Raw genomic sequence first — 55619 nt, forward strand, 5'->3', positions numbered from 1 at the left:
CGGCCGGGGTGTGGGTGCCCCGGCCGGGCGGCGTGGAATTCCGACCGGCTCCGGTCGGTCGGTGCCCGGGCCTGGGCGCGGGCCCGGATATCGCGCGCCCGGCCGGAATGGTTGAGACTCGCCCGGACAGGGCCTAGCGCTGCGCGACGTCCACGTTCTCCAGGACGCCGACCGCGTCCGGGACCAGAATCGCGGCGGAGTAATAGGCGCTGACCAGGTAGGAAATGACGGCCTTGTCGTCGATTCCCATGAACCGCACCGAAAGGCTCGGCTGGTACTCGTCCGGAATTCCGGTCTGGTGCAGGCCCACGACGCCCTGGTTGTCCTCGCCGACGCGCATCGCCATGATCGAGCTGGTGTGCCCGCCGATGACCGGGATCTTGTTGCACGGGAAGACCGGCACCCCGCGCCAGGCCGTGACGTGCTTGCCCTCGACCTCGACCGTGCCGGGGACGAGGCCGCGCTTGTTGCACTCGCGGCCGAAGGCGGCGATGGCCTTGGGGTGGGCGAGGAACATCTTGGTGCCGCGGCGGCGGCTGAGCAGCTCGTCCATGTCGTCGGGGGTGGGCGGGCCGGAGTGGGTCTGGATCCGCTGGTCGTACGCGGCGTTCTCCAGCAGGCCGAACTCGGGGTTGTTGACGAGCTCGTGCTCCTGGCGCTCGCGCAGCGCCTCGATGGTCAGCCGGAGCTGGTGCTCGGTCTGGTTCATCGGCTGGTTGTAGAGGTCGGCGACGCGGGAGTGCACCTTGAGGATGGTCTGCGCGACGCTCAGCTCGTACTCGCGGGGCTTGAGCTCGTAGTCCACGAAGGCGCCGGGCAGCTCGCACTCGCCCCGGTGCCCGGCGGAGAGGTCGATCGCGGCCTCGCCGTGCTTGTTCTGCGCCTGCTGGAAGCCGTTCAGGTACTCGATGACCTGCAGCTGCAGGGCCTCGGAGCGGTCGTGGAGCTCCTGGAAGGCGGGCCAGGAGAGCGCCATCACGGTGCCGGAGGTGGCGGCCCGGACGGTGTACGGCCAGGTGCCCTCCTCCTGCTGGAGGGCCTCGTCGCCGAGGTGGTCGCCGTCGGCGAGGGTGCCGACCACCGTCTCCTCGCCGTACTTGCCGGTGCCGAGCCGTTCGAGCTTGCCGTGCGCGATGAGGAAGACCTCGTTGATCGCCACGCCGGCGGAGACCAGTACGTCGCCGGCGGCGAACTCCCGCTGCACGAAGCGCCCGGCCAGCTCCGTCAGGACGGCCTCGTCCTGGAAGCCGTGCAGCACCGGCACCTCGGCCAGCGTCGGCGGGACGATCCGCACCTCGGAGCCGGTCTTGACGAAGCTCACCCGACCGCGGCCGACCGAGTGGCGCAGGCGGCGGTTGACCCGGTAGGTACCGCCGGACACCTGCACCCAGGGCAGCGTCTTGAGCAGCCAGCGCGGGCTGATGCCCTGCATCTGCGGCGCGGACTTGGTGGTCGTGGCGAGGTTCCGCGCACCCGCCGTGCTCAGACTCTGCTGCTGCCGGATCTCCGGTTGCGCGCTGGGCGCGGGAACACCGGCATTGGTTTCGGTCGACATAGGGGGAGCCCTTCGCATGCCCGATGAAGTGTCGCCTTGCACATTCATGTTGCAGCTTCATGGTGGGCCCATTCGGGTGCATGCCGCAATCACTCATTCGAGTGGTTCGGGATAACCGAACAAATAGTACGACTGGATCACCCGATCGATATCTGTTCGACTGATTATTCGAACTTATCGGGAATATCGCCTCCCATCTTCCCCCATCGACACCCCCTCCGTCGCCACCCCTTGACACCCGCACGCCCGGCACCCCTCCCGTCCGGGCCCGGGGAGCCGGCCGCTAAGGTGCCACCTCACAGGGCCGCCAGGCCAGTTGACGAGCACGGCCGACCACGAGCCCTGACCCTTCGTCACCCCATGCCCTGGGAGGCAGTCTTGACAGCCCCCGTCCGTGTCTGGCTCAACCGCACCTACGCCGAGAACGTCTTCTTCATCGAACAACTCCGCACCGCCCCTCGCCCGGTGACGGTCCACGCGACCCACGCCGACCCCGACTCCCCGGTGCTCGCCGCCGCCGACCACGGCACCCTGGAACCCGCCGACCTGCCCGCCGACGCCTACGTCGGCTACGCGCTCGACTACTGCGCCCGGCACTCCATAACCGTCTTCCTCCCGCAGCTGCACCAGCTCGCCATCGCCCTCGCCCGGCCGGAGTTCGAGGCGATCGGCACCACCCTGCTCTGCCCGCCGGCCACCGCCATCGCCACCTACACCAGCAAGGCCGACGGCTACCGGGCGATCGCCGCCGCCGGACTGCCCACCCCGCCCTGGTGGCGGGTGCGCACCGCCGACGAACTGCTCGACGCCGTCGGCCGGATCGAGGCCGCCGGGCACACCGCCTGCCTCAAACCCACCACCGGCGCGGGCGGCACGGGCTTCCGGGTGCTCACCCGGGAGCCGTACGGGCCACGGCGGCTTCACGGCTGGGACCACCGGGTCCAGGTCGAGCAGGTGGCCGCCGCCCTGTCCGCCGGACCGGGCGCGGGGGACGAGGGGGACGAGCCCGTCGACCTGCTGGTGATGCCCTACCTGGACGGGCCGGAGGTCTCGGTGGACTGCCTCGCCGACCGGGCCGGCCACCCACTCACCGTGGTAGGCCGCACCAAGGAGGGCCGCCGCCGCGGCTTCACCGCCGACCCGCGGTACCTGGAGCCGGTCCGGCGCCTGGTCGGGGCGAGCCGGATGGCGTACCTGTCCAACATCCAGTTCCGCGAACTGGCCGGGCGACCGGTGGCGATCGACGTCAACACCCGGCCCGCCGCCGGGCTCCACCAGCTGCGGCTGTGCGGCCTCAACCTGCCCTGGGACGCCGTCCGGCTGGCGCTCGGCGAACGGCCGGAACCCACCGGGGTGGATCCGGACGTGCACGGCGTCGAGTACACGCTGGTCTCCGGCATCCAGCCGGTGCGGCCGCGCCGGGCGCCGGCCCCGGTCTCCCTCGTCCGGCAGCGGTAGCCCGGACGCGACGGCGGGCGGCTCGTACGTGGCTCATGCGAGGCTCACACGTGGCTCTTGCGGGGCTCTTGCGGGGCTCGGTGCGACCGCGCCGACGGCAACCCCGGTGCTACAGCGGGCCGTTCCAGTCGAGCGTCGGCTCCAGCACGCCCTCCAGGGTGAGCAGCCAGCGCTTCACGTCGATCCCCACCCGGCCGCCGCCGAAGCCGCCGATCCCGTCCGCCGCCACCACCCGGTGGCAGGGCACCAGCAGGGCGACGGGATTGGCGGCCATCATCTGGCCGACCGTCCGCGCCGCCAGGCCGGGCTCGGCCACGTCCTCGAACACCCCGCTGAGGGAGGCCAGTTCGCCGTAAGTGATGGTCCGGCCGTACGGCACCTCCTGCCAGAGCGTGCGCAGCACGGTGCGGTGCGGGCCGGAGCTCAGGCTCCAGTCGATCGGCAGGCCCAACTCACGGCTGCGGCCCGCCAGATAGGCGCCGATCCGGTCCCGGACGGCGGCGGTCTTCGACGCGTCGGTGCACGGCGGCAGTTCGCCGTCCCGCCCGCCGTACCCGGCCGCCGCCACGCCCAGCGGCGTCACGGCGATGTGCATCGGGCCGCTGGGCAGCGGCGTCTCCACGGTCAGCCAGGACATCGACCAGGACTGCGGCACGCTCGGGCCCCCACCCTCCGCCGGACCGGCCGCCGGCCACTCCGGCGCCCGCGGGGCGCACGACCTCCGCCCGCCCCGCACGCCATCGTACGGCGGGCGGGGCGGCGCGCCTGCGGCGTCGGCGGGCACCGGGGCCGTCGGCTGCGGCGGGCAGCGGGGCCGTCAGCGCCGCCCCTTCAGCTCGGCCGCGAGCGCCCGGGACCAGTGCGACAGCTCGGCGCGGTCCGGCGCCCGGCCCTCGCACAGCAGGGTGAGCTGCGCGTCGTTGATCCGGTTCGGCCCCGGGATCTCCAGCAGGTACGCCAGCTCCGCCAGTACGGTGGCGAGCCGCTCGGCGTCCGTGCGGTCCAGGGTGGCCGCGGACTCGTGGTGGCTGATGGTGAGCGAACCGGGCATGGTCAAACCTCCTCCGTCCACCCCCGCTCCCTCCACGGTACGACCGGTCCGGCCGCGGCGCCCGCCGCGGGCGGCGGGGGTGCGGCGGCCGGACCTGGTCGCGCTCCGGGGCCGGCCGGGTACGGTGCGCGGTGGGCCGCACCGGGGGCCGGGGGTGCGCCCCGGAGCCGTTCGGGGGCGGGTGGTCGACAGATCCTGGAAAGGTCGGACCAGCACGGGTCAGGGCGCGCTTTCCCGGTCGCCGTGGCGCCCGTCCTCGCCGTGCCGGCTCCCTTCCCAGCGGCGGTTCCGAACCGCCGGCACCGCCAACACCACCGTACCGGCCACGAGTTGCCAGACCGCACCGAGCAGCAGCACCTTGTCCACGCCGATCCGGTCCGCCGCCGGTCCGGCCGCCGCCAGCCCGAGCGGCCCCAGCACGAACGCGCCGAGCGCCCCGAAGGAGTTGACCCGGCCGAGCACCTCCGGCGGCACCCAGCTCTGCATCGTCGTGCTGACCAGCGTCCCGCTGACCGCCGAGCCGACCCCCGCCACCAGCGCGCCCGCCACCACCCACGGCAGCGGCGCACCGGCCGCGAGCGCGGCGGAGGGCAGCGCCCAGGCCAGCGTGGCCACGGTGGCCACCGCGAGCGGCCGCTCGGGCCGGCGCCCGAGCATCACCAGCCCGCCCAGCACCGCGCCGACGCCGTACACCCCCATCACCAGGCCCCAGGCCCGGGCGCCGCCGAGGTCCCGCTGCGCGGTGAGCGGGCCGAGCACCAGGAACGGCGCCCAGACCAGCAGGTTGAACAGGCCCATCTGGACGGTGGTGATCCAGAACCACGGCCGGGAGGCGAACTCCGACCAGCCGGCCCGCAGTTCGGCGAGCATCGGTTGCTCGCCGCCGGCCGCGTTCGCCGCGCGGTCGGGCAGCCGGAGCCTGGCCAGGGCGAACGCGCCGACGCCGTACGTCACCGCGTCGGCCAGCAGGACCACCGCCGGTCCCTGCGTCGCCGTCACCAGGCCGGCCGTCGCGGGCCCGGCCACCGTGGCCACCGAACGGGCCAGCCCCAGCAGGGTGTTCGCGTCGGCCAGGAGCTCCTTCCGGCGCACCAGGCCGGGCACGATCGCTCCGAGGGCCGGCAGGAACAGCCCCTCCCCGATCCCCCACACCGCCACCAGCGCGACCATCGCCCAGACCGGCGCCCGCCCGGCCGTCAGCAGCGCGGCGAACACCGCCTGGACGAGCCCGCGCAGGACGTCCGAACCCAGCATCACCCGGCGGCTGCCGAACCGGTCCGCGATCACCCCGCCGGCCAGCAGCACCAGCACCACCGGCAGGATCCGGGCCGCCATCACCCACCCCAGGTCGGTTCCGCCGCCGCCGCCGTCGAGCACCGCGAAGGCCACCGCCACCGGCGCCATCGAGGAGCCGAGGAGAGAGGTCGAGTAGCCGACGAAGAACCACGCGAAATCGCGCTCGCCCAGCACGGCGAGCCGGTCTCCCAGCCGCCGGCGGCGGGCCGGGATCCGTTCCGCATCCACTGCCATGGGCGGCAGTCTGCCCCCGGACGGGAACGGCGTTCAAGGGTTTCCGGGGAAAAGTTGAGTCTTTTGGCCTCAATATTTCGCGCCCCGCCGACCGCCGCAGTAAACGGCCTCGGAAACGGCTGTTCACCTGCGATTTACTGCGCTTCATGGGTAGCCTTCAGGAGTCCGGACCGATTTGATTTACTGCGGAAGAAGCCCCGACATGGCAGAGCTCCCCCCGGTCGAGTACGCCGTCGCCGTCGAGCGCTACCTGGCCGCCTCCGGGCTCGCCGAAGGCTCCCGGCGGATCTACCGGATCGCCCTGAACACCTGGGCCTGGGCCCTCGCCGACCGCCCCACCCCCACCGGCCCCGACCGGCGGCGCGCCCGCCCGCCCGTCCTCCCGCTCGCCCTGCTCGACCACCCGGACGCCGCCCGCCGCCTGCGCACCGCCGCCGACCGCCGCCGCGCCGACACCGACCCGCGCACGCTCAACCGCGAACTCTCCACCCTGCGCGCCGCCGTGGCCTGGTGGCGGGCCCAGCACTGGCTCGACGACGACCCCACCACCGACCTGCACCCCGACCCGCGGCCCGGACCGACCGTCGCTCCCCTGACCCCCGACGACCTGCGCGCCCTCTTCGCCCTCCGCGCGCCCCTGCGCGAACAGTCGCTCTGGCACCTGCTCCACGAGTCCGGCGCCGCCATCGACACCGTCCTCGCCCTCGACACCGACCACCTCGACCTGCCCCGGCACCGCACCCTCCACCGGCCCGGCCGCACCCCCGTCCACTGGCAGAGCGGCACCGCCCGACTGCTCCCCCTCCTCGTCGCCGGCCGCACCACCGGCCCGCTCTTCCTCACCGACCGCCGCGCCCCCGCCGGCACCCCCGCCTCCGACCGCTGCCCCCACACCGGCCGCGCCCGCCTCTCCTACCGCCGCGCCGCCGAACTCCTCACCGCCCACACCGCCCCCTTGACCCCCGGCGCCCACGGCTGGACCCTGCGTCAACTACGCCCCGGTGCAACTCCGCCACTGGATTCCGACGGCCGGGCACGACACCCTGGCACCCCCGATCGAAGGGACCCCGCGTGATCCCCGACAACGAGACCCGGCGGCGCCGGGAGGCCGTCAGCCGACTCGCCACGGAACAGGCGGTACTGATCGAGACCGCGGAGAGCTCCGGCACCGGCTTCCTGGTCGCCCCCGACACCGTGCTGACCTGCGCCCACGTCGTCCGCTCCGACCCGCACCCGGCAGTGACGGTGCACGGGCGCACGCTCCGGGCCGAGGTGGTGGCCCGGGAGCCGCGGCAGGACCCGGACGGCGGCATCTACGCGTACCCGGACCTCGCGGTGCTCCGCCTCCCCGAACCGCTGGACACCGCGGGCGTCTGGCTCGCCGATCAGGTGCCCCCCGGCGGCTCGGACGTGATCGTCCACGGATTCAGCGACGCGACCCTGGACGCCGGCACCCACCGGGACACCCTGTACCTCTCCGTCGTCGGCCGGTCCGGCGAAGCGGGCCACTTCGTCCGGCTCAAGAGCGACCAGGTCGTCCAGGGGTTCAGCGGCAGCCTCGTGCTCGACCCCGCCACCGGACGGGTGTGCGGAGTGCTCAAGACCTCCCGCGACGAGACGGCCGTCCTGGGCGGCTGGATGGTCCCCGTCGACGCGGTGCGGACCTGCTTCCCCGAACTGGCCCGGCGCAACGGACTGGGCCACCGGCCCGGCACGGCCTGGTACGACCTGGCGATGGACCGGGCCGGGCGCCAGGTCCGGCTCTTCGGGGCGTACGGGCACCACCGCCCCCGCCAGACGCCCCGGCCGACCCCCGCCCAGCTGCTGACGCAGGGCGCGATGCCCTTCGTGGACCGCCCGGAACTCGCCGAACTGCGGGCCTGGTGCGCCGACGAGACCCCACTGCTGCTGCGCCTGCTCCACGCGCCCGGCGGCTCCGGCAAGACCAGGCTCGCCGCCGAGCTGTGCCGGCTGATGGCCGAGGACGGCTGGCTCGCGGGCTTCGTGCAGCGCAGCAGCCTCGCGGGACCGGGGTGGCTGGACGAGCTGACCACCGCCCTCGACGACGGTCTGGCGGTCCTCGCCGTCTTCGACTACGCCCAGGCCCGGCTGGAGGACATCCGCACCCTGGTGGACCACGTCTCGCGGTTCGGACCCGAGCAGCCCCGGCTGCGCCTCCTGCTGCTCGCCCGCACGGCCGAGCCCTTCTGGCGGGCGCTGCAGAGCGGCGTCGACGACTGGGCGCTGGCCGACGCCAGCGTCGTGGAACTCCCCAGGACGATCCCCTCCGTCCCTTCCGCTACTTCCGCTACTTCCGCTGCTTCCGCCGGTGACGCCTCGCCCGCCGCGCTGGTCGTCTCGGCCTTCGAGGTCTTCGCCCGACGACTCGGCCACGACCGCCTGCCCGTACCGAGGAGCCTTCCGTCGCGCGCCGGGCGGGAGGACTCGCTGCTAGGCGTGCTGGCACTCGCGCTGGACGCCGTCCTCACCCTCGCCCGGGGAAGCAGCTGGTCCGGGCACGGCGATCCGCTGGAACGGCTCTGCGACCACGAGGTCCGGGTCTGGCACGCGCAGCTCACGGCGTGGCTGCCCGCGGAGCCGGCCCTGGCCGGCGAGGCCGGCCGGCTCCTGGCGGAAGGGCTCCTCCTCGTCCCGGTCCTCGCCCCCGGGCGGCGCTCGGACCGGCTGATCGCCCTGCTGGAACGGGTCCGGGCCGAGGCGTTCCCCCACCAGCCGCCCCTCAACATGAACGTCGTCAACGCCCTCCTGCGCATGCTCTACCCGGCCGAGGACGGCCTGGTCGCCCCCGTCGGCCCGAGCCGGATCGGCGAGATCCTGGTCCGCCGGGTGCTGAGTACGCCGGAGAGTTCGGGACGCTCCGAGGAGTACCTGCTCGCCCTGCTGGACCCGCCGCACCCCGCCTCGCCGCAGGAGCGGATCGCGGCGGCCACCGAGACCGTGGAGATCCTCGCCCGCGCCCGCGGCTGCACCGGGGTGGGGCGGGTCGTGGACCACCCCGCCCACCCGGCCCTGGACGCCGCACTGGCCCGGAGCATCACCGAGCGGCCCGACGCGCTCCTGCCGGCCCTGGCCGTCAACGGCGCCGTACTGCCGCACGCCGAACCGCTGGCGGCCCTCATGCTGCCCGCCGTGCAGGCGTGCGAACCGGACGTCCTCACCGCCGTCGAGAGCCGGCTGCCCGGCTACCCCTCCAGCATGTCGCCGGTGGCGGCGCTGGTCCTGAAGCGCCTGCTGGACCAGCCGGACCCCGAATTCGGCGAGGAGGACCAGCTGCGCAGGCTGCGCCGCCTCATCAGCTACAGCCTCCGGCTCGACGAAACCGCCCCGGGCGTACCCGGTGTGGACGGACTGACCCCGAACGGACTGACCCCGAACGGACTCGGTGCGGACGGACTGGCCCCGGGCGTACTCGCCGCGGACGGACTCACCCCTCGCGTACCCACCCCTCGCGTACTCGCCGCGGACGGCGTCCGCCCCGGCGACGGCGACTCGGCGCTGACCGCCGCCCAGCAGGCCGTCCGCCTCAGCCGGGACCTCGTCCGGCAGACCGGCCGCCACCTCCCCGAGTACGCGAGGGCGCTCCACAACGTGAGCCTCCTGCTGCACCGCGCCCACCGGACCGAACCGGCACTCGAACACGCCAGGTCGGCCGTCGCCCGCTACGAGGAACTCCTCGCCGGGGCGGACGGGGAGGACACCCTGCGCCAGACGTACCTCCTGGACACCGCGACGGCGCTGAGCACCCTGGCCCTGGTGCGGATGGAGGACGGCCAGGTGAGCGCGGCCCTCGACGCGGCCGCGCACGGCGTCGAGCTGTGCGAGGAGGCCGAACCGGGGTCCCGGCAGGACGACACCCTGCTGACCTGCCTCCAACTCCTCGCCCGGTGCGGGCAACTGGCCGGCCGGCCCGTCGAGGCGGTGACGGCCGGCTACCGGGCGCTCGCGCTGCTGCGCGAGCTGGCCGACCAGCAGCCCGGCCGCTACCTGGCCAGGCTCCCGGAGGCGTTGCACCGGCAGGCGATCGGCCTCGTCCGGGCCGGACGGGACGACGAGGCGTACCGCGCGCTGCGGGAGGCCGCACAGCTGCGGGCCGCCCTTCCGCCCGGCGACCGGCAACGGCTCGCCGCACAACGGTCCTCGCTGCGGATGCTGGTCCAACTCTCCTCGGAGATGACCGAGTTCACCGACGAGCGCGCACACTGGGTGGAGCAGCTGGCGACCATGGGCAATCATGGCAGGTGAGGCCGCCGCCACCTGCGGCCCTACGACGGCAGGTAGGAGCATGATGCCCACGGACTCTCAGGACCTCGCCTCGCCCGCACCGATCCGACGCCGCCAGGCCGTCGAGGTCTTCGGGAACCGCTTCGGCCGGCTCTACAACGACGAGGTCGTCGCCCCGGGCGGCACGGCCGGCAACTACCTCCGGTGGCAGTGGTCGCAGACCGGCGTCGTCGTGGTGGCGACCGGCCCCGACGGCATCGCGCTGGTGCCCTCCTACCGCTACCCGGTCGGCGCCGCCTCGCTGGAGTTCCCGCGCGGCGGCTGCGAGCCCGGCGAACCCCCGGAGGAGGCCGCCGCGCGCGAGCTCAGGGAGGAGACCGGCCTCATCGCCTCCACCGTGGAGAGCCTCGGCCTGATCCACGCGGACACCGGCCTGATCGAGAACGGCATCCACGTCTGCCGCGCCACCGTGCTCCCCGGAGGCACCGCCACCGCCCGGCCGGAGGCCATGGAATCGGTGACCGACCCGGTCTGGGTCTCCTCCGACCTGATGGCGCGCTGGCTGCGGCAGGGCCGGATCACCTGCGGCGTCACCCTGGCCGCCTTCGCCCTCCTCCAGGCCCACCCCGACCCGCAGACGGCGGCCGTCAGAGGGTGACCACCCGCTCGAAGGGGTCGAGCTCGCGCAACGGCCGCGGCTGTGCCCGGCGCTGCGGATCCGGGACAGCCGCACCCGGGCCGTTCACCACGTGGAGCGACAGGTCGCGAACGCCGTCGGCCGCCGGGGAGACCACCTCCAGGCCGGCCCCCAGCCGACCGGCGACCGGGTCCTCGTCCAGCCCGAAGCGCATCAGCCGGACCTCGCCCCGCAGGTGCTCCCACGCCAGGCCCCCGACGCGGCGGAAGGTGCGCTCGAACGCCTCCAGCGTCCACGAGCTGAACTCGTCGACCGCCGAACGCAGCACCGCCGTGTCCGGCTGGATCCCCCGGCGCAGCCGCCCCAACTCCGCCACCAGGGCCACCCGGGAGGGCTGCTCGATCGCCTCGAACACCACCTCCACCGGGAGTTGGGACAGCAGCAGGTTGTCGAGCAGCACCGCCGGGAACCCCGCGTACTCGACGAGTCGCCGGCTCCGGAAGACCGGAATGGTGCCCTCGCCGTCGCGCGGGCCGGCCATGCCGACGCCCAGGGCCTGCGGCAGCGCCCGCCGGTAGGACTCACCGGCCCAGTCGTCCACCGACTGGAGCACGAGGACGAGTTCGGCGCTGCCCCCGGGGCGGGCGCTCCGGTAGGCGGCCAGCCAGTCCCGGAGTTGCTTGTAGAGCAGCGGATCCTGCTCGGCGACCCAGGCGCGCGCGGCTTCGAGGGCCTCCCGCGCGCTCCCGGCGAAGTCCCGCTCGGCGGCCTCGATCCGCGCCAGGACACCGGACTTGAACGCGGCGGCGACGGCCGACCCGTCGTACGGCTCCGTGTGCACGGACGACACCTCGGTCAGCCGCTCCACGTAGGGGACGTCGGGCGCGTTCTCCACGCCCTCGGCCCGGTGGCCGTCGCTGATCCGGTGCAGGGTCCCGCCCGCCCGCAGCGCGACCCGCAGCCGGCCGGCCTCCAGGAGAGCTCCGAAGTCCGAGAGCGCCGCCGTCCCCGGGGACCAGCGGACCTTCCGCGCCTCCTCGGCGTCGACGAGCGCCCGGAAGTACCTGTTGTTGAGGCCCTGCGAGTCGCCGATCAGCAGGGTGTCGGCGAAGAGGACGTGCAGCAGGACCCGTGACCGCAGGTCCGAGGCCCGGTCGATCGGCGCCGCCGCGTGCGGCTCCACATCGGAGAGGTAGATGTGTTCGGTACCCGCCGCCCGCTGTCCCATATCCATGGCCTGCCACCCTTCGGCGCCCGATACAGTTCCCCTCGCGAAGAAGAAGGATAGGCCCACGGCCCGGGCCGGCCACCGGTTTTCCGGCAATTCGACCCCGGCAACGGCACCCCTTGGAGGAGAAATGTCGGAGCTTGTCCAAGTAGTGACGCCCGAGGGGACATTCTGGGCCCGCATCGAGGAGCAGCGCGGCCCCAGGGACGTCGCACTGCGCCGCCCCAGCTACCAGCTGGACGACCTGGCGGGCACGCTCCAGACCGTGGTCGGCAACGTGCGATCCGGCCTGCGCGCGGCCGCCCCCGACGAGTTCACGCTCGAATTCGGAATCGAGCTCTCCGTCAAGACGGGAGTCCTCGTGAGCGCGGTGACGGGAGTCGACGGAAAGGCCAGCCTGAAGGTGACGGCGACCTGGCGGAAAAACGGCGAGACCGCCCTTTCCGGCCCGCCGAACGAACCGGAGGAATCCGACGACCCGAACGAATCCACCGAACCGGGTGAATCCGCCGAATCCACACCCGAAACCGGCTGACCAACCGCCACGCACCACCCGACGGCCCGCGGCACGCCCCGGCAACGACGAAGGGCCAGCTCCTCCGGATCACTCCGGTGAGCTGGCCCTTCGGGCGCCGGTCGCATCGCTTCCTACGCGAGCCCCCTGTCGGGTTCGAACCGACGACCCCCGCTTTACAAGAGCGGTGCTCTGGCCAGCTGAGCTAAGGAGGCACGGTGACCGTCCGCGAGGGATCACGGCGGCACCGGGGGCAGTCTACCGGGCCCGGTAGGTGGGGTGGGGGGATATCCGGGGGTTGGCGGGGTGGGGTGGGCGTGATGGAACCGATGCCGAAATCGGGCGGGCTGGGGGCTGACAAGCGGCGGAGGCGCAGGTAGCGTCGCCCGGAGTCGGTTCGTGAGGTGGTTCAGACCACTGGGCGGGCTGACGGAGGCGAACGAACGCCCCTTTACTCGGATCGTCCGGCACGTTCCTGCCGGTGAAGGAGAGAACAATCATGGCTTCTGTCACGTACGAGCAGGCGACCCGCGTCTACCCCGGGGCGGACAAGCCCTCGGTGGACGCGCTGGACCTGGAGATCGCGGATGGCGAGTTCCTCGTGCTGGTCGGCCCCTCGGGCTGCGGCAAGTCGACCAGCCTGCGCATGCTGGCCGGCCTGGAGGACGTCAACAGCGGCTCCATCCGGATCGGTGACCGGGACGTCACGCACCTGCCGCCGAAGGACCGGGACATCGCCATGGTGTTCCAGAACTACGCGCTGTACCCGCACATGACCGTCGCCGAGAACATGGGCTTCGCGCTCAAGATCGCCGGCGTGAACAAGACGGAGATCCGCACCAAGGTCGAGGAGGCCGCGAAGATCCTCGACCTGACGGAGTACCTGGACCGCAAGCCGAAGGCGCTGTCGGGTGGTCAGCGGCAGCGTGTCGCGATGGGCCGCGCGATCGTGCGCCAGCCGCAGGTCTTCCTGATGGACGAGCCGCTGTCGAACCTGGACGCGAAGCTGCGTGTCTCGACCCGTACCCAGATCGCCGGCCTCCAGCGCCGCCTGGGCATCACGACGGTGTACGTCACCCACGACCAGACCGAGGCGCTCACCATGGGCGACCGGGTCGCGGTGCTCAAGGGCGGCGTGCTCCAGCAGGTCGACACCCCGCGCAACATGTACGACCGGCCCTCCAACCTGTTCGTGGCCGGCTTCATCGGCTCGCCCGCGATGAACCTGGTCGAGGTGCCGCTGGTGGACGGCGGCGTGAAGTTCGGCGGCTCGGTGGTCAACGTCTCGCGCGACGACCTGGCCGGCGCCGGCACCGACAAGTCGGTGACGGTCGGCATCCGCCCGGAGCACTTCGAGATCGTCCCGGCGGGCGGCATCGAGGGTGTCGCGGTGACGGTGAACGTCGTCGAGGAGCTCGGCTCCGACGGCTTCGTGTACGGCACCACCAAGATCGGCGGCGAGGACAAGGAGCTGGTCGTCCGCGTGCACGGCCGGCAGATCCCGGCCCGCGGCGAGACGATCCACGTCGTGCCGATCGCCAACGAGACCCACGTGTTCTCGACCAGCTCGGGTGCCCGCCTGAGCAGCTGAGCACGGCGCGCCCTGCCGGTCGGTCGACCGGCGGGGAAAGCCGGCACGACGGAGCCCGTCGGACCATTCCTGGTCCGGCGGGCTCCGTCCGTACACCCCCACGTCAACACGGTGTGGGGACGAACCCGGACACGGTGTCACTCGATGGTGTCACGGAGGGCGATCCGGCCCGTACCCACCGCTACTCTCCTGAGGGTGAAGCAGCTTGTACGCCGTATCGGCCAGACCGTCGCCCTGACCCTGCCGGTCCTCCTGGTGACCACCGGCACCCTCGCCGTGACCCGGGTGCCATGGGCCCCGCCGACCAACCTCGACCAGCAGGTCGTGGCGGCGTCCAGTGGTGACGGCGCCGGGATCGGGCGTTCCGCCACCGCGGGCACGTCCCCGGACGGGCTCGCCCCGCAGGAGTCGCTGCGGGTGGTGCTGCTGGACGAGCTGCGGGCGAAGAACCCGTCCGCCGCGCTGGACCTGCTGGAGCGCTCGATGCGCGAGCAGCCGTCGCTGACGCCGTACTGCACCTCGCTCGCCGGCGAGCTGGGCAAGGCGGCGGTGCGCAAGTACCAGGGCGACGTCCAGCGGGCCCGGTCCTTCGCCCGCCCGGTCTGCGACGGGTCGTTCGCGGCGGGCATCGCCGGCTGACCCGGCAGCTGACCTGTAGGCCGGCCCGACGGCCGCGGGCCGACGACGCCCGCGGGCTCGGGCTCCCGGCCCCGGTGGGCGTCCTATTGTTCAGGCATGACCGCTGACTCCGGCCCCACCGCCGATCCCGCGTCCCCGCCGACCCACCCGTCCCGGCCGACCACGACGCCCGTCACCCAGGCCGTGATCCTGGCCGGCGGCCAGGGCTCGCGGCTGCGGCCCTACACGGACGACCGCCCGAAGCCGCTGGTCGAGATCCCCGGGACGGGCACGCCGATCCTCGGCCACCAGCTGGCCTGGCTGGCCTCCGAGGGCGTCACCGACGCGGTGGTCTCCTGCGGGCACCTGGCCGCCGTACTGGAGGAGTGGCTCGACAAGGCGGACCTTCCGCTGCGCGTGCGCACGGTGGTCGAGGAGGAGCCGCTCGGGCGCGGCGGCGGCCTCAAGTACGCGGCCAAGGCGCTGCCCCGCCCGGACGAGCCCTGGTACGCCACCAACGGCGACATCTGGACCCGGTTCAGCCTGCGTGACATGGCCGCCTTCCACCACGAGCGGGACGCCGTCGCGACGCTCGCGCTGGCCCGGCCGCGGATCCCGTGGGGGGCGGTGGAGACCGACCAGTTCGGCAACGTGCTGGACTTCATCGAGGCGCCGCCCTCGCCGTTCCTGATCAACGCCGGGCTGTACGTGTTCAGCCCGGAGTTCGCCGAGCTGCTGCCGGATGTGGGCGACCACGAGCGCACCACGTTCCCGCAGCTGGCGCGTAGCAAGCGACTGGCGGGCTACCAGCTGCCGCAGGGCGTGTACTGGCGTGCCATCGACACCGCGAAGGACCTCACCGAGGCGGCCAAGGAGCTCGCCTCCGGGGCCGGCCGCTCACCGCGGTAACCGCCCCCCCCCCGGCGCCCCCGTCTCCCCCGGCGCACGACGATCGGCCGGGTGCTCCCGCCTCGGAGCACCCGGCCGATCGCGTCCGCGGGCCGTCAGGTGGACGTGGGCGCCCCCGGACGGGAGGAGCGGGCGCCGCCGGACAGGTCGGCGAGCGGGCCGCTGCCCAGCACCCCGCCGAGCAGCCCGGGGCTCGCCCCGGAGCTCGGGCTGGGCTTGGACGCCGCCCCCGTTCCGGCGGGGGCCGGGGTGCTGCGCTGGGCGGGCGAGGAACCGGCCGACGGCGCGGCGGCGGACGGCGCGGCGGGGGACGGGGTCGTGCCGGCCCCGGTCTCCGCCTTGGCGGAGTGCCCCTTGCCGCTCGGCGTCGGGCTGCCCGGGCGGGTGGCCGGGGCGGAGGAGGGCGGGGTGGTCGGGCCCGGTGTGGGGGTGGCCGGGCGCGGGGCGGGCGAGGGCGAGGTGGACGAGCCCTGGCCGCCCGGGGTGCCGGTCGGGGCGCCGCCGGGCCAGACCGGCGTGCCGTAGTCGGTGGCCGGACGGGCCGGCGCCTGGTGCGTCCGGGCCCCGGTGCGCACCGCCGCGCCGAGCATCGAGCCGAGCAGCAGGGTCGCCCCGACCACGACCGTGGTGACCACCGTGCCGCGGCGCAGCACCCGGCGGCGCAGCGCGGCGGGCGCGTCGGCGCCGTAGCGCCGCCAGGCCTCCAGGTTGAGCCGCCCGTCCAGGGAGGCGAACGGCGCTCCGGCGATCAGCAGCGGGCTCCAGGCCGCCAGGAAGATCAGGTCGGGGGTGTCGTAGACCGGTACGGCCCGCCAGCTGACGGTGAACAGCAGCGCGGCGGAGAGGAGCATCGCCGCTCCGGCCGCGAGCCGCTGCCAGAGGCCGAGGACGGTCAGCACGCCGACCACGACCTGGGTGAACGACACCACCAGGCCGGCACCGACCGGGTGCGCCATGGCGAAGGCCAGCAGCGGTTCGGCGACCTTCCAGGGGTGCAGCGAGGCGAGCCAGCGCATCATCGAGCCGCGCTCGCCGCCGTCGAAGTAGACCGGGTCGCAGAGCTTGCTGAACCCGGCGTAGACGGACAGCGAGCCGAGGACGGCGCGCAGCGGCAGCAGGACCAGGCCGAGGTCGACCCGGCGGCCGGGGTACCAGGGCGGCTTGCCCTCGGCGGCCGTCGCGGAGACCTCGGGCAGCTCGCCGCTCGGGGTCCAGCCCTGCGGTGCGCCGACCGGGCCGATGCCCGCGTCGGTGGCGGTGCCGGCGCCCTCCCGCGGCTGGCGCGGGACGGTCCGGGCGCCCGAGTAGGACGGGATCACCCGGGTGTCCGACATGCCCGGGCCGCCGCCGTCGGGCCCGGAGCCGGTGAGCCGGACGGCGTCCAGCAGCTGGGTGGCCGCGAGGTCCCCGGGGGGCGCCTGCCCGGTCCAGGTGACGGCGGTGACCCGGCCCTTGCGGCGCGGCGCACCGCCCCCGGCGGCCCCCGCGAGCGCCGGGACGGCGGAGGCGGGCACGACGACCTGCGGGGTGACCAGCGGACGGCGGATCAGGCCCTGGTTGGCGTACGGGTCGCCGAACGCGGCGCCGGTGGACAGCAGTCCGGCCGGGGCCTCGATCAGCGGCGCCACCGGGGCGCCGAGCCGGAGCCGGAAGCTCGCCTGGGTGATGCTGAGGCGCGCGGGGTCGGACGGCACCTTGACCGTGTCAAGGCCGGGGCCCGCGTCTATCCCGGTGCTGCCGCCGCCGAACAGGGGGCGCCGAGGTGTTCTGGTGTCCACGCCCGTCTAACCGGGTGACCACCGCTTAGGACACTCTCCCGAGTGGATGTCCGGCGCATACTTGAAATGATCATGAGAAAAGCGATCGGGCCTGGTCGGGCCCGATCGCTTTTCACTCGGATTGCGGAGAATTCAGAAGTTCCCCTGCGCCCCGCACACCGGCTGTGCTCAGCGCTTGGCGCGCAGTCGCGCGGCCTCGTAGAGCACGATGCCCGCCGCGACACCGGCGTTCAGCGACTCGGTCAGCCCGGACATCGGGATCCGCACCCGCATGTCGCAGGTCTCCGAGACCAGCCGGGACAGGCCCTTGCCCTCGCTGCCCGCGACGATCACCACCGGGCCGGTCAGCAGCTCCAGGTCGCCCAGCTCGGCCTCGCCGTCGGCGGCCAGGCCGACCACCATGAGGCCGGCCTTCTGGTAGGCCTCCAGGGTGCGGGTGAGGTTGGTGGCCCGGGCGACGGGCAGGCGGGCGGCGGCGCCGGAGGAGGTCTTCCAGGCACCGGCGGTCATGCCGGCCGCACGGCGCTCGGGGATGACCACGCCGTGCGCGCCGAAGGCGGCGGCGGAGCGGACCACGGCGCCGAGGTTGCGCGAGTCGGTGACGCCGTCCAGCGCGATGATCAGCGCGTCCTGGCCCGAGTCGGAGGCCTCGACCAGCAGGTCGTCGGGGTGCGCGTACTCGTACGGCGGCACCTGGAGCACGAGGCCCTGGTGGTTGAGCCCGCCGGTCATCTGGTCCAGCTGCGGGCGCGGGGCCTCCATCAGCGGGATGCCGCGGTCGTTGGCGGCCTGGAAGGCGTCGCGGACGCGGTCGTCGGTGTCGACGAACTGCTGGACGTACAGCGCGGTGGCCGGGACGCCGCCCTGAAGGGCCTCGACGACCGAGTTGCGGCCGAAGACGAGCTCGGCGCTGCCCGCACCGCCCCGGCCGCCGCGACCGGCGCCGCCGGCGCGGCGCATGCCGGCGCGGGCCTTGGCGTCCCGCTCGCGCTTGACCGCGGCGTTGGCGGCGCGCTGCTTCGGGTGGCCCTTGCGCTCCGCTCCGGGCGGGGTCGGGCCCTTGCCCTGGAGCGCCTTCCGGCTGTGGCCGCCGGTACCGACAGACGCGCCCTTCTTCGATCCGGGGTTGCGGCGGTTCCTGCGCTGGCTGTTGCCGGCCATGGCTGTACTTCCTGTCTGTCCGGCATGCCCGGCCGCCCCGTTCTGTCCGGCGGCGGCCGACTGCATGCGCTACGTCATGCGGGAGGGCCGCACCGGTCCGGTACGGCCCACCCTCACCCCGATCGTCAGATGGGGTTACTGGCTGTTGATCGTCCAGCGCGGGCCGGACGGGGTGTCCTCGATCACCAGCCCGGCCAGGCCGAGCTGGTCGCGGATGGCGTCCGCGGTGGCGAAGTCCTTGCGCTGACGCGCCGCCTGCCGCTGGTCCAGGACCAGGCGGACCAGCGAGTCGACCACACCGTGCATGCTCTTCATTGTCCCAGGCTCGCCGCGCTCCGCCCCGACCCACTGCGGGTCGAGCGGGTCGAGACCCAGCACTCCGAGCATCGCACGGACCTCGGCCAGACGCGCCACCGCGTTCTCCTTGTCGTCCGCGTTCAGGGCGCTGTTGCCCTGGCGGACGGCGGTGTGCACGACGGCGAGCGCCTGCGGAACGCCCAGGTCGTCGTCCATCGCCTCGGCGAAGGCCGGCGGCACCTCGGGGGCGGCGTCGACCGCCCCGCAGCGCTCGACGGTGCGCTGGATGAAGCCCTCGATCCGGCCGAACCCGGCCTCGGCCTCGCGCAGGGCGTCCTCGCTGTACTCGATCATCGAGCGGTAGTGCGGGGTGCCCAGGTAGTAGCGGAGCACGATCGGACGCCAGCGCTGGACCATCTCGGAGACCAGCACCGAGTTGCCCAGCGACTTGCTCATCTTCTCGCCGGCCATGGTGACCCAGGCGTTGTGCACCCAGAAGCTGGCGAAGGCGTCGCCGTAGGCCTTGGACTGGGCGATCTCGTTCTCGTGGTGCGGGAAGATCAGGTCCAGCCCGCCGCCGTGGATGTCGAAGGCCGGGCCGAGGTACTTGTGGACCATCGCCGAGCACTCCAGGTGCCAGCCCGGCCGGCCGCGGCCCCACGGGGTCTCCCAGCTCGGCTCGCCCGGCTTGGCGGCCTTCCACATCGCGAAGTCGCGCTGGTCCCGCTTGCCGGTCTCGCCCTCGCCCTCGGGCTGGCGCAGGTCGTCGAGCTTCTGGTTGGAGAGCGCGAGGTACTCCGGGTACGACTTCACGTCGAAGTAGACGTTGCCGTCGGCCGCGTAGGCGTGGCCCTTCTCGATGAGCCCCCGCATCATCTCGACCATCTCGGGGATGTGCCCGGTGGCCCGCGGCTCGACGGTCGGCGGCAGGCAACCGAGCGCGGTGTAGCCGTCGTTGAACGCCCGCTCGTTCTCGTAGGCGATCTGCCACCACGGGATGCCGAACTCGCGCTCCTTGGCGATCACCTTGTCGTCGATGTCGGTGACGTTCCGGGCGAAGGTGATCTGGTAGCCGCGGTAGGCGAACCACCGCTGCATGATGTCGAAGTTGAGCCCGGACCGGATGTGCCCGATATGAGGCGCCGACTGGACGGTAGCGCCGCACAGGTAGATCGAGACACAACCCGGTACAAGCGGGACGAAGTCGCGTACCTGGCGGGTGCTGGTGTCGTACAGGCGAATGCTCACAGCGTCAAGCGTAGTGGGCAGGAGGGGGTGCCCCGCGACATTCCCCGGGAATGATATGCAGCACTCCCGGGGAACCACGGGCCGCGCGGGCCGGTCAGATGTTGCCGACCACCTTGCGCGGGCTGAGCCGGACGACCACCCGGACGTCGTCCGGGCCGTCGAACCCGTACTCCTCGCCGCGGTACTTGCGGGACAGTTCGTTGATCAGCTCCCGGCCGCCCTCGGTGGTCATCGTCGCCGAGCCGCGCACCTCGACGTACTCGTACGGGTTCTCCGGCGGGTTGACCACGAGCGAGATGCGCGGGTCCCGCACCAGGTTGAGGTGCTTGCGGCGGCCCTGGACGGTGGAGAACAGGATGTCGTCGCCGTCCCGCGTGACCCAGACGACCGAGGACTGGGGGCTGCCGTCGGGCTGGATCGTGGACACCACGGCAAAGCTCTTGCGGTCGAGCAATTCCTTGGCGGGGCCTGAGAGTTCGACGCCCATCGAGAACCTCTTCTCATCGTCGGCGGTACGGCCCGAGGGGAAGCCCCGCCCGGGCCCGAAACCGCACACTACCGACCGATCCACCGCCACGCCGGGTGAACACTCGTCAGGGCCCGCCCATTCCGGCCCTGCCGACCGCGCCCGGCTCAACGCCGTTCGTACACCAGGGCCGTGGCGATCGCGGCCAGTCCCTCGGCCCGACCGGTCAGGCCCAGGCCGTCCGTGGTGGTGCCGGACACCGACACCGGCGCACCGGCCGCGGCCGACAGCGCGGCCTGCGCCTCGGCCCGCCGCTTGCCGATCTTCGGCCGGACGCCGACCACCTGGACCGCGATGTTGCCGATCTCGAAGCCCTCCGCGCGCACCAGCCGGGCCGCCTCACCGAGCAGCTTCACCCCGGACGCGCCGGCCCACTCCGGCCGGTCGGTGCCGAAGTGCGCGCCCAGGTCGCCGATCCCGGCGGCCGAGAACAGCGCGTCGCAGGCCGCGTGCGCGGCGACGTCGGCGTCCGAGTGCCCGGAGAGCCCGACCCCGGCGTCCGGCCACTCCAGTCCGGCCACCCAGAGCGGGCGGCCGGCCTCGAAGGCGTGCACGTCGGTCCCGATGCCCACGCGCGGCAGCACGGGGGCCCGGTCGGCGGGCGTCAGCGGGTCAGTAGGCATCGGCGGCCCTCCGGCGGGCGAGTACGGCCTCGGCGAGCACGAGGTCCAGTGGACGGGTGACCTTGAACGCCTCCTCGTGGCCGGGCACCACGACGACCTGGCCGCCGTAGCGCTCCACCAGGCCCGCGTCGTCGGTGACCGGCGGCGCGTCGGCGGCGCCCGCGGCCTCCTCGGCCAGCGCCTTGGCGTGCACCCCGACCAGGGTGGCCCGGTCGAAGCCCTGCGGGGTCTGGACCGCGCGCAGGGTGGCCCGGTCGGGCGTGTCGAGCACCGGCTCGGGGCGGCCCGGGTTCGGCTCGACCCGCTTCACCGTGTCGGCCAGCGGCACCGCGGGCACCACCGCCCCGGCCCCGGCCCGGACGGCGGCCGCCACCGCGTCCACCACCTCGACCGGGACGAGCGGGCGGGCCGCGTCGTGCACCAGGACGATCTCCACCTCGGCCGGGATCGCGGCCAGGCCGAGCCGGACCGACTCCTGGCGGGTGGCACCACCGGCGACCACCCGGATGTCCTTGCCGTCCAGCCCGTGGCTGTCCAGCAGGGCGACCACCTCGGCCACCCCGTCGGCGGGCGCGGCGACCACGACCAGGCCGACCGCCCGGCTGCGGGCCAGCGCCCGCACGGCGTGCACCAGGAGCGGCACGCCGCCCAGTTCCCGCAGGGCCTTCGGGGCACCGGGCCCCAGCCGCTCACCGCGTCCGGCGGCGGGCACCACTGCTGCTGCGACTGCTGCTGAGGCGTTCAGGTTTCACTCCTTCGGAGAAGTGGGTATGGCCTTGGCGTGCCCGGCGGGCGCTACGGGCCCCTTCCGAAGAATTACGGTCCAACCGTCCGCCGCACAATCCCGCAGAATCGGTCTTGCAGGACGGGAAACGGTCTTGCCGGGCCTGGACCGGCTCGGGGCGGGGGCGTCGTCCGGACACGCCTCAGCGCCCGAAGTGCCACTGCACCACCCCGGGACGCTTCGTCCTGGGAGCGGCGCGCCGACACCGGGCGCTGTGAGCGGTGGGCGGCAGCCCGACTGCGCTACGAGGCCAGCACCTCGTCGAGCAGCGTCTCCGCCTTGTCCTCGTTGGTGTTCTCCGCCAGCGCGAGCTCGCTGACGAGGATCTGGCGCGCCTTCGCGAGCATCCGCTTCTCGCCGGCCGAGAGGCCGCGCTCGCGCTCACGGCGCCAGAGGTCGCGCACAACCTCGGCGACCTTGATAACGTCGCCAGAGGCGAGCTTCTCCAGGTTCGCCTTGTAGCGACGGGACCAGTTGGTCGGCTCTTCGGTGTACGGTGCGCGCAGCACCTCGAAGACCCGGTCCAGACCCTCCTGGCCGACTACATCGCGCACGCCGACGAACTCCGCGTTCTCAGCGGGCACGCGGAGCGTCAGGTCTCCCTGCTGCACCTTGAGCACCAGGTAGGTCTTGTCCACACCTTTGATCTGGCGAATTTCGATGGCCTCGATCAGCGCGGCCCCGTGATGGGGGTAGACCACCGTGTCGCCAACCTTGAACGTCATGTGACAGGACCCCTTCCGTGGCTTTCCAGAATAACACGCTTTTCAGCGCACCCGAAGGGCGTTTTCGCAGGTCAGGGCCGGTCTCGGGGCTTGACAAGGACCCCCATGACGTGCTGCGACCGGTGTTCGAGGAGGGCTTCCCGCAGGTCGGAGGCGGTTCCAGCGTTCGGCGAAACCTTGCGCAACACCCTGGAAACCATGATTGGATCTTGGGTTTTCACCGTTTATCGGGCCGTATCCACATCGTTATTCGATCTTGGTCGAAGCTTGTCCCGAGAGTGACCCGGACACGCCACAAGTGCGGCCGGACGGCCGCCCCGCGAACCCCGGGAGTGCGACACGGGGACCACCCCGTGAGGAGCGCATAAGTGAGGTCGATAATCTGAGACCTGACCTATCGACACGTTGACTTAGGAGAAGCCGCCGCCGTGAGCCGCAGCCTTCGACGCGGCAGCATCGCCGCCATCGCCGCCATCGCCATCGCCTCGCTGTCGTCCTGCGCCGCCGGCAACACGCCGGACACGCTGCAGGTCAAGCCCGACAACGCGGCGGCAACCCTCGGAACGAACCTTCGGCTGAACAACATCGTGGTCGTCACCGGGGACGAGTCCTCGGGCGAGCACAACGGTCCCGCCAACGTGACCGTCAACATCGCCAACACGGGCAGCACCCCGGCGGAGCTGCAGTCCATCACCGTCGGCAACGGTGCCACCGCCGCGTTCTCCGACGCCGCGGGCGCCCCGCTGTCCACCATCGTCGTCCCGGCCGGCGGCGCCGTGGCGATCGGTGGCAACGGCAACCCGTCCGCCAAGGTCGCCTCGGTCGGCGTCCAGGTCGGCGGCTTCACCCCCACCTCGTTCACCTTCAAGGACGGCCAGAAGGTCGACGCCCAGGCCGGCGTGAGCCCGAACGCGGGCCTCTACAAGGGCTTCGGCCCGACGCCGGCCCCGGCGGCCGCGCCCACCAAGGGCGCCACCGCCGCGACCACCCCGGCCGCCCCGGCCACCACCGGTACGCCCGCACCGTCCGGTTCCGCCACCCCGGGTGCCACCCAGTCCGCCGGCGCCCACTGACGCACCACCCGGCGTCCGGAGGGCCCTCCCGGGCCTGCCGGACACCAACGCGAAGGCCCCCTCCGGCGACTGCCGGCGGGGGCCTTCCGCGTCTGTCCGCGCCCGCGGTTTACGGCTCGAACTTGTAGCCCAGGCCGCGGACCGTGACCAGGTAGCGCGGGGCGCCCGGGTCCGGCTCGATCTTGGCCCGCAGGCGCTTCACGTGGACGTCCAGGGTCTTGGTGTCGCCGACGTAGTCCGCGCCCCAGACCCGGTCGATCAGCTGCATGCGGGTGAGCACCCGGCCCGCGTTGCGCAGCAGCATCTCCAGCAGGTCGAACTCCTTCAGCGGGAGGTCGACCTTGGCGCCGTCCACGGTCACCACGTGCCGGTCGACGTCCATCCGGACCGGGCCGGCCTCCAGGGCACCCGGGCCGCCGCCGTTCTCGCCGGCACCGCCGTCCTCACCGCGGCGGCGCAGCACCGCCCGGATCCGGGCGACCAGCTCACGGGTGGAGTAGGGCTTGGTGACGTAGTCGTCCGCACCTATTTCCAGACCGACCACCTTGTCGATCTCGCTGTCCTTGGCGGTGACCATGATCACCGGCACGTTGGAGCGAACCCGCAGCTGACGGCAGACCTCGGTGCCCGGCAGGCCCGGCAGCATCAGGTCGAGCAGGACGAGGTCGGCGCCGTTGCGCTCGAACTGCTCCAGGGCGTCGGGGCCGGTGGCGGCGACAGCCACCTCGAAGCCTTCCTTGCGGAGCATGTACGAGAGGGCGTCGCTGAACGACTCCTCGTCCTCGACCACCAGTACTCGGGTCACGATCAGGCCTCCGGGGCAAGCTGGGGGGTTGTGTCTGACAGGGGGTGTTCCCGCTCCCCCGTGGGGAGCGGACGGTCCGTGCGGCCTGTGGTGGCCGTCCGGTCCGTGGTGAGGGTTCTGGTGGGCGCGGCGGCGGCGCCACGGCTGCCGGTGGCATCGCGGGCGCCGGTGTCGTCGGTGTCGTCGAGGTCGTCGGCCTCGGGCGCCTGCCCGGCGGGCAGGCGGATGGTGAAGGTCGAGCCCTGGCCCTCGACGCTCCACACCGAGACCGTACCGCCGTGCGAGGCGGCGACGTGCTTGACGATGGACAGGCCGAGGCCGGTTCCGCCGGTCGCCCGGGAGCGGGCCGGATCGACCCGGTAGAAGCGCTCGAAGACGCGCTCGCGGTCCTTCTCCGAGATGCCGATGCCCTGGTCGGTGACCGAGATCTCGATCAGCTCGCCGTCCGCCTCCCCGAGCGCCGCGGCGCTGGAGATCCGGCGGGTGGCGATCGCCACCCGGGTACGGGGCGGACTGTAGTTGACGGCGTTCTCGACCAGGTTGCCGAGTGCCGCGGCGAGCTGGCCGCGGTTGCCGTGCAGGTAGAGCCCGGCGATGCCGCCGGCCGTGATCAGGATCTGCTTGGCGGCGGCCTGCTGGCGGCAACGGTCGATCGCCTCGGCGATCAGCTCGTCCACCGCGACGGGCTCCGGGTCCACCATCAGTCGGTCGTCCTGCACCCGGGAGAGGTCGATGATCTCCTGGACCAGGCTGGCCAGCCTGGTCGCCTCGATCTGCATCCGGCCGGCGAAGCGCTGCACCGCCTCCGGGTCGTCGGACGCGTCGGCGACCGCCTCGGAGAGCAGCGACAGGGCGCCCACCGGGGTCTTCAGCTCGTGGCTGACGTTGGCCACGAAGTCCCGGCGGACCGCCTCCACCCGGCGGCGCTCGGTCTGGTCCTCGACCAGCACCAGCACCAGCCGGGAGCCCAGCGGGGCGACCCGGACGGAGACCGCGAGCGGCTCGCCCGCACGGGCCACGCCGGGGCGGGGCACCTCCAGTTCGACCTGGCGGATCTCGCCGTCCCGGCGGGTGGCGCGCGCCAGCGAGAGCATCTGGTCCACGGCGACCGCGCCGCCGCGCACCAGTCCCATCGCGTACGCCGCGGAGCTGGCCTTGACCACCTCGTCGCCCTCGCCCAGCACGATCGCGCAGGAGCGGAGGACGGAGAGGACGGTGTCCACCCCCGGCGGCAGCGGGGGCTCCGGGGTGCCGGCGCCCAGCCCTTGGTGCCGACCGTGGTGTCTGCTGCTGGTGCCGCCGTACCTGCCCCTGGCCTGCTCGCGCTCGCTCCAACGGAAGGCGATGGAGGCCGTGAGGCCGACGCCGAGCCCGGCTATGGCGCAGGCAGCGGCGGCGGCCACGTTCACGTCCATGTGGCCAGCGTAAGCGCACGGCCAGGGCACTCCCCAAGGGCCCGATCAAGGCATCGGCCACGCGTTGCCGAGAATTCACCTTCACGTGGCCGCTGATTCACCACACCGGCCGTGCATCGTCGCCCGGACGGCCCAGAGTTGGCCATGCAGCCCGTGTGGGAGTGGGCGGCGGGCCGAACCACCGGCCGCCGTCTCAGGTGTGCGCGTACGATTCGCGCCACCAGCAGCGGTCACCCGGACGACAAGACGATCGTCGGACGGGCCGGCCGGTCGGCACCGCCACCGACACAGCTACTGAGGAGAGAGCATGCGCGACGCGTACCACGAGGAACTCGATGCGATCGGCGACAGCCTGGTCGAGATGGCCCGACTGGTCGGCTCGGCCCTGGGCCGGGCCACCACCGCACTCCTCGACGCGGACCTGGCGCTGGCGGAGAGCGTGATCGCCGCCGACGAGAAGATCAACGACCTCCACCACGAGCTGGAGAACCGCGCGATCGACCTGCTCGCCCGCCAGCAGCCGGTCGCCACCGACCTGCGCATCGTCGTCACCTCGCTGCGGATGAGCTCCGACCTGGAGCGCTGCGGCGACCTCGCCCGGCACGTCGCCAAGGTCGCGCGGATGCGCTACCCCGACTCCGCCGTGCCCGGCGACCTGCACTCCACCGTCCTGGAGATGGGCCAGCTCGCCCAGCGCCTGGTGGCCAAGACCGGCCTGGTGATCGCCACCAAGGACGTCGACAAGGCCCTGGAGCTGGAGCAGGACGACGACGCGATCGACTCCCTGCACCGCGAGCTGCTGTCGCACCTGATCGACGACCGCTGGCACCACGGCATCGAGACCGCCGTCGACATCACCCTGGTCGGCCGCTACTACGAGCGCTTCGCGGACCACGCGGTGTCGGTCGCCAAGCGCGTGGTGTACCTGGTGACGGGCGAGCACGTGGCCGAGTTCGTGGCCTCGTCGGAGGCCGCGGCGGCGGAGTGACCACGTGCGGGTGCGGTGCGGCCGCCTCGGGGCTCGGCAGCTTGGGGCTCGGGGCTTCAAGGGGCGGCCGCTCCCCCCACAGGGTGAGTAAACCTGCGACAGGGGTGGTGGGGGCGCACGACGACCCGTACATCCCACCACTGCGCGCCCGTTGACGCTCCCTCCGATCGGCGGCTTCACTCGACGTTGGGGGCACAGGACTGTGCCCGTCACTAGGAGGGAACAGCTCGATGAAGGCCAACCCCACCCGACCGGCACGCGCCCACGAAACCGTCGAGCCGCCCACCCCGAAGCTCCTGCCCGTCCTCGCGGCCGGCTGCGGCTGCGGCCCCGGCTGCGGCTGCGGCTGCCAGTCCGGCGCGCCCTGCCAGTGCGGCGGCGCGGACGGCGGCTGCTGCGGCGGCCACTGAGCGGTCCGCCGCCGAGGAGTTCCCGAGGTGCACGGCCTTCCGTCGGCCGTGCACCTCGTTGCGCGTCCTGGTGCCGCGCGTCCGCGGCACGGCGTCCGCCGTGCCGCCCCGGGCGTCAGAACTGGACGTCGGTGCAGGAGTAGAAGGCGTTCCCGGTGTCGGCGATCGTCCAGACCGAGACCACGACCTGGTGGCCGGTGCGCCCGCTCGGGACGGTCGCGGTGTGGCTGAGCGTGCTGGGCACCTGCTTCCCGCCGTACGGGGCGATCAGGAAGGGCGTCAGGTCCAGGCTGTCCCGGGTGACGGGCTGGCTCGCGTCGTAGCCCGGCTTGGTCAGGTAGTACCGGAAGTCGGTGGTCGCGTGCCGGGCGGTGAACGTCCAGGTGAAGGTGAGCTGCTGCCCCGCCGTCACCGCGGTGGTCGGCCAGGCGCCGCCGTGCGGGTCGTCCAGCTCGGCGAAGCGGGAGTTGCCGCCGGCGCAGATGGTGCCGTCGGCGGGCCCGGCGTTCGGGAAGCCCTTGGGGCCCTCGACGCTCTGCGGCTCCCACTGGATGTCGCCGCAGTCCCACGACACCCCGCCCGCTCCGCAGAGCGCGGCCCTGCTGGGCGGCGTCGAGATGTACCCGTGGGACTGCGCCGGGACGGCGAGGGTGAGCGGCACCGCGAGCGCGGCGACCACCGCCCCGACGATGTGACGTGTGCGCATGATGCTCCTCCGTGGGGGTGGATGGAGAGTGCGCCGGGACGCAGACGCGCGCGCGTGGGGGTGCGGCGGCCGGGACGGGGAGATCCTTGGCATGCCTGCGGCAGTCCGGCGCCCTCACCGTAGGAGCGGACTCCGCCACCCGTCAATGGTCTGAACCACTATTGGGACGAGCCCGGATCCGACCGCCGAACCCGACCTCAACTCGACGTCCGCACAGGCCGGTTGAACGACGAAGGCCCCGCCCCCGGCGAACCGGGAGGCGGGGCCGTGTCGGCAAGTGGCTTACTTCTTGCCCTGGTTCTTGACCGCCTCGATGGCCGCGGCGGCGGCGTCGGCGTCGAGGTAGCGGCCGCCCTTGGTGACGGGCTTGAAGTCGGCGTCGAGCTCGTACACGAGCGGGATGCCGGTCGGGATGTTCAGGCCCGCGATGGCCTCGTCGGAGATGCCGTCGAGGTGCTTGACCAGCGCGCGCAGGCTGTTGCCGTGGGCGGTGACCAGGACGGTCTTGCCGGCGGCGAGGTCCGGGACGATGGCGTCGTACCAGTACGGGAGCATCCGGTCGACGACGTCCTTCAGGCACTCGGTGCGCGGACGCAGCTCGCTCGGGATGTCCGCGTAGCGGGCGTCACCGGCCTGCGAGTACTCGGCGTCATCGGCCAGCACCGGCGGCGGGGTGTCGTACGAGCGACGCCACAGCTGGAACTGCTCCTCGCCGAACTCGGCCAGGGTCTGGGCCTTGTCCTTGCCCTGGAGCGCACCGTAGTGTCGCTCGTTCAGGCGCCAGCTGCGGCTGACCGGGATCCAGTGGCGGTCGGCCTTGTCCAGGGCGATCTGCGAGGTGCGGATCGCACGGCGGAGCAGCGAGGTGTGCAGCACGTCCGGGAACAGGCCCTCGGCGGCCAGGAGCTCGCCACCGCGCGCGGCCTCCTTCTCGCCCTTCTCGTTGAGGTCGACGTCGACCCAACCGGTGAACAGGTTCTTCTGGTTCCACTGGCTCTCGCCGTGGCGGAGCAGGATGAGTCGGTACGTCGTGTCAGCCATGGCCCCCAGCTTAGTGGAGGCAGGAAAAGCGCTGGTCCGGACCTACGGCAGATGTGTAATGTGTGCACCTCCTATCTGACACTTACATACGTCGGCTGACCGGACCTGCCCGTGCCGCTCGGCGGACGCCTGCCCCGGGAGCCCCCCACATGCCCGTCGCCCTGTTCACCAACCCCCGGATCCGAAGGCTGATACAGGAGACGGTGGGCGGGCTACCACGGGAATTCTGGTGGCTCTGGGTGAGCACGCTGGTGAACAAGCTGGGCGCTTTCGTGCTCACCTTCCTCGCGCTCTACCTGACCACCAACCGGGGCTACTCGGCCTCCTACGCGGGCCTGGTGGCCTCCCTCTACGGCCTCGGCTCGGCGGTCGCCGCGATCGGCGCCGGCGTGCTGACCGACCGGATCGGCCGACGCCCGACCCTGGTCGCCGCCCAGCTCGGCACCGCGCTGTTCACCGCCGTACTCGGCTTCACGGACGGCCAGGTGGCGATCGCCACGGTGGCCTTCCTGGTCGGCCTCTGCAACAACGCCACCCGGCCCGCGACCTCGGCGATCATCGCCGACCTCGTCCCGGCCGAGGACCGGGTCCGCGCGTACTCGCTGAACTACTGGGCGATCAACATCGGCTTCGGCCTCTCCGCCGCCGTGGCCGGCCTGATCGCCACCCACGGCTACCTCACGCTCTTCCTGCTCGACGCGCTCTCCACGCTGGTGTGCGCGGTGGTGATCTTCATTCGGATCCCCGAGACCAAGCCGCAGGAGTCACCCCGGCACGGGAAGGGGGCGGACGAGCCGGCGATCGGCCTCGGCGCGGTGTTCCGGGACGGGCGGTTCATGGCCGTCGTCGGGCTCAACCTGCTGCTCGCCCTGATCCTCCAGCAGGGCAGCACCACCCTGGCCGTCGACATGGGCGCCGCGGGCATCAGCTCCACCGAGTACGGGCTGGTCATCGGCCTGAACGGGCTGCTGATCGTGGTGCTCCAGATCCCGCTCACCCGGTGGATGGAGACCCGCTCCCGGACCGCCATGCTGATAGCCAGCTGCCTGATCACGGGCTGGGGCTTCGGGCTGGCGGCTCTGGCCGGGTCGTCCGCGTGGTTGTTCGCCCTCTCGGTGGCGGTCTGGACGGTCGGCGAGGTCCTGAACGCGCCGACCATCATGGGCCTGGTCGCCGAACTGGCGCCGACCCACGCGCGCGGCCGCTACCAGGGCGTCTACTCGCTCTCCTGGTCGCTCGCCTCGTTCCTCGGCCCGGCGATCGGCGGTCTGCTGCTGCAGTACGCCGGCTCCGCGGTGCTCTGGGTCGTGTGCGGGGTCTGCGGCACGGTCGCGGCGGCCGGGCACGTGGTGCTCGGGCGGCGCACGGACGCGACGGCGGGCCGCGCCGGGGCGGTGACGGAGGTCGCGGTGCCGGAGGCCGCAGTGACCGAGGTCGCGGTGACCGGGGTGACGGCGACGGAGGAGACGGTGCCCGCTGCCGAGGAGAAGGCTCCGGCGGGCATCTGAAGGCGCCCGCCCCGCTGCCAGGTCAGTCGGCCGCCGGGGCGGCCAGGTGCGCGAAGGCGGCCAGGTTGCGGGTGGACTCCCCGCGCTTGGTCCGCCACTCCCACTCGCGCCGGATCGCCGAGGCGAAGCCCAGCTCCAGCAGGGTGTTGAACGGCTCGTCGGCGTTCTCCAGCACCGTCCCGAGCAGCCGGTCCACGGCGTCCGGGGTGAGCGCCTCCAGGGGCAGGCGGCCGGCCAGGTAGACGTCGCCGAGCGGGTCGATCGCGTACGCGACGCCGTACAGCCGGGTGTTGCGCTCCAGCAGCCAGCGGTAGACGGCCTCGTGGTTCTCGTCCGGTCGGCGGATCACGAAGGCGTTCACCGACAGGGTGTGGTCGCCGACCCGCAGCGCGCAGGCGGTGCTCAGCTTGCGGGTGCCCGGGAGCGTCACCACCAGCGTGTACGGGTCGGTGGCGGCGGGCTCCCAGGCCGCTCCGGCGTCGTCCAGGGCGGTGCGCAGGAGGGTCAGGGCCTCGTCCTTGGTGCGGGTTGCCATGGGGGTGACGTTACTCGGCGGTACCGGGGGCGCGCACCAGCGGTGCGGGCCCCCGGCCGCCGCAGTCGGGCCGCAGCCGACTCGTGGTCCGGCCGCATCAGGCCCCGGTCAGGCCCCGGTCAGGCCAGCCGCCGCCGGGCGGCGGCCAAACGGCCGGCCGGGCGGGCCAGGCTGCCGGCGTACACCTCGGCGGTGCCGGCCGCGGCGGTGTCCCAGCCGAAGCCGGCCGCGTGCCGGGCCGCCGCCGCGCCGCGCCGGGCGACCAGGCCCCGGTCGGTGACGTACGGCTCCAGCGCGTGCGCCCAGGCCACCGGGTCGTGGCCGTGCACCAGCGTGCCCGTCTCGCCGTCCCGCACCGCGACCGGCAGGCCGCCGACCGAGGCCGCAACCACCGGGGTGCCGCAGGCCTGCGCCTCCAGCGCGACCAGCCCGAAGGACTCGCTGTACGAGGGCATCACCAGTGCCGTCGCCGCGCGGTACCACTGCGCGAGCTCGGCCTGGCCGACCGGCGGGTGGAACCGCACCACGTCGCTGATGCCCAGCTGGGCGGCGAGCTTGTGCAGGCTCTCCGGCCGGGCCAGTCCGGTGCCGGACGGACCGCCGACCACCGGCACCAGCAGGTGCTCGCGCAGCCCCGGGCGGCGCGCCAGCAGCTCGGCGACCGCCCGCAGCAGCACGTCCGGGGCCTTCAGCGGCTGGATCCGGCCCGCGAAGAGCAGCACCGCGGCGTCCTGCGGCAGGCCCAGCCGGGCCCGGGCGGCGGCCCGCGCCGACGACCCGCCGGGGCGGAAGACGTCCAGGTTGACGCCGGGGTGGACGACGGCCAGCTGGTCCGGCCGGGCGGCGTAGTGCAGCGCCAGCTCGGCGGCCTCCTCGGTGGTGTTGGCGATCAGCCGGTCGGCCGCCTCGACCACCTGGGTCTCGCCGATCACCCGGGCCGCGGGCTCGGGCGTGTCCCCCTCGGCCAGCGCGGCGTTCTTGACCTTCGCCATGGTGTGCATGGTGTGCACCAGCGGCACCCCCCAGCGCTGCGCGGCCAGCCAGCCGACCTGCCCGGAGAGCCAGTAGTGCGAGTGCACCAGGTCGTAGTGGCCGGGGCGGTGGCCCGCCTCCGTCCGCAGCACCCCGTGGGTGAAGGCGCACAGCTGGGCGGGCAGGTCCTCCTTCAGCAGGCCCTCGTACGGGCCGGCGGTGACGTGCCGGACCAGCACGCCGGGGGCCAGCTCGACGGTGGGGGCGTCGTCCGAGCAGATCGCCCGGGTGAACACCTCGACCTCGATGTTGAGCGCGGCCAGGCGCTTGGCCAGCTCGACGATGTAGACGTTCATCCCGCCGGCGTCCCCCGTGCCGGGCTGGTGCAGCGGCGAGGTGTGGACACTCAGCATCGCTATCCGGCGCGGGCGGCGGCGGCCCGGGACGAGCGACTGGAGCCGGCCCCGCGCGGGCGCGGCGGGCTGGGCACGGCGTACCGAACGGACGGGGTGCTGGATCACCTGGCTGAAGCCTCCTCTGTGCGGCCCGTCTCGGCGGCCCGCGCACGGGCCGCCAGCTGTCCGGTGTGCGCTGCCCCGTCCCGGGCACACATCACCACCAGACAGCCAACCACCCGGCCCGCGTCCGGCATTCCCGGTCCGGCGGACGAGATGCCGGACGGGATGACGTCCCAGGTCACAGCGGTGCCGACGCGGACCCGACTACCCTTCCAGGCATGGCTGCCTCCTTCGACTCCGCGACCGCACCCGCCCGTGGGCGGACCGGACGGCCGGTGGGGACTGTCACCCGGGGCACCACCAACACCAATCGGCTGCGGCGGATGGACCGCTGGATCGCCCACACCCTCGGCCGCACGCTGCGCGCCGGCGGGCGCCCGCCGGTGGCGGTCGACCTCGGCTACGGCGCCGCGCCGTGGACGGCCGTCGAACTGGCCGGGCGGTTGCGCACGGTGCGCCCGGACGTCCGGGTGATCGGGATCGAGATCGAGCCGGAGCGGGTCGCGGCCGCGCTGCCGTACGCCGAACCGCCGCTGCTCACCTTCCGGCGCGGCGGCTTCGAGGTCCCGCTGGACGGCGGCGCGCCGGCCCAGCTGATCCGGGCCGCCAACGTGCTGCGGCAGTACGACGAGTCGGCGGTGGCCGGGGTCTGGGAGCGGCTCTGCGCCCGGCTGGCCCCGGACGGGCTGCTGGTGGAGGGCACCTGCGACGAGATCGGGCGGCGGCACGTCTGGGTCGCGCTCGGCCCGGAAGGGCCCCGGACGGTGACCTTCGCGGCCCAGCTGGGCGGCCTCGGCCAGCCCTCCGACCTCGCCGAACGGCTGCCGAAGGCGCTGATCCACCACAACGTGCCGGGCCGGCCGGTGCACGCCTTCCTGGCCGACTTCGACCGGGCCTGGGCGGCGGCCGCGCCGTACGGGGCGTTCGGGGCGCGGCAGCGCTGGGTGGCGGCCTGCACGGCGCTGGCGGGCGACTGGCCGCTGGTGGACGCGCGCGGGCGGTGGCGGCAGGGCGAGGTCACGGTGCCGTGGAGCGCGCTCGCGCCGTAGCGGTTCGCGCGGCCGGGGTCGCCGGCCCGGCACGGACCGGGGCCGGTGCGGGTGAGCGACCCGCCGCATTCACTCGAACGAGTTATCGAATACCACTGGCGTGTTGACGCCCCATCACGTCACCATGGACGCCGCCGGACGACCCGCCCGTACGCCGTCGCCGCCCGGCGCCACGGCGTCCACCTGCGGCCCCCGACATCACCCTCGACCAGGGTGATCCGCGTCACCATCGCCCGTCCCCTTTCCTTCCCCGCCAACGCGGGGATCCCAGCCGTCGTCCGAGTCAGATCACCGCACCGCCACCGGCGTGGCAAAAACCACAACGGCGCCGGTCGGCCAGAGAAATCCCCGGAGATCACGTTATGGTCGCGAGAAGTTCCCCGGCGCACGGTGCCAGGCGGGCACTGCGGACGGGCGCTGACCGTTACGCACTCGGGGAAAGGGAGGAACCACCGATGCCCGCAACGGGAGACGGGCGGGCACCTGGTGCCACGAGCCTGTCGGGCGCCCAGGCCGGCGCCCCCGTTGACCATGCCCGCAACCGCCCGTCCCTGACCGGCCCGACGCCGGCCGGCCCGGTGACGGCCGCTCCCCCGATACCGCACCCCCGGCCCCAGAGCGGACGCACCTCGGCCCCCGCCGCCGCGACCGCAGCCGCCAGCAGCACCGCGCCGCTCAAACTGCTGGTGATCGAGGACGACGCCTCCGACGCCCAGCTGATCAAGGCGGCGGTCGCCGACAGCGGCACCTCGATCGAGATCCACTGGGCCCGCGGGCTGGAACAGGCCACCGAACTGCTCTCCGTGTCCCCGGCCGGCACCCGGCGCGGGCGCTCCCGCGGTAGCGATTTCAGCTGCGTGCTGCTCGACCTCGCCGCACCCGCCGACCTGCCGCACCCGTCCGACGACTCCGACGGCCTCGAAGGCCTGCACGAACTGCTCCGCCGCGCCCCGCACACCGCGGTCGTGGTGCTCACCGACGCGGCCGGCGCCGAACTGGGCGCGGCCGCCGTCGCCGCGGGCGCCCAGGACTTCCTGATCAAGCACGCGACGGACGGCCCGCTGCTGGGCCGCGCCCTGCGCTACGCCGTCGAGCGCAAGCGCGCCGACGAGTCGCAGCGCCGCCTCGTCGAGGCCGAGCTGCGCGGCCAGGAGAACGCCCGCCTCCAACGCCACCTGCTGCCCACCCCGCTGCTCGACGGCGCGGGCCTCTCCTTCACCCGGCGCTACCGCCCGGGCCGCCGCCGCGCCCTGCTCGGCGGCGACTTCTACGACGCCGTCCGCACCGACGACGGCACCGTCCACGTCGTGATCGGCGACGTCTGCGGCCACGGCCCGGACGAGGCCGCGCTCGGCGTCGCCCTCCGGATAGCGTGGCGCACCCTCGTCTTCGCGGGCCTCACCGGCGAGGCCCTGCTGACCACCCTCCAGCACGTGCTGGAACACGAGCGGCGCAGCGACGAGATCTTCGCGACGCTCTGCATGCTCGTCATCGAGCCGGGCGGCGCCAGCGGCGGCCTCGACTCGCTCGGCGCCGGCGAGCCTGCCCGGCTCTACCTCGCCGGGCACCCGGCGCCGCTGCTGCTCGGCCACGACCACCAGCCGGTCACCCTGCCCGCCGACCTCGCCGGTCCGGCGCTCGGCCTGCTGCCGTGCCACGACGGGCAGGCCGCGTGGCCCGCCCAGCAGCTCGAACTCCAGCCCGGCTGGCGGTTGTTGCTCTACACCGACGGGCTGATCGAGGGCCGGGTCGGGGCCGGCTCCCGCCGCCTCGGCCAGGACGGGCTGGCCGACCTCATCGGCGACCACCAGTCCGCCGGGCTCACCCGGGGCCGACTCGTCGACAGCGCCATCGCCGAGGTCGAGGAGCTGAACGGCGGCGCGCTGACGGACGACGTCGCGGTGCTGCTGCTGGAACGCAACCCGATGCAGCTGATCCTCGGCTGAGCCGGCCGGAGCCGACTGGAGCCGGGTACGGCGAGGCCCGGGCGGGTGAACTCCCCGCCCGGGCCTCGCCGTTGCCTGATCGTTGCCCGATCGCGCGGCCTACCAGGGGCCGTACGGACCGGTGTTGCTGCGGCCGCCACGGCCGCCACCACCGGTCAGCTCCCGGATCGCCGGGCGCACGTCCACCATGTAGACGATCGACGCGACCAGCCCGGCGAGCGTCCCGATGCCGGTGAAGAAGTTCACCCCGAACAGCAGGTCCCAGCCGAAGGCGATCGCCAGGATCGCCAGCCAGAACGGCTTGGTCTTCTTGTCCGCCGCCCGGTAGGCGTCCTCACGGCGGGTGACCGCGTCGCCCAGGGCGAACAGCTTGAAGCCCAGGATGGCGACGGACAGCCACCAGATCGGGTTCAGATAGGCCAAGTCCAGAATCTGGGCCACTCCGCCCATCACGCTCTCCTCTGTCTCTCGCCTCCGGCGCTCCGGCCACCGCCCATCCTGGCACGGTCGACCGTCCGCTCTCCTGTCAACGTCCTGCGGTCACCGGATGTGCCCCGTCCGGCGGCCCTTCCCTCACTCCGCGCGGTCGGTGGTCTTCCGGGCGCGGGCGGCCTTCTTCGGGGCGGGCCGGGTGTCGGCGGCCGAGGTGTCGGCGGCTGAGGTGTCGGTGGCCGGGATGTCGGTGTCGTCCTCGACCAGCTCGGCCTCGACCGGCTCGGATGCCCTGGCGAGCTCCGATTCCTCGGCCGGCTGCCCCGGCCCGGCGGGCGCGCCCGGGCGGGCCCGGTCCACCACGACCTTGCCGCGCTCGGCCAGCTCGTCGTACGTCTCCTTGGCCTTCACCGCCAGCTCGACCGCGCGGCCGACCTGCTGGAGGGCGAAGCCCTGTGCCCGCTCCTGCAAGGTCCGCAGGTCGACGGGGAGCGTCGTGACGGTCTCGGTGACCTTGGCCTGCGCCTCGGCCAGCTTCGTCTGCGCCTCCTGGAACCGGGCGGTGGCCTTCTCCTGCGCGCCCTTGCGGTCCGCGGTGAGCGCCTCCACCCGGCCCGGCACCTCGCGCAGCTTCTCGTACGCGAGATCCCCGGCGCCGGCGATGGCGTACAGCGGGGTCGGGTCGCTGAGGGTCTTCTTGATCTCGTCGGTGATCGGCATGCTTACCGGTCCTCCCGGTGGGTGTTCTGGGTGGCTGAGCCGTCGGTCGTCGGGCCGGAGGCTGGTGGAACGCCGGTGTCGGTACCGGCCGCGGGCGGCCGCTCGGCCACCGCGCCCCGCTGGACGGCGTTCTCCTTCAGGAAGGCGTCGTAGACCGCGAGCAACGCCTGCTTCTGCTGCTCGTTGATCAGCGGATCGGCCAGGATCGAGGCCCGCAGCTCCAGGCCCTCACCGCGCCGCTCCTCCAGGATCCCGGCCTGGACGTACAGCGTCTCCGCCGAGATCCGCAGCGCCTTCGCGATCTGCTGCAGGATCTCCGCGCTCGGCTTGCGCAACCCGCGCTCGATCTGGCTGAGGTACGGGTTCGACACGCCTGCGGCCTCCGCCAGCTGGCGCAGTGAGTACTGCGCGTTCCGGCGCTGCTCGCGGATGTACTCGCCCAGCGAGCCTACGTTCAGTGAGGCCATACCCGCAGACTGCAACATCCCGCTTGCAGATGCAAGCAGGATGCTAACCACAGCAAACGGCGGGCGGGCTCAGCCGAGGTCGGGGACGCGGACCGGCATCAGGAGCGAGAAGGTGCCCTCCCGGCCCGGCGTGCGAATCGCCAAGGGGGCGATCGGGCCGCCGAGTTCGAGCACCAGCTGCTCGGGGCGGCCGACCCGCAGGGCGTCCAGCAGGAAGTCGCGGTTGACCGCCACCCTCAGGTCTCCGGACGCGGATCCGGGGCCGGACTCGGCATCGGCCACCGCCAGGCGGCCGTCCGCCGTGAGGGTGAGGACGGTGACCGCGCAGTCCGCGCCGTTCGGGCCGGAGGGCAGGGTGCGGGTGGCGCCGGTCTCGACGGCGCCGCGCAGTTCGGCGGCGGACAGGTCGATCCGGTGCTCCGGTTCGAGCCGGGTCAGCACCCGGTGGTCGGGGTAGTCGAAGTCCAGGGCGGCGCCCTCGATCCGGTGGCCGCCGGTCTCGGCCCGGACCAGGCCGCCGCCGAGGGTCAGCGCGACCTCGGCCTCGGCGTCGGCCGCGCCCGCGCCCGCGCCCGCGCCGAGCAGCGCACGCAGGGCGTCGACCAGGGCGGTAGGGACGATCGTGCCGCCGTCCGGCCGGTCGGGCACCGTGGTGGCGGGCACCTCGGCGAGCGCCATCCGGTAGCGGTCGGTGGCGACCAGGCGCAGCACCGGGCCGTCCGGTTCGAACAGCACCCCGGCGAGCGCCGGCGTTCCGGGGTCGCCGCCGACGGCGAAGCGGACCGCGTCCAGTGCGGCGGCCAGTTCCTCGGCCGGGACGGTGAAGCGGACTTCGGCGGGGGTGGTGGTCATCGGTTGCTCCCTCTGGTCGGTCGTCACGCGGATCAGGGAGAGCTCGCGGCGGGCGTCGGCGAGGCCCTCCTCCAGCCGGCGCAGGTGCGCGTCGAGCACCCGCGCGGCCGCGCCGGAGCCGGGCGCCGCACCGAGCACGGCGCGGATGCCGGCCAGCGGCAGGCCGACCCGGCGCAGCCGGGCCAGCAGGCGGGCGTCGGCGAGTTGGCCGGGCCGGTACCAGCGGTAGCCCGTCTGCGGGTCGACCCAGGCGGGGGTGAGCACCTCGGCGCCGTCGTAGTAGCGCAGGGTGCCGACGCCCAGGCCGCTGGCGCGGGCCAGCTCGCCGATGCTGTGCAGCTCGCTCTCCATGCCGGTGACTCTGCGGGCTCGACCAGGTCGAGGGTCAAGCCCGGCCGGCGAGGTGGGCGAGCTTCGACGGGTTGCGGACGATGCGCAGCTCGGCGATCCGGGGCCGGCCGTCGGGCCCCTCGACGAAGTCGAACACCGAGACGGCGTCGATCGCGCCGTCCTGGGTGACCAGCAGCCCGGGCTGGCCGTTGACCAGGACCGGCCGGAGCTCGGCGCCCTCGCCCAGCTGGCCGAGCACCCCGAGCAGGAAGCGGGCGACGTTGTCGGCGCCGGTGACCGGGCGCAGCGCGGCGCGGACCACGCCGCCGCCGTCGGTCCAGGAGGTGACGTCGGGGGCGAGCAGGTCCAGCATCCGGTTGAGGTCGCCGCCGACGCAGGCCGCGAGGAACTCGTCGGTGGCGCGGCGGCGCAGCTCCGGCGGGACGTCGTAGCGCGGCCGGCGGGCCCGGACGTGCGCCTTGGCCCGGCTGCCGACCTGCCGGCAGGCGGCCTCGGTGCGCTCCAGCGCCTCGGCGATCTCCCGGCAGGAGAAGCCGAAGGCCTCCTTGAGGACGAAGACGGCCCGCTCCAGCGGGGACAGGCTCTCCAGCACCACCAGCAGGGCGAACGAGACCGTCTCGGCGCGCTCGACGTCGGCGGTCGCGTCCGGCTCGGCGACCAGCGGCTCGGGCAGCCAGGGGCCGACGTAGGCCTCGCGGCGGACGGCGGCCGAGTCGAGCCGGTTGAGCGCGAGGTTGGTGACCGTCCGGGCCAGGTAGCCGGCCGGGTTGGCGACCGGGCCGGTGACCCCGCTCCAGCGCAGCCAGGTGTCCTGGACCAGGTCCTCGGCGTCGGCGACGCTGCCGAGCATCCGGTAGGCGATACCGAAGATCATCCGGCGGTGCCGCTCGAAGTCGTCGAGGGCGGGGTCGGCGAGGGTGTCGGTCACCGCTCCGACGCTACCGCACGGGCGGCGGCGGGCCGAGGCCTCGTCAGCCGCGGAACGCCTCGTACGCGGGGGCGAGCAGGGTGGCGAGGTCGCGGCCGCGCACGGTGACGCCGGAGCGGCCGAGGCGGCGCAGCGAGGGCTCGTCGGGCTCCTCCTCGGGCCCGGGCGGGGCCGGGCGCAGGGTGAAGCCGCCGCCCCAGTAGGCGGCGACGTTCACGGCGGGGGCGTTCGCGGCGGGGGCGTTCACGGGTTGGGCGTTACCGGGTTGGGCGTTACCGGGTTGGGCGTCCCCGGCCGGGGCGTTTCCCGGCGGGACGGGGGCACGGTGGCCGGGTGTCATGCGTCCTCCTCGGCGACGGCGTCCTCACGGGTGAGCGCGACCAGTTCACGCAGCGCCTCGACCGGCAGGTCGGTGAGCCAGCGCTCCCCCTCCCCCACCACTGCTGCGGCCAACGAGCGCTTGGCGGCGAGGAGTTCGTCGATCCGCTCCTCGACGGTGCCGACGCAGACCAGTCGGCGGACCTGGACGTCCCGGCGCTGGCCGATCCGGAACGCGCGGTCCGTGGCCTGCTCCTCGACCGCCGGGTTCCACCAGCGGTCCAGGTGGATCACCTGGTTGGCGGCAGTCAGGTTGAGGCCGGTGCCGCCGGCCCGCAGCGAGAGCAGGAACACCCTTGGCCCGTCCGGGGACTGGAAGCGCTCGACCATCTCCTCACGGCGGGCCCGGGGGACGCCGCCGTGCAGGTAGAGCACCTCCTCGCCGAGCCGGCGGGCCAGGTACGGGCGCAGCATCGTGCCGAACTCGGCGTACTGGGTGAAGACCAGCGTCCGGTCGCCCTCGGCCAGCGCCTCCTCCAGCAGCTCCGCCAGCCGGGCCACCTTGCCCGAGCGCTCGCCCAACGCCGAGCCGTCGTGCAGCAGTTGGGCCGGATGGTTGCACACCTGCTTGAGCTTGCCGATCGCGGCCAGCACGGTGCCGCGCCGCTCCACGCCCCGGATCCCCTCGACCCGCTGCAGCAGGTCGGCCACCACGGCCTGGTAGAGGCCCGCCTGCTCGGCGGTGAGGCTGCACCATACGGTCATCTCCTGCTTGGCCGGCAGCTCGGCGGCCACCGCCGGGTCGGACTTGAGCCGGCGCAGCACGAACGGGGCGGTACGGCGCTGGAGTTCGGCGGTGCGCTCGGGGCTGCGGTGCAGTTCGACCGGGATCGCGTAGCGCTCCTTGAAGCGCTCGGCCGGGCCGAGCAGCCCGGGGTTGGCGAAGTCCAGGACGGCGTGCAGTTCGGCGAGCCGGTTCTCCACCGGGGTGCCGGTCAGGGCGATCCGGTGGCGGGTGACGGGCAGTGCGCGGACGGCCCGGGACTGGGCGGTGCCGGCGTTCTTGACGTACTGCGCCTCGTCGGCGACCACCCGGCGCCAGCGGATCGCCCGCAGCGCGGCGAGGTCGCGCTGGACCAGCCCGTAGGTGGTGATGACGAGGTCCACGCCCCGTACGGCGTCGGCGAGTTGGTCGGCGCCGAGGCGGCCGGAGCCGTGGTGGACGTGGCGCCGCAGCGCGGGGGCGAAGCGCTCGGCCTCGCGCTGCCAGTTGCCGACCAGGGACATCGGGCAGACCAGCAGGGTGGGGCCGACCGCCCCCTCGGCCTGCTCGGCGGCCAGCAGGGCGAGGGTCTGGACGGTCTTGCCGAGGCCCATGTCGTCGGCCAGTACGGCCCCGAGGCCGAGCCCGGCCATCGCCCGCAGCCAGGCCAGGCCGCGCTCCTGGTAGGGGCGCAGGGTGGCCCGGAAGTCGGGCGGCAGCGCGGGGGCGGGGGCCGGGGCGGCGCGCCCGGCCAACAGGTCGCCGAGCGGGCCGTCCGCGCGGACGGCGGTGACGGGCAGCCCGGCGACGGTCGCCTCCGGGTCGAGGGCCAGCCGCAGCAGATCGGCGGTGGCCAGCACGCCGTCGCGCCGGTCGGCGAGGAAGGCGAGCGCGGCGGCGATCTGCTCCGGGTCGGCCTCCAGCCAGGTGCCGCGGACCCGGACCAACCCCTGCTTGGCGGCGGCGAGTTCGGCCAGTTCCTGCTCGGTGAGCGGCGCCCCCTCCGGGCCGAGCGCGGCCTGCCAGCGGAAGGCGACCACGGCGTCCCGGTCCACCTGGGAGGCGACGGCGAGCGTGCCCGGCGCGGGCGGGGTGGTGGCCCGCAGGGCGAGCCCGAGCCTGGGCCGGCGGCGCCACCAGGCGGGCAGCAGCACGCCGAAGCCGCCCTCGGCGAGGGCGGGCGCGGCGGTGCGCAGGAAGTCCAGCGCGCCGGCCCGGTCGAGCGGCAGGGCGGCCGGGCGGGAGCGGTGCCGCAGGCCGTCCAGGGCCGGCCAGCGGTGGGCGGCGCGGGCGAGCTCGGTGACCAGGACGTCGGCCGGATCCGGCGCCTTGCGGGCCAGCGCGGCGTGGGCGGCGCCGCCTTCGTGCAGGTCGGCGGCGCGGACCAGGAGGGAGGGCTCGTCGACGGCCTGGAGCAGGAACTCCAGCTGCCAGGCGTCGTCGGAGGGCCGGCCCTCGGGGTCGTCCGGGTCGGGCCCGAGCGGCTCCAGCAGGCGGAAGCAGAGCCGGAGCGCGGGCGCGGTGGGCTCGGCGGCGGCGTACCAGGCGGCGAGTCGGCGGCGCAGTTCGGCGAAGCCCTCGGACCGGACGTCCGTGAGGCCGCCGTCCGGGGTGGTCAGGGCGTGCAGCCAGCGTTCGGCGGCGGCCCCCACCGCGGCGGCCGTCGTGGCAGCGGTCCCCACCGCGGCGGCCGTCGTGGCGTCGGCTGGAGCGCCACCGGTTCGGGCGTCGCCGGTTCGGGTGTCGCCGGGCCGGGTGTCGCCCGGTCCCAGCGGGGGCGTGCCGGCCAGGGCGGCCCGGGCCTCGGCGTCCACCAGTGCGCCCAGCGCGGCGTCCAGCAGGGCCTCGCCGGTGCCGGCGCCGGCCGCCGGCCACTCCCCCAGCAGGACGGGCGGGCAGCCGTCCGCCAGTGCGGCGGCCTCCCGGCGGCCCGCCGGGGTGGGGTCGGGCCGCCAGCGGGCCTGCGGGCGGCCGTCCGCCAGGACGGGCAGCGGCAGCACCCGGCCCCGGCCGACCGTTCGCCAGGCGAGGTCGTGCACGCCGGTCAGCCAGCGCAGCGAGGGGCCCTGGACGACCTCGACGCGCCCGGTGCCGGGCAGATCGGTGCTGGTGACGGCCCAGTGCGGGTCGAAGACCTCGCCGAGCAGTTGGGCGGCCGCCCCGGTGTCGAAGAGCAGCGCGGGGACGCGCCAGGGCGCCAGGACGGCCGCGCCCCGGACCGGGGTGACCGGCAGGTCGGGCGAGGGCGCGGGCAGGGCGCCGGTGGTGGGCAGCAGCAGGGTGGCCCAGCGCTCGGGGGCCTGGCCGGCGAGCCAGCCGAGGCCGGGCCCGATGCCGCCGAGGACGGCGGCGAGTTCGCCGGCCGGGCAGGCGTAGGGGTGGGCGCGCGGGGCCGCCCGGTCGGGGCGGGGCTCGGCGGTGCCCGGGTGGGCGCGGGCGTCCTCGGCCCACAGGGCCAGCCGTCCGTCCGCCCGCCAGAGCGCGTGCAGGACGAACATGCGGGAGGCCTTCCGGTCGGCGGAACCGTCCTTCGCAGCCTAACCGGGCGGTCCGACAGTGCCGCTCCGCCAAGTCTTTCGCGAAACGCCGACGACTGTGGTTGAAATTTGAACGAAAGCGGCCTACGCTGAAACCAACAAGTTGAAGCCTAAACAAATGGCTTCGGACCCGAGGAGGAGCCATGGGCCTGTTCAACCGCACCAAGACCGCCACCCCCACCGCCGTCGCCGTCGCCGAGACCCCGGCCGGCCCGGACCTCGCCCACCTGACCGGCGACTGGACCATCGACACCACGCACAGCGAGGTCGCCTTCTCGGTGCGCCACGCCATGGTGACGAACGTCAAGGGCCGCTTCACCGAGTACGACGGCAAGCTGCACCTGGACGGCAGCACCCCTGGCAACTCCTCCGCCGACCTGGTGATCAAGGTCGCCAGCATCGACACCAACCAGGCCCAGCGCGACGAGCACCTGCGCACCGGCGACTTCTTCGCCGCCGACACCTACCCGGAGATCCGCTTCCGCAGCACCTCGGCCGAGCGGCTGCGCGGCGACACGTACCGGATGAGCGGCGAGCTGACCATCAAGGACACCACCCGCCCGGTGGTCCTGGACCTGGAGTACACCGGCAGCGCCACCGACGCCTACGGCGCCGAGCGGGTCGGCTTCGAGGGCAGCACCGTCCTCGACCGCACCGAGTTCGGCCTGACCTACAACGCGGCCCTGGAGACCGGCGGCGTGCTGATCAGCGAGAAGGTCAAGCTCAGCTTCGACATCTCCGCCGTCAAGGCGGCCTGACCCGGCCGTCCACGACTGCCACCCGGGCCACCGGACCCGCCGCGCGGACCGGTCCGCCCGCCCGCCGCCCCTGCCGACCCCCGACGGCAGGGGCGGCATCGCGTCCCGGCGGCCCCCGTCACCCGGCCCTCACCCGGCCGCGGCACTTGGCCCGGTCACCCGAGCAGCGCCGCGTCCGCCGTCGGCAGCCAGCTGCCCGCCGGCCGCCGCAGCCAGCCCTCGGCCTCACCGAGCCCGGCGGCACGTACGGCGCGGCCGGCGTCAGGCCGTGCTCGCGCAGCAGGCGGACACCGAGGTCGGCCCACTCGGTGGTGGCCGGGTTGCCGGCGCAGACGTCGACGGGGTGCCCGGTCAGCTCGGCGACGCGCAGCACCGGACGGCCGGCCAGCGGGTGGGTGTCCGCCATCATCACCGAGATCTGATCCAACCGGACCGGCCGCTGGGTGAGTTGGCCGCGCAGCGGGGCGGGCAGTCCGGCGAACCGGCCGAAGGACACGTCCAGCCGGTGGGCCAGCAGTTCGGCGGCGGCCGCGGCGAGGCCGCCGTGGAAGCGGGCCAGCAGTTCGCCCTCCGGCCAGGCGGCGCGGGCGCGTTCGAGCACCCGGTCGGCGGTGAGGTCCGGGCCGGTGACGTCGCTGTTGAGGTCCACCAGCAGCGGCCGGGCCGCGGCGCCCGCCAGGATCTCGTCGTGCAGGGCGAGGAGCCGGCGCGCCCGGGGCAGCAACCGCAGCCCGGCCGGGGTGAGTTCGACACTGCGGGTGGTGCGGGTGAACAGCGCGTCGCCGAGCAGCCCTTCCAAGGTCCGGATGTCCCGGCTGAGCGCCTGCTGGGCGACGTGCAGCCGCCCGGCGGCCCGGCCGAAGTGCAGGCTCTCGGCGGCCGCGACGAAGCCGCGGAGCAGACGGGGGTGCAGGTCACGGGGCATGGGCGGCAGATTAACAACAACCTGCTGTGAATGTGGCGGAACAGGTGTTGGACCGCCGCCCGGCACCGACGGGAGGCTGATGGGCGTCCCCCTCACTCTCCCCAGGAACCCGATGCCCTCGCGCGCCCTCCTCACCTCCTACCGGCGGCTGTTCGCGGCCCCCGGCGCCGCCGCCTTCACCCTCGCCGGGCTGCTCGGCCGGCTCGCGCTGTCGATGAACGGCGTCTCGCTGGTCGTGCTGCTCGCCGAACGGCGCGGCTCGTACGCGCTGGCCGGCACCGTCTCGGCCGTCGGGCTGATCACCGGCGCGATCGGGATGCCGCTGCTCGGGCGGCTGGTGGACCGGTACGGGCAGGCGCGGGTGACCGTACCGGCCGCGCTCTACAACACCGCCCCGCTCGCCGCCCTGCTGCTCTGCCTCCGGCTCGGCGCACCCGACTGGACGCTCTACGCCTGCTGGGCGGCCTGCGCGGCCGCGCCCAACCTCGGCGGCATGGCCCGGGCCCGCTGGGCACACCTGTACCGGGCCGACCCGGCCGCCCGGCACCTGGCCAACTCCCTCGAACAGGCCCTGGACGAGCTCTGCTTCATGGCCGGACCCGTCCTCGCGATGACGCTCTGCACGGCGGTCGCCCCGGAGGCCGGGCTGCTCGCCGCCGGGGCGCTCGGCACCACCGGCGCCCTGCTGTTCGCGGCCCAGCGGCGCACCGAACCACCGTTGCCCGCCCGCGCGGAGGGCGACCGCCACGGCTCGCCGCTGCGAGTGCCCGGGCTGCGGGTGCTGCTGCTCGCCTTCCTCGCCACCGGCGTCGTCTTCGGCTCGACCGAGATCACCACCGTGGCGTACGCCGACGCGCTCGGGCACAAGGCGGCGGCGGGCGCGCTGCTGGCCCTGGTCGCGGGCGGATCCTGCCTGGCCGGGCTGGTGTTCGGGCTGCTGACGCCGCGTCGGTCACCCGGAGTGCGCTTCCTGTCCGGGGCCGCGGCGATGGCCGGGGGGCTGCTGCTGCCGCTCGCAGCCGGACTCGGCGGGGCCGGACTCGGCCTGCTCGGGGTCGCGCTGTTCGCGGCCGGCACGGCCACCGCGCCGACCATGGTGACCGGGATGACGCTGGTCCAGGAACTGCTGCCGGGGCGGCAGTTCAACGAGGGGATGGCAATCGCGGTGTCCGGCATCGTGGTCGGCATCTCGGGCGGCGCGGCGCTCGCCGGCGCGGTCGCCGAGCACGCCGCCCCCGGCACCGGCTACGCCCTGCCGGCCTGCGCCGCCGCGCTCGCGCTGCTGATCGCCCTGGCCGGGCGGCGGCACCTGCACGCCGCCGGGGCCCCGGCGGAAAGTGCCGCGCGGGTTGTCAGTGGCTCGGTCTAGCGTTCGGGACATGGCGGAAATCACCTATGTCCGAGGCGATGCCACCGCGCCGCAGGGCAAGGGCGTGAAGGTGATCGCGCACGTCTGCAACGACCTCGGCGGCTGGGGCAAGGGCTTCGTGCTCGCGCTGTCCAGACGCTGGCCCGAGCCCGAGGCCGCGTTCCGGCGCTGGCACCGAGGGGTGCCGGTGACGGTCTACGACGTCGGCTGAGCCTGCGCCGCCTGCGCAGGCACTGTATGCGCAGGCACCGCCTGCGCCGCGAGGCTCTCGGCGGGCCAGCTGTACACGTACTCGGGCAGCACGTACCCGCCCGGGAACACGCCCTCCTGTACCCGCGTCCGTACACCGCCCTCGCGCTCGTAGAAGGCGATCGCGCGGATGTTGTCGCGCAGCACCTCCAGGTACAGCTCGGCCCCGGGGTGCCGCTCGACGACGTGGGCGCGGGCTGCGGCGAACAGTGCGCGGCCGATGCCGCCGCCGGTCCGGCCGGGGCGGACGTGCAGGTTGTCGACCAGTACCCGGCCGTCCGGCTGGGGGACGAGGTAGATGAACCCGACCGTCTCCCCGGCCTGGTCGGCGATCAGCAGTTCCGGCTCGGCGGCCGGATCGCCGTAGTCGACGGTCAGCCGCAGCTCCCACAGCTCGCGCCGCTGGACGGGCAGTCCGTCGCCGAGTGCGTCCGCGGGGACGATCCCGCGGTAGGCGGTGCTCCAGCTGCGGGCGTGCAGGTCGGCGACGGCCGCGGCGTCCTGCGCTCCGCCGCGCCGGATGGTGGTCTGCACGGGACTGATCATGTGACGAGCCTCCCACAGATTGGAGTTGAACATGTTCAAGCGAAACCTCTACAGTGCTCACATCATTTTGAACGCGTTCGAAATGGCGGGGGTGGTGGATGTGGCACCGAGCACGGAGGGGACGCCCGGTGCCGCGTCCACCGACACGGGTTGGAGCTTCGTCTCCGGTTAGGCTCGTGCCCGTGGACGACCTGGCAGCGACGAACCGAACGGACGGCACGAGCGGTGCGGCCGCGACCCCGGCCGACACCCCGGCCGACACCCCGACCGACCCTGCAGCCGACACCGCGACCGACCCCGCGGCCGCACCCGGTGCCGACAGCGGGCCCGGCACCGACAGCGGGCCCATGCCCGGCGGTCGGGCGCAGCCGAAGACCGACAAGAGCGAGCAGACCCGGGCGCTGATCCTGGAGACCGCGATGCGGCTCTTCCAGGAGCGCGGCTACGAGAAGACCACCATGCGCGCGATCGCCACCGAGGCGGGCGTCTCGGTCGGCAATGCTTACTACTATTTTTCGGCGAAGGAATTCCTAATTCAGGGATTCTATGACCGAATGACGTACGACCATGCGGCGGAGGCCAGGAATCGCATGGCCAATACGCGGAACTTTGCCGAGCGCCTGGAAATCGCGCTGACCTCCTGGCTCGACACGGCCGCGCCGTACCACGAGTTCGCCGCCCAGTTCTTCCGCACCGCTGCCGACCCGACCAGCTCGCTGAGTCCGTTCTCCAACGAGTCCCACCCGGCGCGAGCGACCGCCGTGGAACTGTTCCGCGACGTCTTGCAGGGCTCGGAGCTGGCGCCCAAGCTGGATGCCGAGCTGGGAGAGTTGCTGCCCGACGTGCTCTGGCTGCACCTGATGGTCGTGGTGCTCTACTGGGTTTTCGACCGGACCGAGGACACCGAGCGGACGCGGGAATTCGTCCGCCGGTCCACCCCCATGGCGGCCCGGGTGATCAACCTCTCGCGTTATCGGGTATTCCGCCCGATCGTCCGCGATGCCAAGGGCCTCATCCAGGACTTCATCCTGCCGACCATCGGAAAAACCGCCGTCAAGTAGCCCGCCCGAGGGCAGCTCGGACGCGTCGGGGGCCGGACCGCAGCGGTGCGGTCCGGCCCCCGGCGTGACGGCGCCGCTCAGAAGCCGTCCGGGTTCCAGGGTTGCAGCGGCGTGCGCAGCAGCAGGTCGGCGGCGACCGCCGCGCCGGGGCGCAGTTCGGTGAGCAGGCCGGCCGCGAGCAGCCGGGGCGCCGTCTCGCCGCCCAGGTAGAGCGAAGCCAGCTCGGAGGCGTCCAGGGCGAGGTCGGCGTCGTCCGTGGTCCGGGTGCAGCGGCCGGTGCCGTCCGCGGCGACCTCGATCGCCCAGCGGCCGGAGGCGTAGCCGAGCCGGTCCTCGACCTCCAGGACCACCCGGCCGGGCGCGCCGTACGTCCGGGCGTCGAACGCGGCCGCCACGTCCAGCACCCGCAGCCAGGTGAAGTCGGCGTTGTCCACGTACGGGGTGGCGGCGCGCGGCTCCTGGAGCAGCAGCGGCAGCGGGTCGTCCGGGCCGATGTTCTCCGCGACGACCTTGCGCACCCAGTCGACGGAGAGGACGAAGCGCCACAGCTCGGCGGCGGTCGCCCGGTCGAGGGCGAGGAAGTCGGCCACGGTCAGGGTGCAGTTCGGGTAGCTGCCGTCCCAGGCGTCGTCGACCCGGTAGGCCACCAGGCCGGTGACCGTGCCGTCGGCGTCCCGGTGGACGGCCACGAACGGCTCCTTGAACTCGTGGCCCGGCAACTGGAGTTCGCCGGTGTTCCGCTTCCACCACAGCTCGTCGCGGGCGATCGCGCCCGGCTGGGTGCGCCGCCAGCGCTCGTGCAGGTCGGGGCCCAGCTCGCGGGCCTGCTCCATGGTCACGAAGTCGATCCGCCCGCCGGGCACGGTGGGCAGGCCGTCGCGCAGGCCGCGGGTGCGGTGCAGGTCGATGTTCCAGCCGTGGCCGCGGGTGGCCGGGCCGAAGCCGTAGCGGCCGTAGATGTTGTACTCGGCGGCGATCAGGATGGCGACCGCCGAACCCCGCTCGGCGGCGGCCGCGAGGTCGCGGCGCATCAACGTGCCGAGCAGGCCGCGGCGGCGGTGGGTGGCGCTGACCGTCACGGCGGTGACGGCGTCGGCCCGGACGGTGGCCCCGCCCGGGACGGTCAGCTCGACGTCGAAGCTGCGGAAGGTGGCGATGCAGCGGTCGCCGTCGAAGCCGGCCAGCATCCGGCCCGGCTCCCACTGCAGGCGGCGGAAGTCGGCCGTGCTCTCCGCGTGCGAGCGCAGGAAGCCCAGAGCGAGCGCCCGGTCCCACGCGGCCACCTCGCTCTCGGCGATCGCGCGGGTCTGGAGGCCGTTCACGATGTCGACGGCCCCGTCATCGGTTGTGTTGCCCATCGGGCCACCGTACGGGCGTCGCTTTCGGGCGGCATCCCATTTATTCCGTGCCCGATGCGCGGTGCTCCCCCGGCACCACCACCCAGTGGTTGCAGTGCAGGACGCGGTTGGCGAAGTCGACGTCCAGCTCGCCGAGCAGCCGGAAGCCGAGCGCCCGGCAGATCCCGTTGGACGGGCCGTTGGCCGTCGCCGGGAAGGCGTGCACCGGGCCCCACCGGCCGTCCCGGGCGGCCGCGTCCAGCAGCTCCCGGACGGCCGCCTTGGCGAGGCCGCGCCCCTGGAACTCGGGCAGCACCATCCAGCCGATCTCGGCCACGGCGGCGCCGTCCTCCTCGTGCGACCAGAGCGTGACGGAGCCGGCCACCACCTCCGGCCCGGCGCCGTCCGGGACGATCACCTTGATCCACGAACGGTCCTCGGCGACCTCCACGACGTCCTTGCGCAGCCGCTCCCGCACCCGCTCCTCCGGCAGCGGCCCGCCCAACTCGGCCATCATCACCGCGTCGCACCGCATCCGGACGTACGCCCCGACGTCCCCCGCCTCGACGTCCCGCAGCCTCATCGCGTCTCCTCCCGAGTGATCGACGCGGCCACGCTAGCGCCCGCCGCCGACAGCCGGGGCGCTACGGGCGGGCGTAGAAGTCGGGGGTGCCCATGATCCAGAGGCTGGCCTGTTTGACCGGCATGCCGACGCGGGGGGCCTCGATCATCTGGTCGTCGCCGATGTAGAGGCCGACGTGGTGGATGTCGACGGCCCGGCCGGTGTCCGTCCAGAACACGAGGTCGCCGGGGCGCAGCTGGCGGTAGCTGACCGGGGTGCTCTCGGCGTACTGGTCGGCGGCGAAGTGGTTGAGCTGTTTGCCGCCCTCGCGCCAGGCCATCATGGTGAGCCCGGAGCAGTCGTAGCCGGCCGGGCCCTCGCCGCCCCAGATGTAGGGCAGGCCGATCTTGGAGCGGGCGAAGGCGATGGCGGCGGCGGCGCCCTCGGCGGACCACGGGCGGTCGGCGGCGGGGGGTGCGGCCGGGGTGGCCCTGGCGGCGGCCTCGGCCGCGGCGGCCGCTTCGGCGGCGGCCTTCTCGGCGGCGGCGCGGGCGGCGGCCGCGGCCTCGCGGGCGGCGATCGCCTCCAGGGCCTCGCTGCGCCGGCGTTCCAGGTCGACGGTGGTGTGCCGGGCGGCGGCCAGGTCGGTGAGCAGTTGTTCGCGGCGGCGGTCGGCGGCGACGACCGCCTCCTGCTGGGCCGCGAGCCGGGCCTCGGCCCTGGCCTTGGCGGCGCCGACCTCGGCGGCGGCCTTCTCGGCGGTCTCGGTGGCGGCGCGGGCGGCGGCGGAGGCGCGGGTCGCGGCGGCGGCGGTGGAGGTGGCGGCGTCGAGGATCTGCCGGGTGCGCTCGCTGGCGACGCCGATCACGGCGGCGCGGTCGCCGGCTTCGCGCGGGCCGTGGGCGCCGAGCAGGGCGTTGAGGGCGGAGAGGGCGGCGCCCGCGCCCTGGCGGTACGTTTCGGCGGCGAGCTGGGCGGCGTCCTCGGCGGCCGCGGTGCGGTCGGCCTCGGCGGCGGTGGCGCGCCGGGCGGCGGTGGTCTCGTCGGCGCGGGCCCGGACGAGGGCGAGCTGGGCGCCGTTGTAGGCCTCGACGGCCTGTTCGGCGCTGCGGCCGGCCTGGTCGAGTTCGGTCCGGGCAGCGGCGAGGCCGGCTTCGATGGCGGTGACGGAGGCGGCGGTGCGGTCGGCCTCGGCGCGGGCCCGGTCGATCTCCCCGGTGGTCGGGTACGGGTCCTCCGTCCGGGCGGGGCCGGCGGCCGGTTCGGGGTCCGCCGGGGCGGCCTGGGCTGCGGGGAGCAGCCCGAGCAGGGCGGTGAGGGACAACAGGAGGGTCGGCAGGAGCCTGCGCGCCACGAGACATCCCCTTCTCACGGGTCCGGAGGGGACGGCGGCGGACGGTCCGCGGCGCTCGGGCGGGGCGGCCGGGCGGAGCAGGTCCGACGAATCATCCCATCACATGACAGAACGGTCACTCGTCGATCATGTTCTCAACTCCGGCGCTTTTCACACCTCGAACGCGCTCCGCCGAGCGGGTGACCATCAGATGATCTGACCGCTGGTCACCTTCAGTCAGGCGCACCAGGTATACGAACTACCGATGGATCCGGCGGGTGTGCGGACGCAGGTGGGGGTGTCGCCCGGACCGGTGCTCCACCCCGGTCGGACGAACCGCGTACGTCCGGTTGCGCCCCGCCCGGATCGCGCGACGGCGCTGCTGCGCCCCGAGGGACGGGCCCCCACCGCTGTCGCCCGCGCCGTACGCCCCGCCCACCGCCGCCGGGGCGGCCCCGGCGGCGGCCGCCGAGCGGCGGTCCGCCAGCCGCGCCTGACGCCGGGCCAGGGCCCGGGCGGCGTGCGCGTCGAGGTGGGCGGTGGCCCGGGCGGACATCCGCTCGGCCACCCGGTGGGCGGCGGGATGGTTCGCGGGCACCTTGTCGGGGGCGCCGGCGATCAGGTCGAAAAGCCAGGTGCGGGCCCGGTCCGCACGCCGGTGCAGCAGGCGCTCGCGCCGGAGCGCACGCGCCCGGCGGCGCGGGCGCGTGGCGTACCGCCAGCGGGCCCACGGGCTGCTCGGGCGGGCCAGCCGGATCGCCCCGATCCAGGACAGGCCGGGGACCATGATGCCGAGCAGGCCGGTCCACATCTTGCCCTTGATCAGGGTGATCACCGAGGCCAGGGCGTTCACCGAGATCACCGTGATCAGGCCCCACCTGGTCTCCTGGCTGGGCACCACGCCGAGCGGCACGTACCCGACCAGCAGCAGGGCGGTGAACAGGATCCCGAAGATCACCGCGTCCACCGACTTGCGGCCCTGCTCGCTCCAGTACACGTCGTCCAGGTGCAGGATCAGCGCGAACTCGTCCAGCACCAGGCCGCAGCCGATGCCGAAGACCAGCCCGAACCAGTCGATCCACGGGTGCCCGCCGTACGTGGCGAACACCCCGACGCCGCCGACCAGCAGGAAGCCCAGGCCGAACACCATGTGATGGATGTGCAGGCCGCCGGGGGTGACGTTGCCGAACCACCACCGCACCTCGGCGCGGATCATCCGGACGCTGAACCGGATGAACACGAAGGAGGTGATGAAGCCGACCAGCAGCAGGAACAACGGCTGCTTGTGCGCGGCGACGATGTGCTCGCGGTAGCCGTCCAGCAGTGTGGTCATGCGTCTTACCTTCGTTCCTGGTCCTGCGTGCGGCCTGCCGTGACATGGCCCGGAACCCAACACCGGTCCAACGTGCGGTCAGAACCCGCGGGTGCGTTTGGCCGCCCGGCGCGGCACGACCGGGTACAGCGACGGGCGCTCGCCGCCGACCGGCAGCTTCATGAACATCCGGGCGATCTCACCGCCCAGGTTCACCCCGATCGCCAGTGCCATCGCGATCGCCGCCGCCCGGGAGACGGACACCAGGCCCGCACTGGCGTGGCCCTGGGCGAAGGACAGCATCCCCAGGTAGAGCGCCGAACCGGGCATCAGCGGGCCGATCGCGGCGGTCACGTACGGCAACGCGGAGCCGTTGCGGTAGCGCGCCATCAGCTGGCCGAACAGGCCGACCAGGCCGGCCGCCACCCCCGTCGCCACGATCGGGGAGATGCCCGCGTTGTACGCCAGCACGCCGTAGCTGGCCCAGCCGATGCCGCTGTTCAGGGTGACCAGCGCGAGCGAGCGGCGGTCGGTCTGCAGCAGCGTGGCGAAGGCCAGGGTCAGCAGCATCGCGGCGATCATCTGGACCGGCGGGTAGGTGACGCCCGCCAGGCTCTCGTCCGGCCGCAGCTTCGCCTCGAAGCCGACCCCCAGGTAGAGGATCAGCATCACGCCGATCACGATGCCCGCGACCAGGTAGATCACTTCCAGCAGGCGGGCCGCGGCGGTGATGTAGAAGCCGGTCAGGCCGTCCTGGACGGCGGCGACCAGCGCCCGGCCGGGCAGCAGCGCGAACAGGCCACCGGTGATCACCACCGAGCCGCGCAGGCCCCAGTCGTTGAAGGACAGGATGATCCCGGAGGCGGCGGCCGGCATCGCGGCCGCCACGAACTGGTAGAACTCCGGCAGCCGGCGCCGGGCCAGCGTGGAGGCCAGCCGGTCTCCGAGGACGGCCGCGACGAAGGCGCTGGCGAAGACCAGCCAGGCCTTGTCGTCGATCCGCCCGCCGACCAGGAAGGTGGCCGCGCCGGCCAGCAGACCGGTGGTCAGCGCGAGCATCCAGCCCGGGTACGGGTGCCGGTTGCGGCGGATCAGGGCGAGCCGGCGGTAGGCGTCGTTGACCGTGACCTTCTCCGCGGTGATGTCCGCGACCAGCTCGTAGACCGCGTTCAGCCGGGTGTAGTCGGAGGTGCGGCGGCGCACCACCCGGTCGGCGGTGATCGGCGGCTCGACCAGCGAGGGCTGGTGCGAGATGCCGATCAGGGTGAAGGTCACCTGCGGCTCGCAGCGGTCCAGCCGGTAGGCGTGCGCGATGCCGAGCATCGCCGCCTCGACGTCCTCGGCGGCCTCGCCGCTGGCGAGCAGCAGCTCGCCGATGCGCAGCGTCAGGTCGAGGATGCGGGGGACGTTGCGGGTCGCGCCCGCGGAGGGGTGCAGCTCGCGGGCGGTCCGCTCGAAGGCGGGGCGCTCGGACATCGGCATGCGCAGCAGGGTGCGCATCCGGTCCGGCCAGGGCGCCTCGCCGGGGGCGCCGGCGGTCAGCTCCGGGACCGGGATGCCCATCGGCGGGGTGTAGCCGGCGGCCCGCCACTCCTCGGGGGTGAGGGTGTCCTCGGCGACCGATCGGCGGCGGGCGGGGCGCGCGTCCTCCGGGCCGGGTGCCTGTCCGAGCGCAGGGTGCGGCCCGGACCCGGGGGGCGGCCCGGACTCGGCGGGCGGTTCCCGCTCCGGCTCCGGGGACAGCAGGCCCCTGGTCTCCGTGATCGGCGGGACGAAGGGGACGACGGTGGCGGGCTCGACGGTCGGGGCCGGATGGCCCAGCAGGCCCTCGGTGGGCGGCGCCTCGGCGGGGTCCACCGGCCGTACCGGCGGCGTCCGCCGGGTCTGACGGACCGCCCGGCCTCCCCTCGCCCGCTTGCCTGCGCCCGGTCGGCCCCGCTTAGGCACTTCCGCTCCTTGCCACCCCTGGCGGCCGTCGGCCACCGTTCGATCTCGGGTTACACCTTGCCTGATCGAACTGCCGGACGCACATGTACGCGGCGTACCCCGACGGGGGCCGCGGACTCCTACCCGGCGCGGTGGCGGTCGGCGGACGCCGCGCCGGAACGGCGGGCCCGCAGCAGTTCGACCGCCACCGGGACCACCGAGACCAGCACGATGCCGACCAGGATCGCCTCGATGTTCTCCCGGACGAACGGGATCTGGCCCAGGAAGTAGCCGAGCACGGTGACGCCGGCGCCCCACAGCACGCCGCCGACGAGGTTGAAGACCACGAAGGTGCGGTAGTTCATCCTGCTCACCCCGGCGACGATCGGGGTGAAGGTGCGCACGATCGGCACGAAGCGGGCCAGCACGATCGCCTTGGGCCCGTGCCGGTCGAAGAAGGCGGCGGCCTTCTCCACGTTCTCCTGCTTGAAGAGCCGGGAGTCGGCGCGGCGGAACAGGCTCGGCCCGACCTTGCGGCCGAACAGGTAGCCGACCTGGTCCCCCGCCACCGCGGCGGCCACGATCAGCGCGCAGACCAGCCAGAGCGGCTGGTGCAGGTAGGTGCCGTCGGCCACCAGCAGGCCGGTGGTGAACAGCAGCGAGTCCCCCGGCAGGAAGAAGCCGATCAGCAGCCCGGACTCGGCGAAGACGATGGCCAGGACACCGAACAGGTTGAAGGCGGAGATCAGGTTGGTCGGATCGAGCCAGGACGGGCCGAGGGCGAGGCTGGTCACGGGCGGACACTCCTGGGGGTCGAGTCTTGGCAATGAAATGGTAAAGCATTTACCAAGACTCGACAGATCCCGGGATGGTTCCCGCCCCGGGCACGCGCGCCCCGCCCCCGTGGCGCGCGTGCCCGGACCGGGTCAGAGCCGGACCGGGCTGGAGCGGGAACGGGTCAGAGGCCGTAGCGCTCGACGATCTCCTCGTGCCGGGCGGCGTCCGCGCCCGCCGCCTTGGCCAGGTCGAGCCAGGCGAGCGGGTGCGGCCAGTCGCCGGTGAGCCGGTGCAGCAGCGCGTCGGCCTCGGCGGCGGAGGCCGTCGGCGGTACCCCGAGGGCGGCGTAGACGCCGGGCAGCGTGCCGTCCTCGTCGGCCGGGTCGGTGATGCGGTACTGCTCCCCGCTGTACGCCCAGACCGCGAAGCCGGCCTGCTGGAGGCTCTCGCGCAGCGCCGCCCACGGCTCGTCGCCGGGCCAGCCGCCGTCGATCCAGTACGTGGTGTACCCCGCCGGGTCGAGCAGGGTGAGCAGCTCGAACACCGGGTGCCAGCCGCGCCGCTCCTCCTCGGGGGCGTCCTCGGCCGGCGGCGGCTCCAGCAGCGCCGGGGCGAAGACCACCACGTCGCCGTGGTTGAGCGTCAGGTCCTCGCC

General features: G+C 73.9%; 51 protein-coding genes, 1 tRNA gene and 1 pseudogene (1 of these 53 running past the window's edge). 18 read left to right on the forward strand and 35 right to left on the reverse strand.

What is annotated here, in order from left to right; genetic code table 11:
- Window positions 1–133: 133 nt before the first annotated feature.
- A complete protein-coding gene (locus ACFWPT_RS31470; RefSeq protein WP_380485930.1) occupies window positions 134–1555 on the reverse strand; it encodes a family 2B encapsulin nanocompartment shell protein in 1422 nt (473 codons plus the stop codon).
- 378 nt (window positions 1556–1933) lie between these two features.
- On the opposite strand from ACFWPT_RS31470, the gene ACFWPT_RS31475 reads away from it, so the two are divergent.
- Window positions 1934–3013, forward strand: a complete 1080-nt coding sequence (locus tag ACFWPT_RS31475; RefSeq protein ID WP_380485933.1) for an ATP-grasp domain-containing protein — start codon at window positions 1934–1936, stop codon at window positions 3011–3013.
- Window positions 3014–3122: 109 nt separating this feature from the next.
- Here ACFWPT_RS31475 and ACFWPT_RS31480 read toward each other — a convergent pair whose 3' ends face one another.
- The 3 genes from ACFWPT_RS31480 to ACFWPT_RS31490 all read right to left on the reverse strand — a co-directional run bounded on the left by ACFWPT_RS31480 (window position 3123) and on the right by ACFWPT_RS31490 (window position 5594).
- Window positions 3123–3668: a methylated-DNA--[protein]-cysteine S-methyltransferase gene (locus ACFWPT_RS31480; RefSeq protein WP_380380084.1), complete on the reverse strand. Its 546-nt coding sequence runs from the start codon at window positions 3666–3668 to the stop codon at window positions 3123–3125.
- Window positions 3669–3830: 162 nt separating this feature from the next.
- Window positions 3831–4064, reverse strand: a complete 234-nt coding sequence (locus tag ACFWPT_RS31485) for a hypothetical protein (protein WP_063348809.1) — start codon at window positions 4062–4064, stop codon at window positions 3831–3833.
- Between the two features lie 219 nt (window positions 4065–4283).
- A complete protein-coding gene (locus tag ACFWPT_RS31490; protein WP_380380087.1) occupies window positions 4284–5594 on the reverse strand; it encodes an MFS transporter in 1311 nt (436 codons plus the stop codon).
- Between the two features lie 202 nt (window positions 5595–5796).
- On the opposite strand from ACFWPT_RS31490, the gene ACFWPT_RS31495 reads away from it, so the two are divergent.
- The 3 genes from ACFWPT_RS31495 to ACFWPT_RS31505 are packed head-to-tail and all read left to right on the forward strand — an operon-like array spanning window position 5797 to window position 10494.
- Complete coding sequence (locus ACFWPT_RS31495) at window positions 5797–6669, forward strand: hypothetical protein (protein WP_380485935.1); 873 nt, start codon at window positions 5797–5799, stop codon at window positions 6667–6669.
- The gene (locus ACFWPT_RS31500; protein ID WP_380485937.1) at window positions 6666–9857 is read left to right on the forward strand and encodes a trypsin-like peptidase domain-containing protein; all 3192 of its coding nucleotides are present in this window, start codon (window positions 6666–6668) and stop codon (window positions 9855–9857) included. Before ACFWPT_RS31495 ends, ACFWPT_RS31500 begins: the two co-directional genes overlap by 4 nt.
- Before the next feature lie 43 nt (window positions 9858–9900).
- Window positions 9901–10494 carry an NUDIX hydrolase gene (locus ACFWPT_RS31505; protein WP_380485939.1) on the forward strand — a complete coding sequence of 198 codons (594 nt, stop codon included), beginning with the start codon at window positions 9901–9903 and terminating at the stop codon, window positions 10492–10494.
- On the opposite strand, the gene ACFWPT_RS31510 is transcribed toward ACFWPT_RS31505, so the two are convergent.
- Window positions 10484–11707: a hypothetical protein gene (locus tag ACFWPT_RS31510; protein ID WP_380485941.1), complete on the reverse strand. Its 1224-nt coding sequence runs from the start codon at window positions 11705–11707 to the stop codon at window positions 10484–10486. The two genes, ACFWPT_RS31505 and ACFWPT_RS31510, sit on opposite strands and share 11 nt — an antisense overlap.
- 124 nt (window positions 11708–11831) lie before the next feature.
- Between ACFWPT_RS31510 and ACFWPT_RS31515 the strand changes: the two genes are divergently transcribed.
- Complete coding sequence (locus ACFWPT_RS31515; RefSeq protein WP_380485943.1) at window positions 11832–12236, forward strand: CU044_2847 family protein; 405 nt, start codon at window positions 11832–11834, stop codon at window positions 12234–12236.
- Window positions 12237–12356: 120 nt separating this feature from the next.
- Here the strand turns inward: ACFWPT_RS31515 and ACFWPT_RS31520 are convergent.
- Window positions 12357–12430 (reverse strand) — tRNA-Thr (locus ACFWPT_RS31520).
- Window positions 12431–12714: 284 nt separating this feature from the next.
- Here ACFWPT_RS31520 and ACFWPT_RS31525 point away from each other — a divergent pair.
- The 3 genes from ACFWPT_RS31525 (at window position 12715) to ACFWPT_RS31535 (ending at window position 15333) form a co-directional block, all read left to right on the forward strand.
- Entirely contained in the window at window positions 12715–13806 is a 1092-nt protein-coding gene (locus tag ACFWPT_RS31525; RefSeq protein ID WP_063348802.1) for an ABC transporter ATP-binding protein, read from the forward strand.
- Window positions 13807–14001: 195 nt separating this feature from the next.
- On the forward strand, window positions 14002–14445 hold the full coding sequence (locus tag ACFWPT_RS31530; protein ID WP_363375150.1) for a hypothetical protein: 444 nt from the start codon (window positions 14002–14004) through the stop codon (window positions 14443–14445).
- Between the two features lie 96 nt (window positions 14446–14541).
- A complete protein-coding gene (locus ACFWPT_RS31535; RefSeq protein ID WP_363375148.1) occupies window positions 14542–15333 on the forward strand; it encodes a nucleotidyltransferase family protein in 792 nt (263 codons plus the stop codon).
- Window positions 15334–15428: 95 nt separating this feature from the next.
- On the opposite strand, the gene ACFWPT_RS31540 is transcribed toward ACFWPT_RS31535, so the two are convergent.
- From ACFWPT_RS31540 to ACFWPT_RS31570, 7 genes are all read right to left on the reverse strand, one after another.
- Window positions 15429–17027, reverse strand: a complete 1599-nt coding sequence (locus tag ACFWPT_RS31540; RefSeq protein ID WP_380485946.1) for a DoxX family membrane protein — start codon at window positions 17025–17027, stop codon at window positions 15429–15431.
- Between the two features lie 252 nt (window positions 17028–17279).
- A complete protein-coding gene (gene rlmB, locus ACFWPT_RS31545; RefSeq protein ID WP_063348798.1) occupies window positions 17280–18272 on the reverse strand; it encodes a 23S rRNA (guanosine(2251)-2'-O)-methyltransferase RlmB in 993 nt (330 codons plus the stop codon).
- Between the two features lie 135 nt (window positions 18273–18407).
- Complete coding sequence (gene cysS, locus ACFWPT_RS31550) at window positions 18408–19817, reverse strand: cysteine--tRNA ligase (protein ID WP_380378032.1); 1410 nt, start codon at window positions 19815–19817, stop codon at window positions 18408–18410.
- 94 nt (window positions 19818–19911) lie between these two features.
- The gene (locus ACFWPT_RS31555) at window positions 19912–20304 is read right to left on the reverse strand and encodes a PPOX class F420-dependent oxidoreductase (protein ID WP_063348796.1); all 393 of its coding nucleotides are present in this window, start codon (window positions 20302–20304) and stop codon (window positions 19912–19914) included.
- 146 nt (window positions 20305–20450) lie between these two features.
- On the reverse strand, window positions 20451–20966 hold the full coding sequence (gene ispF / locus ACFWPT_RS31560) for a 2-C-methyl-D-erythritol 2,4-cyclodiphosphate synthase (protein ID WP_380485949.1): 516 nt from the start codon (window positions 20964–20966) through the stop codon (window positions 20451–20453).
- A complete protein-coding gene (gene ispD / locus ACFWPT_RS31565; RefSeq protein WP_107452910.1) occupies window positions 20956–21681 on the reverse strand; it encodes a 2-C-methyl-D-erythritol 4-phosphate cytidylyltransferase in 726 nt (241 codons plus the stop codon). Before ispD ends, ispF begins: the two co-directional genes overlap by 11 nt.
- A gap of 311 nt (window positions 21682–21992) precedes the next feature.
- Entirely contained in the window at window positions 21993–22475 is a 483-nt protein-coding gene (locus ACFWPT_RS31570) for a CarD family transcriptional regulator (protein WP_030244332.1), read from the reverse strand.
- Window positions 22476–22903: 428 nt separating this feature from the next.
- Between ACFWPT_RS31570 and ACFWPT_RS31575 the strand changes: the two genes are divergently transcribed.
- Entirely contained in the window at window positions 22904–23548 is a 645-nt protein-coding gene (locus ACFWPT_RS31575) for a DUF461 domain-containing protein (RefSeq protein WP_380485951.1), read from the forward strand.
- A gap of 109 nt (window positions 23549–23657) precedes the next feature.
- Here ACFWPT_RS31575 and ACFWPT_RS31580 read toward each other — a convergent pair whose 3' ends face one another.
- Window positions 23658–24353 (reverse strand): response regulator transcription factor, encoded by a 696-nt coding sequence (locus tag ACFWPT_RS31580; protein ID WP_030061050.1) that lies wholly within the window; start codon window positions 24351–24353, stop codon window positions 23658–23660.
- Between the two features lie 2 nt (window positions 24354–24355).
- A complete protein-coding gene (locus ACFWPT_RS31585; protein ID WP_380378035.1) occupies window positions 24356–25768 on the reverse strand; it encodes a sensor histidine kinase in 1413 nt (470 codons plus the stop codon).
- Between the two features lie 307 nt (window positions 25769–26075).
- Here ACFWPT_RS31585 and phoU point away from each other — a divergent pair, with 307 nt between their 5' ends.
- Both phoU and ACFWPT_RS31595 read left to right on the forward strand, forming a co-directional pair.
- Complete coding sequence (phoU, locus tag ACFWPT_RS31590) at window positions 26076–26756, forward strand: phosphate signaling complex protein PhoU (protein WP_063348792.1); 681 nt, start codon at window positions 26076–26078, stop codon at window positions 26754–26756.
- A 230-nt stretch (window positions 26757–26986) separates the two neighbouring features.
- Entirely contained in the window at window positions 26987–27166 is a 180-nt protein-coding gene (locus tag ACFWPT_RS31595) for a hypothetical protein (protein ID WP_063348791.1), read from the forward strand.
- A 115-nt stretch (window positions 27167–27281) separates the two neighbouring features.
- Here the strand turns inward: ACFWPT_RS31595 and ACFWPT_RS31600 are convergent, their stop codons facing one another.
- Window positions 27282–27872, reverse strand: a complete 591-nt coding sequence (locus ACFWPT_RS31600) for a lytic polysaccharide monooxygenase (RefSeq protein ID WP_363375136.1) — start codon at window positions 27870–27872, stop codon at window positions 27282–27284.
- A 282-nt stretch (window positions 27873–28154) separates the two neighbouring features.
- Entirely contained in the window at window positions 28155–28913 is a 759-nt protein-coding gene (locus ACFWPT_RS31605) for a phosphoglyceromutase (RefSeq protein WP_063348789.1), read from the reverse strand.
- Window positions 28914–29062: 149 nt separating this feature from the next.
- Here ACFWPT_RS31605 and ACFWPT_RS31610 point away from each other — a divergent pair, with 149 nt between their 5' ends.
- Window positions 29063–30421 (forward strand): MDR family MFS transporter, encoded by a 1359-nt coding sequence (locus ACFWPT_RS31610; protein ID WP_380378037.1) that lies wholly within the window; start codon window positions 29063–29065, stop codon window positions 30419–30421.
- Window positions 30422–30443: 22 nt separating this feature from the next.
- Here ACFWPT_RS31610 and ACFWPT_RS31615 read toward each other — a convergent pair whose 3' ends face one another.
- Together ACFWPT_RS31615 and mshA are read right to left on the reverse strand one after the other, a co-directional pair.
- The gene (locus ACFWPT_RS31615; protein ID WP_363375114.1) at window positions 30444–30956 is read right to left on the reverse strand and encodes a YbjN domain-containing protein; all 513 of its coding nucleotides are present in this window, start codon (window positions 30954–30956) and stop codon (window positions 30444–30446) included.
- A 119-nt stretch (window positions 30957–31075) separates the two neighbouring features.
- Window positions 31076–32446 carry a D-inositol-3-phosphate glycosyltransferase gene (mshA, locus tag ACFWPT_RS31620; protein ID WP_380485990.1) on the reverse strand — a complete coding sequence of 457 codons (1371 nt, stop codon included), beginning with the start codon at window positions 32444–32446 and terminating at the stop codon, window positions 31076–31078.
- A 218-nt stretch (window positions 32447–32664) separates the two neighbouring features.
- On the opposite strand from mshA, the gene ACFWPT_RS31625 reads away from it, so the two are divergent.
- Complete coding sequence (locus ACFWPT_RS31625; RefSeq protein WP_380485954.1) at window positions 32665–33495, forward strand: class I SAM-dependent methyltransferase; 831 nt, start codon at window positions 32665–32667, stop codon at window positions 33493–33495.
- Between the two features lie 455 nt (window positions 33496–33950).
- Window positions 33951–35441, forward strand: coding sequence for a PP2C family protein-serine/threonine phosphatase (locus tag ACFWPT_RS31630; RefSeq protein ID WP_380485956.1), 1491 nt, complete (start codon window positions 33951–33953; stop codon window positions 35439–35441).
- Window positions 35442–35540: 99 nt separating this feature from the next.
- Here ACFWPT_RS31630 and ACFWPT_RS31635 read toward each other — a convergent pair whose 3' ends face one another.
- From ACFWPT_RS31635 to ACFWPT_RS31665, 7 genes are all read right to left on the reverse strand, one after another.
- Window positions 35541–35891, reverse strand: a complete 351-nt coding sequence (locus ACFWPT_RS31635; protein ID WP_063348783.1) for a DUF2516 family protein — start codon at window positions 35889–35891, stop codon at window positions 35541–35543.
- 123 nt (window positions 35892–36014) lie between these two features.
- Window positions 36015–36593 carry a hypothetical protein gene (locus tag ACFWPT_RS31640; RefSeq protein WP_380485958.1) on the reverse strand — a complete coding sequence of 193 codons (579 nt, stop codon included), beginning with the start codon at window positions 36591–36593 and terminating at the stop codon, window positions 36015–36017.
- Window positions 36594–36595: 2 nt separating this feature from the next.
- A complete protein-coding gene (locus tag ACFWPT_RS31645) occupies window positions 36596–37060 on the reverse strand; it encodes a helix-turn-helix domain-containing protein (protein ID WP_079135790.1) in 465 nt (154 codons plus the stop codon).
- 69 nt (window positions 37061–37129) lie between these two features.
- Entirely contained in the window at window positions 37130–38263 is a 1134-nt protein-coding gene (locus tag ACFWPT_RS31650) for a MerR family transcriptional regulator (RefSeq protein WP_380485961.1), read from the reverse strand.
- Between the two features lie 34 nt (window positions 38264–38297).
- Window positions 38298–39191, reverse strand: a complete 894-nt coding sequence (locus ACFWPT_RS31655; RefSeq protein ID WP_380485963.1) for an RNA polymerase sigma-70 factor — start codon at window positions 39189–39191, stop codon at window positions 38298–38300.
- Between the two features lie 43 nt (window positions 39192–39234).
- Window positions 39235–39438: a hypothetical protein gene (locus ACFWPT_RS31660; RefSeq protein ID WP_380485965.1), complete on the reverse strand. Its 204-nt coding sequence runs from the start codon at window positions 39436–39438 to the stop codon at window positions 39235–39237.
- Window positions 39439–39527: 89 nt separating this feature from the next.
- Window positions 39528–42770, reverse strand: a complete 3243-nt coding sequence (locus tag ACFWPT_RS31665; protein ID WP_380485967.1) for an SNF2-related protein — start codon at window positions 42768–42770, stop codon at window positions 39528–39530.
- A gap of 182 nt (window positions 42771–42952) precedes the next feature.
- Here ACFWPT_RS31665 and ACFWPT_RS31670 point away from each other — a divergent pair, with 182 nt between their 5' ends.
- Window positions 42953–43567 (forward strand): YceI family protein, encoded by a 615-nt coding sequence (locus ACFWPT_RS31670; RefSeq protein ID WP_380485969.1) that lies wholly within the window; start codon window positions 42953–42955, stop codon window positions 43565–43567.
- 118 nt (window positions 43568–43685) lie between these two features.
- On the opposite strand, the gene ACFWPT_RS31675 is transcribed toward ACFWPT_RS31670, so the two are convergent.
- Window positions 43686–44492, reverse strand: a complete 807-nt coding sequence (locus ACFWPT_RS31675; protein WP_380485971.1) for a LysR family transcriptional regulator — start codon at window positions 44490–44492, stop codon at window positions 43686–43688.
- A 112-nt stretch (window positions 44493–44604) separates the two neighbouring features.
- On the opposite strand from ACFWPT_RS31675, the gene ACFWPT_RS31680 reads away from it, so the two are divergent.
- A complete protein-coding gene (locus tag ACFWPT_RS31680) occupies window positions 44605–45861 on the forward strand; it encodes an MFS transporter (RefSeq protein ID WP_380485973.1) in 1257 nt (418 codons plus the stop codon).
- A 10-nt stretch (window positions 45862–45871) separates the two neighbouring features.
- Window positions 45872–46039: pseudogene (locus ACFWPT_RS31685) on the forward strand (Appr-1-p processing protein); the annotation flags it as partial.
- A 17-nt stretch (window positions 46040–46056) separates the two neighbouring features.
- Here ACFWPT_RS31685 and ACFWPT_RS31690 read toward each other — a convergent pair.
- A complete protein-coding gene (locus tag ACFWPT_RS31690) occupies window positions 46057–46644 on the reverse strand; it encodes a GNAT family N-acetyltransferase (RefSeq protein ID WP_380485975.1) in 588 nt (195 codons plus the stop codon).
- A gap of 194 nt (window positions 46645–46838) precedes the next feature.
- On the opposite strand from ACFWPT_RS31690, the gene ACFWPT_RS31695 reads away from it, so the two are divergent.
- Entirely contained in the window at window positions 46839–47717 is an 879-nt protein-coding gene (locus ACFWPT_RS31695; protein WP_380485978.1) for a TetR family transcriptional regulator, read from the forward strand.
- A gap of 77 nt (window positions 47718–47794) precedes the next feature.
- Here the strand turns inward: ACFWPT_RS31695 and ACFWPT_RS31700 are convergent, their stop codons facing one another.
- The 7 genes from ACFWPT_RS31700 to ACFWPT_RS31730 all read right to left on the reverse strand — a co-directional run.
- On the reverse strand, window positions 47795–49075 hold the full coding sequence (locus tag ACFWPT_RS31700; RefSeq protein ID WP_380378066.1) for a GNAT family N-acetyltransferase: 1281 nt from the start codon (window positions 49073–49075) through the stop codon (window positions 47795–47797).
- 40 nt (window positions 49076–49115) lie between these two features.
- A complete protein-coding gene (locus ACFWPT_RS31705; RefSeq protein WP_380378067.1) occupies window positions 49116–49637 on the reverse strand; it encodes a GNAT family N-acetyltransferase in 522 nt (173 codons plus the stop codon).
- 61 nt (window positions 49638–49698) lie between these two features.
- A complete protein-coding gene (locus ACFWPT_RS31710) occupies window positions 49699–50970 on the reverse strand; it encodes a C40 family peptidase (RefSeq protein WP_380485980.1) in 1272 nt (423 codons plus the stop codon).
- 238 nt (window positions 50971–51208) lie between these two features.
- Window positions 51209–52282 carry a hypothetical protein gene (locus ACFWPT_RS31715; protein WP_063348769.1) on the reverse strand — a complete coding sequence of 358 codons (1074 nt, stop codon included), beginning with the start codon at window positions 52280–52282 and terminating at the stop codon, window positions 51209–51211.
- A 78-nt stretch (window positions 52283–52360) separates the two neighbouring features.
- Window positions 52361–54118: a threonine/serine exporter ThrE family protein gene (locus ACFWPT_RS31720; RefSeq protein ID WP_380485983.1), complete on the reverse strand. Its 1758-nt coding sequence runs from the start codon at window positions 54116–54118 to the stop codon at window positions 52361–52363.
- Between the two features lie 209 nt (window positions 54119–54327).
- Window positions 54328–54981 (reverse strand): DedA family protein, encoded by a 654-nt coding sequence (locus ACFWPT_RS31725; protein WP_380380603.1) that lies wholly within the window; start codon window positions 54979–54981, stop codon window positions 54328–54330.
- Between the two features lie 164 nt (window positions 54982–55145).
- Window positions 55146–55619, reverse strand: the 3' end of a protein-coding gene (locus ACFWPT_RS31730) for a hypothetical protein (RefSeq protein ID WP_380485985.1). 1884 nt of this gene lie beyond the right edge of the window; only the last 474 of its 2358 coding nucleotides appear in the window; the start codon falls outside the window, past its right edge — the gene reads right to left on this strand; the stop codon is at window positions 55146–55148.

This window comes from Kitasatospora sp. NPDC058478 (genome assembly GCF_042720345.1).
GTDB lineage: Bacteria > Actinomycetota > Actinomycetes > Streptomycetales > Streptomycetaceae > Kitasatospora.

What these genes read in the sequence shown, in the direction of transcription:
- ACFWPT_RS31470 (WP_380485930.1), bottom strand. Translation starts at nt 1,555, where the DNA reads ATGTCGACCGAAACCAATGCCGGTGTTCCCGCGCCCAGCGCGCAACCG.
- ACFWPT_RS31485 (WP_063348809.1), bottom strand. Translation starts at nt 4,064, where the DNA reads ATGCCCGGTTCGCTCACCATCAGCCACCACGAGTCCGCGGCCACCCTG.
- ACFWPT_RS31490 (WP_380380087.1), bottom strand. Translation starts at nt 5,594, where the DNA reads ATGGCAGTGGATGCGGAACGGATCCCGGCCCGCCGCCGGCGGCTGGGA.
- ACFWPT_RS31495 (WP_380485935.1), top strand. Translation starts at nt 5,797, where the DNA reads ATGGCAGAGCTCCCCCCGGTCGAGTACGCCGTCGCCGTCGAGCGCTAC.
- ACFWPT_RS31505 (WP_380485939.1), top strand. Translation starts at nt 9,901, where the DNA reads ATGCCCACGGACTCTCAGGACCTCGCCTCGCCCGCACCGATCCGACGC.
- ACFWPT_RS31510 (WP_380485941.1), bottom strand. Translation starts at nt 11,707, where the DNA reads ATGGATATGGGACAGCGGGCGGCGGGTACCGAACACATCTACCTCTCC.
- ACFWPT_RS31515 (WP_380485943.1), top strand. Translation starts at nt 11,832, where the DNA reads ATGTCGGAGCTTGTCCAAGTAGTGACGCCCGAGGGGACATTCTGGGCC.
- ACFWPT_RS31525 (WP_063348802.1), top strand. Translation starts at nt 12,715, where the DNA reads ATGGCTTCTGTCACGTACGAGCAGGCGACCCGCGTCTACCCCGGGGCG.
- ACFWPT_RS31535 (WP_363375148.1), top strand. Translation starts at nt 14,542, where the DNA reads ATGACCGCTGACTCCGGCCCCACCGCCGATCCCGCGTCCCCGCCGACC.
- rlmB (WP_063348798.1), bottom strand. Translation starts at nt 18,272, where the DNA reads ATGGCCGGCAACAGCCAGCGCAGGAACCGCCGCAACCCCGGATCGAAG.
- ACFWPT_RS31555 (WP_063348796.1), bottom strand. Translation starts at nt 20,304, where the DNA reads ATGGGCGTCGAACTCTCAGGCCCCGCCAAGGAATTGCTCGACCGCAAG.
- ispF (WP_380485949.1), bottom strand. Translation starts at nt 20,966, where the DNA reads ATGCCTACTGACCCGCTGACGCCCGCCGACCGGGCCCCCGTGCTGCCG.
- ACFWPT_RS31570 (WP_030244332.1), bottom strand. Translation starts at nt 22,475, where the DNA reads ATGACGTTCAAGGTTGGCGACACGGTGGTCTACCCCCATCACGGGGCC.
- ACFWPT_RS31585 (WP_380378035.1), bottom strand. Translation starts at nt 25,768, where the DNA reads ATGGACGTGAACGTGGCCGCCGCCGCTGCCTGCGCCATAGCCGGGCTC.
- phoU (WP_063348792.1), top strand. Translation starts at nt 26,076, where the DNA reads ATGCGCGACGCGTACCACGAGGAACTCGATGCGATCGGCGACAGCCTG.
- ACFWPT_RS31595 (WP_063348791.1), top strand. Translation starts at nt 26,987, where the DNA reads ATGAAGGCCAACCCCACCCGACCGGCACGCGCCCACGAAACCGTCGAG.
- ACFWPT_RS31600 (WP_363375136.1), bottom strand. Translation starts at nt 27,872, where the DNA reads ATGCGCACACGTCACATCGTCGGGGCGGTGGTCGCCGCGCTCGCGGTG.
- ACFWPT_RS31605 (WP_063348789.1), bottom strand. Translation starts at nt 28,913, where the DNA reads ATGGCTGACACGACGTACCGACTCATCCTGCTCCGCCACGGCGAGAGC.
- ACFWPT_RS31610 (WP_380378037.1), top strand. Translation starts at nt 29,063, where the DNA reads ATGCCCGTCGCCCTGTTCACCAACCCCCGGATCCGAAGGCTGATACAG.
- ACFWPT_RS31615 (WP_363375114.1), bottom strand. Translation starts at nt 30,956, where the DNA reads ATGGCAACCCGCACCAAGGACGAGGCCCTGACCCTCCTGCGCACCGCC.
- ACFWPT_RS31625 (WP_380485954.1), top strand. Translation starts at nt 32,665, where the DNA reads ATGGCTGCCTCCTTCGACTCCGCGACCGCACCCGCCCGTGGGCGGACC.
- ACFWPT_RS31630 (WP_380485956.1), top strand. Translation starts at nt 33,951, where the DNA reads ATGCCCGCAACGGGAGACGGGCGGGCACCTGGTGCCACGAGCCTGTCG.
- ACFWPT_RS31635 (WP_063348783.1), bottom strand. Translation starts at nt 35,891, where the DNA reads ATGGGCGGAGTGGCCCAGATTCTGGACTTGGCCTATCTGAACCCGATC.
- ACFWPT_RS31640 (WP_380485958.1), bottom strand. Translation starts at nt 36,593, where the DNA reads ATGCCGATCACCGACGAGATCAAGAAGACCCTCAGCGACCCGACCCCG.
- ACFWPT_RS31645 (WP_079135790.1), bottom strand. Translation starts at nt 37,060, where the DNA reads ATGGCCTCACTGAACGTAGGCTCGCTGGGCGAGTACATCCGCGAGCAG.
- ACFWPT_RS31650 (WP_380485961.1), bottom strand. Translation starts at nt 38,263, where the DNA reads ATGGAGAGCGAGCTGCACAGCATCGGCGAGCTGGCCCGCGCCAGCGGC.
- ACFWPT_RS31665 (WP_380485967.1), bottom strand. Translation starts at nt 42,770, where the DNA reads ATGTTCGTCCTGCACGCGCTCTGGCGGGCGGACGGACGGCTGGCCCTG.
- ACFWPT_RS31670 (WP_380485969.1), top strand. Translation starts at nt 42,953, where the DNA reads ATGGGCCTGTTCAACCGCACCAAGACCGCCACCCCCACCGCCGTCGCC.
- ACFWPT_RS31675 (WP_380485971.1), bottom strand. Translation starts at nt 44,492, where the DNA reads ATGCCCCGTGACCTGCACCCCCGTCTGCTCCGCGGCTTCGTCGCGGCC.
- ACFWPT_RS31680 (WP_380485973.1), top strand. Translation starts at nt 44,605, where the DNA reads ATGCCCTCGCGCGCCCTCCTCACCTCCTACCGGCGGCTGTTCGCGGCC.
- ACFWPT_RS31700 (WP_380378066.1), bottom strand. Translation starts at nt 49,075, where the DNA reads ATGGGCAACACAACCGATGACGGGGCCGTCGACATCGTGAACGGCCTC.
- ACFWPT_RS31705 (WP_380378067.1), bottom strand. Translation starts at nt 49,637, where the DNA reads ATGAGGCTGCGGGACGTCGAGGCGGGGGACGTCGGGGCGTACGTCCGG.
- ACFWPT_RS31715 (WP_063348769.1), bottom strand. Translation starts at nt 52,282, where the DNA reads ATGACCACACTGCTGGACGGCTACCGCGAGCACATCGTCGCCGCGCAC.